This is a genomic window from Pseudomonas sp. NBRC 111143 (genome assembly GCF_001320965.1).
Taxonomy (GTDB): Bacteria; Pseudomonadota; Gammaproteobacteria; order Pseudomonadales; family Pseudomonadaceae; genus Aquipseudomonas; species Aquipseudomonas machongensis.
The window spans coordinates 1-56148 of sequence record NZ_BCBT01000003.1 but is presented as its reverse complement, the minus strand read 5'-3'; the positions used below and the strand labels follow the sequence as shown (position 1 = coordinate 56148).

Genomic DNA, 56148 nt, shown 5'->3' with positions numbered 1-56148 from the left:
TCATTGCCAACTGCGACAGCGCGTTATTCCATTAGCGACTATCTAAATTACCTTTAGATATAAATTCGTTTCTTTTCAGACTGTTAGCATTTCCGTTCGCAATCGCTCACAGAGGCGATCCCTATTTTTGCTTCACGGAGCTTCAATGAACCTGCCGCTTTCCCTCAACCTGCTGGCATTCCTGGCCCTGCTGCTGGGCCTGGCGCAAACTCGCCGTACCGACTGGAGCCTGGCGAAAAAAGTGCTGCTTGGCCTGGTACTGGGCGTCCTGTTCGGGCTGGTGCTGCACAGCCTGTACGGCGCTGGCCATCCGGTGCTCAAGGCAACCATCGCCTGGCTCGACCTGGTCGGCAACGGCTATGTCGGCTTGCTGCAGATGATCGTCATGCCGCTGATCTTCGCCTCGATCCTCAGCGCTGTGGCACGCCTGCACAATGCCTCGGCCCTTGGCCGGATCAGCGTGCTGAGCATCGGTACCCTGCTGCTGACCACAGCCATCGCCGCACTGATCGGCATCGCCCTGACCAACCTGTTCGGCCTCAGTGCCGAGGGCCTGGTCGCCGGCGTCCAGGAAACAGCTCGCCTGCAAGCCATCAACAGCGACTACGCAGGCAAGGTCGCCGACCTCAACATCCCGCAACTGCTGCTGTCGTTCATTCCCAGCAACCCGGTGGGCGACTTGGCCCGGGCCAAGCCGACCTCGATCATCAGCGTGGTGATATTCGCCGTGTTTCTGGGCCTTGCCGCTCTGCAACTGATCAAGGACGACAAGGACAAGGGCGAGCGCGCCCTGTCGGCCATCGACGTGCTGCAGGCCTGGGTCATGCGCCTGGTGCGCCTGGTGATGAAGCTCACGCCTTATGGCGTCCTGGCGCTGATGACCAAGGTGGTGGCCAGCTCGAACCTCGATGACATCCTCAAGCTGGGCAGCTTCGTCGTGGTGTCGTACATCGGCCTGGGGCTGATGTTCGTGGTACACGGGGTGATCCTGGCGATCACTGGCGTCAGCCCGCTGCGCTTCTTCCGCAAGGTCTGGCCGGTGCTGACCTTTGCCTTCACCAGCCGCTCCAGCGCCGCCAGTATCCCGCTGAACATCGAGGCGCAGACTCGCCGCCTGGGCGTACCGCAGTCGATCGCCAGCTTCAGCGCATCGTTCGGCGCAACCATCGGCCAGAACGGCTGCGCCGGCCTGTATCCGGCAATGCTGGCGGTCATGGTGGCGCCGGCCGTGGGCATCGACACCTTCGATCCGCTGTGGATCGCTACCCTGGTGGCCATCGTCACCCTGAGCTCGGCGGGGGTTGCCGGGGTCGGTGGCGGCGCGACCTTCGCCGCGCTGATCGTGCTGCCGGCCATGGGCCTGCCGGTCGAGCTGGTGGCGCTGCTGATCTCGGTCGAGCCGCTGATCGACATGGGCCGTACTGCATTGAACGTGAACGGCTCGATGACTGCCGGCGTGGTGACCAGCCAACTGCTCAAGCAGACCGACCAGCAAGTGCTGGCCGGAGACGAGCATGCCGAGCTGAGTCACTCCTGAGCAACACTTGCCCTGTGGGAGCGGACGAACCCGCTTCCACAGAAAAAGCTCTAGGGTCTGTCTGAAATGTGTCTGCGCGAAGGCCAGACAAGGCGAAACGGGGCTCGGAAGCGCAGTGTACTGGAGTACATGAGCATTCCGAGCCTCGTTTCAACGCAGTATGGGCGAGTGCAGATACATTTCAGACAGAGCCTAACGCTTGTCCCACACCTCGAAGTGATAGACCGGCTTGCCTTCCTCGACCTGCCGCTCGGTCGATGCCAGCGTCCACTGCGCCGCGTCGAACGCCGGGAACCAGGCATCCCCTTCAGGCGCCAGCTCCACACGCGTCAGGTACATCCGGCTTACCAGCCCCTTCTCCAGCGCCTGCCCGTAGAGCTGCGCGCCGCCGATCAGCATCAGCTCACCAACCCCCTGCTCACGCGCCCACTGCTCGGCACGCACCACCGCTGCCTCCAGCGAGGCGAACACCTCGGCGCCCGCCAGCGTCAACCCAGGCTGGCGGCTGACGACGATGTTCAAGCGCCCCGGCAGTGGTCGCCCGAGCGAATCCCAGGTCTTGCGCCCCATGATGATCGGCTTGCCCAGGGTGGTGGCCTTGAAGTACTTGAAGTCCCCCGGCAGATGCCAGGGCATGGAGTTGTCGATGCCGATCACGCGGTTCTCGGCGAGTGCCGCGATCAGGCTGAGGGGAAGTGATGTGTTCATGACGGCGAGGATAGCACTCGGCACGTGGGTTATGCTTGGGCCTCGACCCGTGCAATGGAAGACCTTGTGACTGCACCGACCGAACTGGACAAACGCTGGCTCACCGAAGCGGTGCGCCTGCGTGAAGAACACGCCGGCCCCCTGGAAGACCAGGAAGCCAACCGTCGCGCGCGCCAGCAGGGCGGCGACCTGGCGGCACGTATCGAGCACCGCGCCCTGTGGCTGGCCGAGCGCGACGGCATGACCCAGGCCCTGCGCCATTGGAAGCAGGGTGCACGCCTGGCCCTGCTGGCCCTGATGATCGTCGCCATGCTCAGCGGCGCCGGCCTCGGCCTTGCGGCGCTGGGTGACGGCCAACGCCCGGTGAATGTGTTCTGGGCGCTGGGCAGCCTGCTGGGCCTGAACCTGGTGTTGCTGGTCGGCTGGGCCCTGGGCTTCTTCTTCGCAGGTGAGCAGGGCGCAACCCTGGGCCGGCTCTGGCTGTGGCTCAGCGAACGCTTCGCCCGTGATGCCAAGGCCGTGCACCTGGCCCCCGCCCTGCTGGTGCTGCTGCAGCGCAAGCGCCTCAATCGCTGGCTGCTCGGCCTGCTGGTACATGGCCTGTGGCTGCTGGCGATGAGCGCGGCGCTGGGCATGCTGCTGGCGCTGCTGGCGACCCGGCGCTACGGCTTCGTCTGGGAGACCACCCTGCTCGCAGCCGAACCCTTCATCGCCCTGACCAACGCCCTCGGCGCCCTGCCCTCGCTGCTGGGCTTCAGCATTCCCGACGAGAGCATGATCCGCGCCAGCGGCGCGACCCTGCCGAGCCTGGACATCGCCCGCCAGGCCTGGGCCAGTTGGCTGCTCGGCGTGGTGCTGGTATACGGCCTGCTGCCCCGCCTGCTGCTGGCGACCCTGTGCCTGTGGCGCTGGCGCCAGGGCCGCAGGCAACTGGCCCTGGATCTCAGCCTGCCAGGCCATGCACAACTGCGTGACGCGCTGATGCCGCGCAGCGAACGCATCGGTGTACAGGACGCCGCCCCCGAGCACCTGCCGCAGTTCGAGGCGGGCCAACTGGAAACTGGCAGCAGCGGCGCTCTGCTGGTGGGCCTGGAGCTGGATGACCAGCGCGCCTGGCCGCCCACGCTGCCAAGCACGGTGACCAACGCAGGCGTGCTCGACAGCCGCGAATCACGCAACAAACTGCTCGAACAACTCAGCCGCTTCCCACCGGCGCGCCTGGCCATCGCCTGCGACCCGCGCCGCTCGCCTGACCGTGGCAGCCTGGCGTTGCTCGCCGAGCTCGCGCGCAACGCAGGCGCCACGCGCATCTGGTTGCTCCAGGCCCTGCCCGGCCAGGCACTGGACGCCGCTCGCCTGGGCGACTGGCACGAAGCCCTCGACCGCCTTGGCCTGCACCACGCCGACACCTCGCCCCTGACCTGGCTGGAGCATGGCCATGACTGATCCGCTCAAGCTGGCCGTGGTCGGCCACACCAACGTCGGCAAGACCTCGTTGCTGCGCACCCTCACCCGCGATGTCGGCTTTGGTGAGGTCTCCCATCGCCCCAGCACCACCCGCCATGTCGAAGGCGCGCGGCTGTCGGTGGACGGCGAGCCCTTGCTCGAGCTCTACGACACCCCCGGCCTGGTAGACGCCATTGCCCTGCTCGACTATCTGGAGCGCCTGGAACGCCCCGGTGAACGCCTTGACGGCCCGGCCCGCCTGGAGCGCTTTCTCCAGGGTAGCGAGGCGCGCCAGCGCTTCGAACAGGAAGCCAAGGTGCTGCGTCAGTTACAGGCGAGCAATGCCGGCCTCTATGTGATCGATGCACGCGAGCCGGTACTGGCCAAGTACCGCGACGAGCTGGAAGTACTCGCCGGCTGCGGCAAGCCGCTGCTGCCCGTGCTCAACTTCGTCGCCAGCAGCCAGCACCGCGAGCCAGAATGGCGCGAAGCCCTGGCCCGCCTGGGGCTGCACGCGCTGGTGCGGTTCGACAGCGTGGCCCCGCCCGAGGACGGCGAGCGACGCCTCTACGAGAGCCTCGCCCTGCTGCTGGAGACATCGCGCCCCGCCTTGCAGCGCTTGATCGACGACCAGCAGGCCCAGCGCCTGGCCCGCCAGCACAGCGGCAAGCGCCTGATCGCTGAGCTCCTGCTCGACTGCGCCGCCTGTCGGCGCAGCGTCGAGGCGGAGCCTGCCGCTGAAGCCAAGGCCATCGAGGCGCTGCGTCAGGATGTTCGCCAACGTGAGCAGCGCTGTGTCGAGGCGTTGCTCAAGCTCTATGCCTTCCGTCGTGAAGACGCCAATGCCGGCGACCTGCCGTTGCTGGACGGTCGCTGGGGCGATGACCTGTTCAACCCCGAGACCCTGAAGCTGCTGGGCGTACGCCTGGGCAGCGGTGTCGCCGCCGGAGCCGCGGCCGGTGCGGGTGTCGATCTGCTGGTCGGTGGTCTGACCCTCGGCGCTGCCGCGCTGGCGGGCGCCATTGCCGGAGGCGCACTGCAAACCGCGCGTAATTATGGATCGCGGTTGCTGGGCAAGCTCAGGGGCCAGCGTGAACTGACCGTGGATGACAGCGTGCTGCGGCTGCTGGCGCTGCGCCAACAGCAACTGATGCTGGCGTTGGACAGCCGTGGCCATGCTGCACAGGACAGGGTGCGGCTGGGCGAGCTGGATGAAAAGGCCTGGCGCGAGGGCAAATTGCCGGAGGCGTTGACCAAGGCGCGGGCGCATCCACAATGGTCGACGCTCAATCCGGGCGCACGGGTGAACCAGGCCGAGCGCCAGGAACAGCTTGAGGCATTGGTGTCACAGATCTGAAGCGCTCCCCTGTAAGAGCAACTGTCTTGCTCAAAAATCTGAGGCCTGCCCAATCCCGGTGGGAGAGACGGTTCGCCGCTGCGACTTGTCCCGCGATCACCGGCGTAGCCGGTGCCATGCATCGCGGTGTTCCTTTCGCGGGACAAGTCGCAGCGGCGAACCGCCTCTCCCACAGGGATTGGGCTGGTCTTTAGATTTTGAGCAAGACAGGTGCTCCTACGCGCTAACGAGTGCACCCAATCTCAGATCAAGGCCAACGCCTTCTCTTTCAACACCGTCATGTCCAGCACAGGCACCCCGACTTCCTTGGCCATCTCATCCCACTCACGCATGCGCAGGCTCACCGCAAACAGCGGAACACGCTCGAAGGCATCGGCCTCGGCATCGCTCATCACGCCCCCCTGGTAACCCAAGGTGCGCCGACTCGCCTCGCTCAGCCGTTCGCAGTATCCCGGCTTGCGCAAGGTCAGGTAGCGCTTGGCCTCGACGTGGAACTCCACCAATCGCGCCATGCGTTCGCCGAAGCCGCAACGGCGCAGGTACTCGGCGCCGATACGCTCATGGCTGACCACACCATAACCGCCCATGCTGGCGTCGCCACCGCACAGGTGGCCGATATCGTGGAAGAACGCAGCGAGCACCACCTCGTCGTCGAAGCCCTCCGCCATGGCCAGTTGCGCAGCCTGGGACATGTGCTCGATCTGGGTGATGGCCTCGCCGATGTAGTCGTCGGCGCCGTGGCGCTCATACAAGGCGAAGGTGTTGTCGATGATCTGGGCTGGAGTCGGCATGGCGGTAGGGTCCTGGCGTGGTGAGGATAGAACTGCTGAATGTCGTTCGACTTACTGCGCCGCCTTCTCCGACTTGCCGTCGTAGCGCTTGCGCCACTCGGCCAGGATCTGGTCGCGATGCTTCGACGCCCACGCAAAGTCGTTCTTGATCAGGCGTTGCTCGTAGTCGGCAGGCAGCTCCGTCTGCGGCTTGGCAATCCCAGGTGCGGCGAGTACGGCGAAGTTCTCCTTGTACAGCTCCATGGCCGCAGGGCTCGCCGAGAAATCGGCCAGGCGTCGCGCGGCATCGGCCTTAGGCGTGCCCTTGATCACCGCGGTGGCCTCGATTTCCCAGCCGAGCCCTTCCTTGGGCAGCACGATGTCCAGCGGCGCGCCCTGGCGCTTGAGCTGTACGGCCGGGTACTCGAACGAGATGCCGATCGGGAACTCGCCCGCCGCCGCCAACTTGCAGGGCTTGGAGCCGGAATGAACGTACTGGCCGATGTTCTGGTGCAGGGCATCCATGTAGGCCCAGCCCTGCGGTTCGCCGAAAGTCTGCAGCCAGGCGCTGACATCGAGGAAGCCGGTGCCGGAGGAGGCCGGGTTGGGCATGACGATCTTGCCCTTGTACTCAGGCTTGATCAGGTCCTGCCAACTCACGGGCTTGCTCAGGCCCTGCTTCTCGGCCTCGATGGTGTTGAAGCAGATCGTCGCGGCCCACACGTCCATCCCCACCCAGGCTGGCGGGTTGGCCGCGTCGCGGTAATTGGGTGCGATCTTGCCCAGGTCTTTCGGCGCGTAGGCATCAAGCATGCCGTTCTGATCGAGAATGGCCAGGCTCGAAGCCGCCAGGCCCCACACCGCGTCAGCCTGCGGGCGATCCTTCTCGGCCAGCAGCTTGGCGGTGATGATGCCGGTGGAGTCACGCACCCATTTGATCTCGATATCCGGGTTGGCCTTCTCGAAGGCCTGCTTGTAGCTCTTGAGCTGCTCGGCTTCCAGGGCGGTGTAGACGGTCAGCTGGGTGTCGGCCGCCGAGACCTGCAGGCTGAACACGGCAGATACGGCAGCAACAAGGGCAAGTGGCTTGAACATGAAGCAGCTCCTTTAGGTGGACAGTCGAATCAGGGTTTGGGCGCGCGCTGGCGCCAGGCCTGGGAGCGGCGCAACAGGCCGCGTGAAGCCCCCGCCAGCAGCAGCGAGGCCGTGGCACTGGTGAGCAGTATCAGCGTGGACATCGCCGCCGCACCGCCAACGTTGCCGGCATCGTCCATGTTCAGCACGGCGACGGCGGCCAGGATCGTGTCGGGGCTGTAGAGGAAGATCGCCGCCGACACCGTGGTCATCCCGGAAACGAACAGGTAGCGCACGATATCCAGCAGTGCAGGCAGGCAGATCGGTACGGTGACGCGCAGGTAATGCCGGTACAGCGGCGCCTTGAGCGACAGCGCAGCCGCCTCGAACTCACCATCGAGCTGGCGCAGCGCAGTGCTTGCGGTCATCTGGGCGGTGGTCAGGTAGTGGGCGATGGTGCAGACCACCAGCAGCGCCATGCTGCCGTAGAAGACATGCAGCGGGTTACCGGCGAGGTTGAAGAAGAACACGTAGCCCAGGCCCAGGACGAGTCCTGGCACCGCCATCGGTACGAAGCTGAGCAGGCGCAAGGCTTGGTTGAGCAGGCGCTGGCCTTGGGTTTTCTCCATCAGGTAGGTGCCGGTGAAGATCACCACGCTGCCGATCACGGCGCAGCACAGGGCCATGGTCACGCTGTTGCGGTAGGCCAGCCAGCCGCCACCGGCGGTCTCGTCGAACAGGTAGTGCTTGAACGAAAGCGTCAGGTTATAGGGCCAGAAGGTCACCAGCGACGAATACACCGCCATGCCGATCACACCCAGCAGCGCTGCGCAGACCAGCACCACGATGGTCAGGAAGCAGGCATCGCGACGACGCGAAGGCTGGGGCTCGAATACCTGCGCGCGCCCGCTCATCGCCTCGCCTTGGCGGCGGCGCAGCCAGGCATCGACGCTGAAGCTGAGCAGCGCCGGCACCAGCAGGACCATGCCGATCAGGGCGCCACGGCCGAACTGCTGCTGGCCGACTACCGCCTTGTAGGCCTCCAGCGCCAGTACCTGATAGTCGCCACCGACCACCACCGGCACACCAAAGTCAGTAATGGTCAAGGTGAACACCAGGCAGAACGCGGCGAACACCGCCTGGCGCGTGGCCGGCCAGGTGATGCTGCGAAACGCCCGCCATGGTCCGGCGCCCATGCTCGAGGCTGCGTCGAACAGCCGTGCATCGGCCAGCGACAGCGCTGACAACAGGATCATCAAGGCATGCGGGAAGGTGTAGATCGCTTCGCCAACCACGATCCCCCAGAACCCGTAGATGTTGTCGCTCAACAGCCCGCGCAGCAGGCCCTGGTTACCGAACAGGTAGACCAGCGCAATGGCCGGCAGCATCGACGGCGCCAGTAGCGGCAGCAGTGAAATCCCGCGCCATAGGCCCTTGGCCGGAATCAGCGTGCGTTGCAGGGCATAGGCGAACAAGTAGGCCAGTGGCACGACGATCAGCGCTACGCTGAAGGCCACCGCCAGGCTGTTGCCGAGCAGCCAGCGAAAGTTGTCGCTGGCAAACAGCTCGGCGGCCGCCTGCAGGCCACCGCCCTGGCCAGCCTCGCCGCTGAAACCACGCCAGAAGATGGCCAGCAGCGGCATCAGCACGGCCAGCAACAGCAGGAGCAACAGCAGGCTCTTGCCGCCGACGACGAACAATCGATCACCCAGGGCGACGCCACTGCGTGGTACGGCCTTGGCGGCGCTCACCGATACGCTCATGGACGCGGCCATCTCAAGCGAACACCTGCAGGCTCTGCGGTGGCAGGGCCACCCAGATATCCTGCGAGCCCAGGCGCGGCATGGCTTCGGGCGCCAGCTCCGCGAGCAACGCGTGCCCCGGCAAGGCCTTGAGTTCGAAGCTCATGCGGCAGCGATTGCCGAGAAAAGTGAGTTCACGCACCTTGGCCGGGAACAGGTTCTCCTCGTGCACCAGCGGGTTGACCGTGATCGCCTCCGGACGGCAGAACAGCCGGCCACTGCGCGCACTCACCGCCCCCGGCGCCAGGCGCATGCTCATGCTGCCCACCTGGGCGTGGCTGTCGTCATGGCGCTGGAACGGCAGCCAGTTGCCCTGGCCAACGAACTCGGCAACGAACGGTGTGGCAGGCCGGTCGTAGATATCCTGCGGGGAGGCGTACTGCTCGACCTGCCCGTTGTTCATCACCGCGATGCGGTCGGCCATCAGCATGGCCTCGTCCTGGTTGTGGGTAACCATCAAGGTGGTGATGCCCAGCTTGCGCTGCAGTTGGCGCAGCTCGGTGCACAGGTGCTCGCGCACCCGCGCATCCAGCGCCGACATCGGCTCATCGAGCAACAGCACCGATGGCGATGGCGCCAAGGCACGAGCCAGGGCCACACGCTGTTGCTGGCCACCGGAGAGCTGGCTGGGGTATTTCTTTTCGCTGCCGGCCAGGCCAACCAACTCGAGCATTTCGGCGACCCGCTGACGCGAATGCTCGCGGCTGCCGCCCGTCAGGCCATAGGCGATATTGGCCTCGACGGTGAGGTTGGGGAACAGCGCATAGGACTGGAACAGGATGCCGTAATCACGGGCCTGGGGCGGCAGCTCGGAGATATCCCGCTCACCGATGTACAGCGAGCCCCGGTCCTGGCGTTCGAGGCCGGCGATACAGCGCAGCAGGGTGGTCTTGCCGCAGCCGGAGGGGCCGAGCAGGCAGACCAGCTCGCCGGCGGCGATGTCCAGGGACACGTCGTTCAGCGCGGTGAACGCGCCAAAACGCTTGTGGATACCGCGCACGTTCATGTGTGCGCCCGGGGTTGCGTGGTTCATGGCTGGGCCTCATCGAAGAGATGAGGGCCATGCTAGGAAGGCTGTGCGAAGGTTCTGTGGCGATCAGGGCAAAGTGGGTGATAGTGGCATTGGCGGATTTTGGTTGAGCGCCTGCAAACACGGGCTTGCCCGCGAAGAAGCCACAGGAAATCTAGAACCGAGCCCCCGCCACTTCCTGCGCCACCCCGAGAAACGCCGCCGGCAAGCGCGCCTGGCGCCGCTCCTTCAGGCAATACAGGTACTCGTGCATCAGCGGCGCACCCTCCAGCGCCAGCACCCGCAGCTCCGGGGTCAGCGGCACTTCATGGCGGGCAATGACACTGATGCCGATATTGCGCAGCACCGCTTCGCGGATCGACTCGCGGCTGCCGATTTCCAGCAGCGCACCAGCCTTCACCCCGGCCTCCTGCATCATCTGCTCGGTCAGCTTGCGCGTGGTCGAACCCGGCTCGCGCATCAACAGGCAATGCCCGCAGAGGGCTTCGATGCCCACCGCCTGGCGCTGCGCCAGGGGATGGCTACGGTGCACGGCCACGACCAGCGGATCGCTGCCCAGCACCCGGCGCACAAGGCGCGCATCCTCGACCAACTGCGACGAGCCGGCGATATCCACCCGGTACTCCTCGAGCATCTCCAGCACCTGTTGCGAGTTGCCGATCTCCACCGCCACCTCGACCTGAGGCAGGCGTTCACGGAACACCTTCACCAGGTCGAGAATGTAATACGGCGCGGTAGCGGCGACACGCAGGCTGCCCTGGGCCTGGCCACTGTTGCGCAGTTCGAACTCGATGTCCGCTTCCTGCTGCAACAAGGCCTTGACCCGCGGCAGGAGCCTGGCGCCCTCCTCGCTCAGCACCAGGCGGCGGCCGCCCCGATAGAACAGCTCGACCGCGTACTGGCTCTCCAGGTTGCGGATCTGCGTGGTCACCGTGGGCTGGCTGAGCCCAAGCTTCTTCGCCGCCAGCGTGATGCTGCCCAGGCGGGCCACCATGTAGAAGGCTTTGAGCTCCGAACCGAGCATGGCACCTCGTTATTTGCGCAACAGGCGCAAGCCGTTGAACACCACCAGCAGGCTCACGCCCATGTCGGCGAACACCGCCATCCACAGGGTGGCCATGCCGGCAAAGGTGATGGCCAGGAATATCGCCTTGACCCCCAGTGCCAGGACAATGTTCTGGATGAGAATCGCAGCGCTCTGGCGCGACAGCCTGACGAACGCCGGGATTTTGCGCAAGTCGTCGTCCATCAGCGCCACATCGGCAGTTTCGATGGCAGTATCGGTGCCGGCCGCCGCCATCGCGAAGCCAATCTCGGCGCGGGCCAGGGCCGGCGCGTCGTTGATGCCGTCACCGACCATGCCCACGCGGTGGCCTTGAGCGTAAAGATCTTCGATGGTCTTGAGCTTGTCGGCAGGCAGCAGGTTGCCCTCGGCGCGATCGATACCCACCTGAGCGGCGATGGCCTGGGCGGTGTGCGGGTTGTCGCCGGTCAGCATGACCGTCTTGATCCCCAACTCATGCAGCTCGGCGATGGCCTGGCGACTGCTGTCCTTCACGGTATCGGCCACGGCGAACAGCGCCAGCGGGCCGGAGCGATCGAGCAGCAACACCACGGTCTTGCCCTGGCGCTCAAGCACATCGAGCTCGACCTCGAGTTCCGGCGAGCACAGGCCCAGCTCCTCGACCAGACGATGGTTGCCCAGATGATAGGCCTGGCCGTCGATCTCGCCGCGCACCCCGCGCCCGGCCAGTGCTGCAAACTCCGCTACCTCTGCGAGGGCAACGCCCTGCTCCCGGGCATGTTGGGCGATTGCACGCGATACCGGGTGGTCGGAACGCTCGCCGAGGCTTGCAGCCAGCGCCTGGGCCCGACCTTCGAACAACGGCTCGAGCACCTTGAAGTCGGTCTGCACCGGCTTGCCGTGGGTGATGGTGCCGGTCTTGTCCAGGGCCAGGAAGTCCAGCTTGCGCCCGCCCTCGAGATAGACACCACCCTTGATCAGGATGCCCTTGCGCGCCGCGGCGGCCAGGCCGCTGACGATGGTCACCGGAGTCGAGATCACCAGCGCACATGGGCAGGCCACCACCAGCAGCACCAGGGCGCGGTAGACCCAGTCGAACCAGGCGCCGGCCATGAACAGCGGCGGGATGATCGCCACGGCCAGGGCCACGGCGAACACGGCGGGCGTGTAGATGCGCGAGAACTGGTCGACGAAGCGCTGGGTCGGCGCTCGTGCACCTTGCGCTTCTTCCACTGCCTTGATGATGCGCGCCAGGGTCGATTGCCCGGCAGCGGCGGTAACGCGGTATTCAAGCGCACCGGCCTGGTTGATGGTGCCTGCGAAGAGCTTGTCGCCCAGCGCCTTCTCGACAGGCAGGCTTTCGCCGGTGATCGGTGCCTGATCGACGCTGGATTGCCCACTGACGACCTCGCCATCCAGGCCGATACGCTCGCCCGGACGCACCCGCACCCGCGCTCCGATGGCCACCTCGCGCACCTCGACCTCGCGCCACTGGCCATCCGCCTGCTGCACGGTGGCCATGTCTGGCGTCAGCTGCATCAGGCCGCTGATGGCGTTGCGCGCCCGATCCAGCGAACGCGCCTCGATCAGTTCGGCGATGGTGAACAGCACCATGACCATAGCCGCTTCCGGCCACTGGCCGATCAGCACGGCACCGGTCACGGCGATGCTCATCAGTGCGTTGATGTTGAGGTTACGGTTCTTGAGCGCAATCCAGCCCTTCTTGTAGGTACCCAGACCGCAGCCGAGGATGGCGGCCAGTGCCAGCAGGGCCACCATCCACTCCGGCGCCAGCGCGGAGAAGTGCACGATTTCGGCGCCAATCGCCGCAAGACCCGACAACGCCAAGGGCCACCACCGGGTCTTGTGGGCGGCAGGGGCATTGGTACTGCCATCATCGTCTGCAGCCAGCGGCTCGGCCTTCATGCCAAGGCTGTCGATGGCGCGCTCGATCTGCGCGGTGCCGTCGAGGGTGTGGCGCACGCCGAGGATGCGGTTGATCAGGTTGAATTCCAGCTGCTCGATGCCAGCAAGCTTGCCCAGCTTGTCCTGGATCAGGGTCTGCTCGGTCGGGCAGTCCATCGCTTCGATGCGAAAACGGCTGAGACGCGCCTGGTCACTGGCCTTTTCGGTCAGTTGCACGAAGGCCGGCGCCGCTTTGCTGGCACAGCAGCTATGGGCCTGAGTGTCGTGGCAGGAAGACTTGGCGCCATGATCATGGCCGTGATCGTGGCCATGATCATGATCGTGCTTGTGGTCGTGACTGACAGGCTGGTTCATAGGTTCGCCCTGATAGAGAGTGCCCACTGACGGGGGGTTGTTGCCAAGTGAACACCCTGTAGCCACTATAGGGTCAAGCGATCCCAGGAGATTTCGTCATGAAGATCGGAGAACTGGCCAAGGCCACCGACTGCGCCGTGGAAACCATCCGCTACTACGAGCGCGAGCAATTGCTGCCCGAACCCGCCCGCACCGACGGCAACTACCGCCTGTACACCCAGGCCCATGTGGAGCGTCTGACCTTCATCCGCAACTGCCGAACCCTGGACATGACACTCGACGAAATCCGCAGCCTGCTGCGTCTGCGCGATACCCCCGAAGGTGCGTGCGGCAGCGTCAATGCGCTGATCGACGAGCATATCGAGCATGTACAGGCGAGGATCGACGGCTTGATGGCGCTGCAGACGCAGCTGGTGGAGTTACGCAGGCAGTGCAATGCACAGGGGGATGAGTGCGCGATTTTGCAGCAGTTGGAGGTCAACGGCGCGGTGTCGGTGCCGGAGACCGAGCATTCGCATGTGGGGCGTAGCCACGGGCATTGAGGCCGGTAAAGAGCTTCGCGGGCAAGTCGGAGCGCCGGTTCGGCGCTCCAATTTGCCCGCGAAAAGAACGACGCGGTTCTGAGTCAGACCGCCATCGGCGCCGTCATCGGCGCATGATGCTCATACCCTTCCAGCCAGAAATCACTCGGCTCGATCTTTTCCAGCCACTCAGGCTCATACACACCGGTCTCGGCAAACGCCGGCACACGGTCGCTGATCACCAGCTTCGGCGCCTCCAGCGGCTCGCGCTTGAGCTGCTCGTTGAGCATGTCCAGGTGGTTCTCGTACACATGGGCATCGCCGATGAAGTAGGTGAACCAGCGCGGGGTGTAGCCGGTCAGGCGCCCGAACAGCGACAGCAGCGCCGCACCTTCGGTGAGGTTGAACGGCGTGCCCAGGCCCAGGTCGTTGGAGCGAATGTAGAGCGTGAGGGAGATTTCCTTCGTCTCGACATTGGGGTGGAACTGGTACAGCAGGTGGCAGGGCGGCAGTGCCATCTCGTCGAGCTGGGCGCAATTCCAGCCGTGGAACAGGATGCGTCGGCTGCCCGGGTCGTTGGCGATGGTGTCCAGGCACTGGCGCACCTGGTCGATAGCCTTGTAGAGGATGACGAATGCCTGGCCGTCTTCTTCGTCCTTGGCGATCTGGCGGAAACCGGCTTTTTCCGCCATTTCAATGGCGGCCGGGTTGCTCAGCGGGATGCGCTTGTAGCCTGGCCACTGGCGCCATTGCACACCGTAGATCTCGCCGAGGTCGTCATGGCCCTGGCGGAAGGGGTTGGCCAGCCATTGGGCGTTCTCGTTGGCGTTCTGGTCCCAGACCTTGCAGCCAAGGTCGCGAAACTCGCCAGCATTCTTCACGCTGCGCAAGAAACCGACCATCTCGCCGATCGCCGACTTGAACGCCAGCTTGCGCGTGGTGATGGCCGGAAAACCCTTCTGCAGGTCGAAGCGCAACATGGCGCCCGGCAGGCTGATGGTGCGGATACCGGTGCGGTTGCCCTGCAGCGTGCCGTTCTCGATGACGTCGCGAACCAGGTCTAGATACTGTTTCATGGCCTACCTGTGGCAAGCACGGCAGGGGGATCGCCCCTGCCGTGGAATTATCAGTGGGCGGGTGTCGCCGTGGGTTTGCGATTATAAGCCCACCAGATCAAGGCGAGGCCAGCGACGATCATCGGTATGCAGAGAATCTGACCCATGGTCAGCCAGCCCCACGCCAGGTAACCCAACTGCGCGTCCGGCACGCGGACGAACTCGACGATGAAGCGGAAGATCCCGTAGAACAGCGCGAACATGCCGGAAACCGCCATGGTCGGGCGTGGTTTGCGCGAGAACAGCCAGAGGATCAGGAACAGCGCCACGCCCTCCAGTGCGAACTGGTACAGCTGCGATGGGTGACGGGGCAACTGCGCCGGATCGCTGAACGGCGGGAAGATCATCGCCCATGGCACGTCGGTCGGCTTGCCCCACAGCTCGGCATTGATGAAGTTGCCGATACGTCCGGCACCCAGGCCGATCGGCACCAGCGGTGCGACGAAGTCCATCAGCTCGAAGAACGACTTGTTGTTGCGCTTGCCGAACCACAGTGCCGCCAGCATCACGCCGATGAAACCGCCGTGGAACGACATGCCGCCTTTCCACACTTCGAAGATCAGCGTCGGGTTGGCCAGGTACTGGTGCAGGTCGTAGAACAGCACGTAACCCAAGCGCCCGCCGACGATCACGCCCATCGACAGCCAGAACACCAGGTCGGAGAGCTTCTCGCGGTTCCAGGTCGGGTCGAAGCGGTTCAACCGGCGCGAGGCGAGCAGCCAGGCACCGCCGATGCCGATCAGGTACATCAAGCCGTACCAGTGGATTTTCAGCGGCCCGAGGGCCACGGCCACGGGGTCGATCTGCGGGTAAGGCAGCATGGTGGTTCCTCTAGATCAAAAAGCTGAGGCCGACGCAGAACAGCAGCGCGGCAAACAGGCGCTTGAGCAGGCGCGGCGACAGCGTGTGCGCCAGACGCGCGCCGAAGCGGGCGAAAAACATGCTGGTGACGGCAATGCCGACCAGCGCGGGGAGATAGACATAGCCCAGACTGTGCGCGGGCAGGTGAGTTTCGTTCCAGCCCAGGATCATGAAACTCAGGGCACTGGCCAGGGCGATAGGCAAGCCGCAGGCCGACGAGGTGGCCACGGCCTTCTGCATGGGCAGGCTGCGCCAGGTGAGAAAAGGTACCGTGAGCGAGCCACCGCCGATACCGAAGATCGCCGAGGCCCAGCCGATCACCCCACCGGCAGCGATCAACCCAGGCTTGCCGGGGATGCCACGGCTGGCCTTGGGCCTGAGGTCAAGGGCCATCTGCAGCGATACCAGCAGGGCGAACACGCCGATGATCTTCTGCAGCATCGGCCCCTGGATCAACGAAGCGGTCTTGGCGCCAATACCCGCGCCGATGAGGATGCCAACGGTCATCCACAGGAACACCGGCCACTGTACGGCCCCCTTGCGGTGGTGTTCCAGCACGGCGTTGATCGAGGTGAAGACGATGGTCGCCAGCGAAGTCCCGACCGCCAGGTGCGTGAGGATCGAGGCATCGAAGCCCTGCAGGGTGAAGCTGAACACCAGCACCGGCACGATGATGATGCCGCCGCCCACGCCAAAGAGCCCGGCCAGTACGCCGGCGCAGGCGCCCAACAGCAGATAGAGCACGAATTCCATTCGCAGACCCTGTGAATACGATCCGGCATGGTAACGGAAGCCGGGGCTGCGCCTCTAGTGAACTCTGTGTCAGGTGATGGCAGTGCAGGCAGGCTGTGGGTAGAGTGGCACAAAACACCGAGGCCAACCCATGTGCCTGATCGTATTCGCCTGGCGGCCGGGGCACGCCCTGCCGCTGATCGTCGCGGCCAACCGCGACGAGTTCTACGCCCGCCCCACCCAGGCGCTGGCCACCTGGGAGGATGCCCCGGGCGTACATGCCGGGCGCGACCTCGAAGCCGGTGGCAGCTGGCTGGGCATAGGCCCCGGCGGGCGCTTCGCGGCGCTGACCAATATCCGCGACCCTCGCCAGCCGCTCGGGCCGCGTTCGCGCGGGGAACTGGTGGCCGCATTCCTGCAGGGCGAACTGGGCGTGGAAGCGTATCTGGACCAGGTCGCCAGCCGCAGCGCGCAGTACTCGGGGTTCAACCTGCTGGTGGGCGATGGCGAGCGGCTGGGCTACCTGCACGCCCGAGACCCGGCGCCACGGCTGCTGTCATCCGGCGTATACGGGCTGTCCAACGCCGGGCTGGATACGCCATGGCCGAAACTGGTGAAGGCGCGCTCTGCGCTGGGCGAGGTGCTCGAATCGGCAGACCCGCAGCAGCTACTGGCACTGCTGGCCGATGCTGCGCCAGCACAGGACGCTGAGTTGCCGGAGACCGGCGTAGGGTTGGCGACCGAGCGGTTGCTGTCGAGTGTGTTCATTGCCAGCCAGAATTACGGAACGCGGGCAAGTACCGTGCTGATCGTGGATGATCAGGGCAGAAGGCGGATGATCGAGCGCAGTTTCGGACCCTTTGGTGGGCATCTGGGGGAAGTGGAACTGAACCTCGTATGACTTTTCAGGCCTCTTCGCGAGCAAGTCCGCGAAGAGGCCTGTGAACGATCAAAGGCTCTTGTTCGGCCCGATCATCCGCGCCAGCCCAAGGTTCTTCAGCGCCAGTTGCAGCGAGCTGTGGATAACCTGCGGGTTGTCATGGGTCATGGCTTCGGTCAGCAGCTCACGGGCCTTGCTCATGTTGATCTGACGCAGCATCCACTTCACCTTCGGCAGGTTGGTGGCGTTCATCGACAGGCTGTCGAAGCCCATGGCCATGAGCAGGATCGCCGCTGCCGGGTCACCGGCCATCTCGCCGCAGATACTCACCGGCTTGCCTTCGGCGTGGGCGTCGCGCACCACGGTCTGCAAGGCTTGGAGCACCGCCGGATGGAGGTAGTCGTAAAGATCGGCGACCCGCGGGTTGTTGCGATCGACCGCCAGCAGGTACTGCGTGAGGTCGTTGGAGCCGACCGAGAGGAAGTCGACCTGACGCGCCAGTTCCTTGGTCTGGTAAACGGCCGCCGGAATCTCCACCATCACGCCAACCGGGGGCATCGGCACGTCGGTGCCTTCGTCACGCACTTCGCCCCAGGCGCGGTGGATCAGGTGCAACGCCTCTTCCAGTTCGTGGATGCCGGAGATCATCGGCAGCAGGATACGCAGGTTGTTCAGGCCCTCGCTGGCCTTGAGCATGGCGCGGGTCTGCACCAGGAAGATTTCCGGGTGGTCGAGGGTGACGCGAATGCCGCGCCAGCCGAGGAAGGGGTTTTCTTCCTTGATCGGAAAGTAGGACAGCGCCTTGTCGCCGCCGATGTCCAGCGTGCGCATGGTCACCGGCAGCGGATGGAAGGCCGCCAACTGCTCACGATAGATCGCCAACTGTTCCTTTTCGCTGGGGAAGCGCTGGTTGATCATGAACGGCACTTCGGTGCGGTACAGGCCCACGCCCTCGGCGCCACGCTGCTGGGCGCGGGCAACGTCGGCCAGCAGGCCGGTGTTGACCCACAGCGGCATGCGGTGGCCATCGGGAGTGACGCACGGCAGCTCGCGCAGGGCATCGAGCCCCTGGGCCAGCTGGCGCTCTTCCTCGACCACGTCGCTGTACTGCTTGCGCAGCACATCGCTGGGGTTGGTGTAGGCCTCGCCCTTGTAGCCGTCGAGAATCATCTCGATGCCATCGACCTTCGAATACGGCAGGTCGACCAGGCCCATCACCGTCGGGATACCCATGGCCCGCGCCAGGATCGCCACGTGGGAGTTGCCCGAACCCAATACCGACACCAGGCCGACCAGCTTGCCTTCCGGCACTTCGCCGAGCATCGCCGGGGTCAGCTCCTCGCTGACCAGAATGGTGTTGTCGGGGTAGACCAGCGTCTGCGAGCGGGCCTCCTGCAGGTAGGCCAGCAGGCGGCGGCCGAGGTCCTTGACGTCCGAGGCGCGCTCGCGCAGGTAATCGTCATCCATCAGCTCGAAGCGGCTGACGTGCTCGCCGACCACCTGGCGCAGCGCGCCCTGGGCCCACTGGCCGGTCTTGATGACCTCGGCCACTTCGCCACCAAGGGCGGCATCCTCGAGCATCATCAGGTACACATCGAACAGCGCACGCTCTTCGGGGCGCAGCTGGGTCGCAAGCTTCGCCGACAGCTTGCGCATGTCGGCGCGCACCCCTTCGAGGGCGTTGTTGAAGAGCTTGAGTTCGCCGTCGATGTCTTCGACGGTCTTGTCCGGAACCACTTCGAGGTCAGCGGGGGGCAGCATGACCACCGCGCGGCCGACGGCAGCGCCTGGCGAGCCCGGCACGCCAACGAAGCGTGCTTCCTGGATACCCTTGCCCTGGCGGCCCAGGCCGCGTATCGAGCCGGTAGCCTCGGCGTGGGCGATAACCCCGGCGAGCTGGGCGCTCATGGTCACGAGGAAGGCTTCTTCGCCTTCATCGAACTGGCGCCGCTCCTTCTGCTGGATGACCAGTACCCCGACCACGCGACGGTGGTGGATGATGGGGGCACCAAGGAAGGAGGCGAAGCGTTCCTCGCCGGTTTCGGCGAAGTAGCGATAGCGCGGGTGATCCGCAGCGTTCTCGAGGTTCAGCGGCTCTTCACGGGTGCCGACCAGGCCGACCAGGCCTTCGTTCGGGGCCATGCTGACCTTGCCGATCGAGCGCTTGTTCAGGCCTTCGGTGGCCATCAGCACGAAACGGTTGGTTTCCGGGTCGAGCAGGTAGACCGAGCATACCTGGCTGCCCATGGCCTCCTTGACGCGCAAGACAATGATACCCAACGCCGTCTTGAGATCTTTGGCGGAGTTCACTTCCTGGACGATCTTGCGCAGCGTATTGAGCATGGCTCGGGGTCGGACTCCGTCGTCAGTCGCGCGTCAACAGGCGCGGGGCTAGCTCTTTCAGGGCGCGGCGATACACCTCGCGCTTGAATGTCACCACCTGACCCAGCGGATACCAGTAGCTGACCCAGCGCCAGCCATCGAATTCCGGTTTTCCGGTCAGGTCCATCCGCACCCGCTGTTCGTTGCTCACCAGCCGCAGCAGGAACCACTTCTGCTTCTGGCCGATGCACAGCGGCTGGCTGTGCGTGCGGACCAGGCGCTGGGGTAAACGATAACGCAACCAGCCTCGAGTGCAGGCAAGAATTTCCACATCCTCGCGTTCCAGGCCAACTTCTTCGTTCAGCTCGCGGTACAGGGCATCCTCTGGGGTTTCGTCAGGGTTGATACCACCCTGTGGAAACTGCCAGGCATCCTGGTTGATCCGCCGAGCCCATAGCACCTGCCCGGCATCATTCGTGAGAATGATCCCGACATTGGGGCGAAAACCATCCGGGTCGATCACGGCAGCAACCTCGAAAACGCATGTCACCGCATTGTTCCACAAAGCTTGCGAGCGCAGCAACGCACCCGCCATAGCTTATGTGCAGCGAGGTGAAAACTCCGTATTCTGCGGGACTTCTTCCCGGAGGCTTCTGCGAGAAAACCCATGCGCCTGGCTTTATTCGACCTGGACAATACCCTCCTCGGCGGCGACAGCGATCACGCCTGGGGTGACTACCTGTGTGAACGGGGCATCCTCGACCCCATCGCCTACAAGCAACGCAACGACGCCTTCTATCAGGATTACCTCAATGGCACCCTGGACCTGCAGGCCTACCTGGCGTTCTCGATGGAGATCTTCGCCGCCACCGAACCTGCCCAGCTCGACCAATGGCACCGCGAATTCATGCGCGACTGCATCGAGCCGATCATCCTGCCCAAGGCACTCGCCCTGCTGCAGCAGCACCGCGAGGCTGGCGACAAGCTGGTGATCATCACCGCCACCAACCGCTTCGTCACTGCGCCCATCGCCCGCCGCCTGGGCGTGCGCACCCTGCTGGCCACCGAATGCGAGCGTGATGGCGAGCGCTATACCGGGCGTAGCACCGATATACCGTGTTTCCGTGAAGGCAAGGTGACGCGCCTGAAGCGCTGGATGCTGGAGAACGGCTACGATCTGCAAGACAGCTACTTCTACAGCGATTCGCTGAATGATCTGCCGTTGCTGGAGCAGGTGACGCACCCGGTGGCGGTGGACCCGGATCCGAAACTGCGTGAAGAGGCCGAGCGGCGAGGTTGGCCGGTGATTTCGTTACGCGATTGAGATCGCGGGGCTCTCTTCGTGGGTTTACCCGTGAAAAAGGCCCCGCAGACGCATCAGACCGGCTTGGCCCCCATCAATCCTGCAATCGACAGGAAGCACACCCCGCTGAACACCGCCAGCGCCAGGGTCAGGCGCAGCCCGGCAGGCTCGGCCTTGCGCAGGCGGTTCAGCCGCACCAGCAGCCACCACACGGCGAAAGCGCCCAGGGTATAGAGGATGCTGGAGGCCAGCACCCAGGTCTGGCCCAACGGCCAGCCGACCAGGTGCACCAGCCACCAGCCGGTGAACGGCATGCTCAGCAGGCACAGCCCCATCACCAGCCAGACGAACACCAGCGGCCGACGCAGCAGTTTGGCGTAGGCCTCGGCATCACCCTGCCGGCGGGCACGCAAGGTCCAGATCGCCAGACCCAGCGCACCGAGGATCAACAGTACGGTGGCGAGGATGTGCAGGGTCTTGAGGGTGGTCAGGTGTTCCATCGCGTGCGGGTCCTCGAAAGACTTTTTTCGGCCTCACCGCGGGACAAGCCCGCTTCTGCAAGTTCGGTGTTGCCATTCATGCCAAGCGTAGCCGCTCAACCCAGGAACAGCTTGTACGCCGGGTTGTCGGTTTCATCCCAGTATGGATAACCGATCTTGGCCAGCGCCTCGGGCACCAGGTGACGCTCGTCTTCCGGCACCTGCAACCCGGCCACCACACGACCATCGGCGGCACCGTGGTTGCGGTAGTGGAACATCGAGATGTTCCAGCGCCCGCCCAGCTTGTTGAGGAAGTTGAACAGCGCCCCCGGACGCTCAGGGAACTCGAAACGCAGCACCAGCTCATCGCTGGCCGCCGCCGAGTGGCCGCCGACCATGTGACGGATATGCAGCTTGGCCAGTTCGTTGTCGGTCAGGTCGGTTACCGGGAAGCCCTGTTCGGTCAGGTGCTGAACCAGGGCGGCGCGCGGGTCGGTCTCTGGATGGGTCTGCACGCCGACGAAGATGTGCGCCTCTTTGTCGGCGTGGTACCGGTAGTTGAACTCAGTGATCTGACGCTTGCCGATAGCCTCGCAGAACGCCTTGAAGCTGCCCGGCCGCTCCGGGATGGTCACGGCGATGATCGCCTCGCGCTTCTCGCCCAGTTCGGCGCGCTCGGCAACGTGACGCAGACGATCGAAATTGACGTTGGCTCCGGAGTCGATGGCCACCAGCGTTTGCCCCGAGACGCCAGTCAACTCGACGTACTTCTTGATGCCCGCCACGCCAAGGGCGCCGGCAGGTTCGGTGATCGAGCGGGTATCGTCGTAGATATCCTTGATCGCCGCGCAGATCTCATCGGTACTGACGGTAATCACCTCATCGACATGATCCTTGCAGATATCGAAGGTGTGCTGACCGATCTGCGCCACCGCGACACCGTCGGCGAACAGTCCTACCTGCGGCAGCACCACACGCTCGCCCGCAGCCATGGCCGCCTGCAGGCAATTGGAATCGTCAGGCTCGACGCCGATCACCTTGATCTCGGGGCGCAGGTACTTCACATAGGCCGCAATGCCGGCAATCAGCCCGCCGCCGCCGACCGGCACGAAGATCGCGTCCAGACGGCCCGGGTGCTGGCGCAGGATCTCCATCGCCACGGTGCCCTGCCCGGCGATGGTATGGGGATCGTCGTAGGGGTGGATGTAGACGAAGCCCTTCTCTTCGACCAGCTTCAACGAATAGGCCAGCGCCTCGGGGAAGGAGTCGCCGTGCAGCACCACCTTGCCGCCACGCGAGCGCACCCCCTCGACCTTGATCTCCGGCGTGGTCTTGGGCATCACGATGGTGGCCTTGATGCCCAGCTCCCGCGCAGCCAGGGCCACGCCCTGGGCGTGGTTGCCGGCAGAGGCGGTGACCACGCCGCGCGCCAGCTCTTCGGCGCTCAGTTGCGCCAGCTTGTTGTACGCCCCGCGGATCTTGAAGGAGAACACCGGCTGCAGGTCCTCGCGCTTGAGCAGGACCTGGTTGCCCAGGCGCTTGCTCAGTTGGCCGGCGTTGTGCAGCGGGGTTTCGACGGCGACGTCGTAGACGCGCGAGGTGAGGATCTTCTTGACGTACTGTTCGAGCATCTTGGAAACATCACTGGGCCGCGGGACAAGGGCTGGAAGTCTACCCCAGCGCCCTGTCGGGCGACCACAGCAAAGCCGCCGGACTCGTTATACTAGGCGACTTCAGAAAACCTCCCGCCCCTCTCGGAGCCCGCATGACCCAGGACCAACTCAAACAGGCCGTCGCCCAGGCCGCTGTCGACTTCATTCTGCCCAAGCTGGATGAAAAGAGCGTCGTCGGCGTCGGCACCGGTTCGACCGCCAACTTCTTCATCGACGCCCTGGCCCAGCACAAGACCGCCTTCGACGGCGCCGTCGCCAGCTCCGAGGCCACCGCGCAGCGTCTGAAGGGTCATGGCATCCCGGTCTATGAGCTGAACAGCGTCAGCGAGCTGGAGTTCTACGTCGACGGTGCCGACGAGAGCGACGCGCACTTGAACCTGATCAAGGGCGGCGGTGCGGCCCTGACCCGCGAAAAGATCGTCGCGGCAGTGGCCAAGACCTTCATCTGCATCGCCGACGCCAGCAAGCTGGTGCCGGTGCTCGGCGCCTTCCCGCTGCCGGTCGAGGTGATCCCGATGGCCCGCAGCCACGTGGCGCGCCAGCTGGTCAAGCTGGGTGGCGATCCGGTGTACCGCGAAGGCGTGGTGACCGACAACGGTAACGTCATCCTCGACGTGTACAACCTGCAGATCACCAACCCGGTGGAGCTGGAAAGCCAGATCAATGCGATCGTTGGCGTGGTCACCAACGGCCTGTTCGCGGCGCGTCCGGCAGACTTGCTGCTGCTGGGGACTTCCGAAGGCGTGAAGAGCCTGAAGGCTGAATAAGCAAGCCCACTCCTACAAGTACCCCGCTGTTCTGAAGGACACCGGGAAACCTGTAGGAGCGGGTTTACCCGCGAATAGGCCAGCACTGACACAACAAAGACCACTGCCCACAGAGCCCTGAACTACATCTACTCAGCCGGCTGCCTGAACACATAGAACAGGTTCGGCTCACTCACCAGGTAGATGGTCCCGGCATCGTCCATGGCGATCCCTTCAGCCTGCGGCACCGTCTTCTTCAGGCCCTGATACCCCTTGCGCAACGACAGGGTGCTCAGCGGCCGCCCCTTCACATCCAGCTCCAGCACCAGCCGTGATTCGTCCGACAGCGCCAGCAGATGCCCGCTGCGCTCATCGAACTGCAGGCTCGACAGGTCGCGCACGAACAACCGTGAATCACGCTTGCGGTCCTGCACCACATGCACTGCATAGGGCTGCTCCGGATTGGCATGGGGGAAACCGTGCACCTCGTAGATCAGCATCGGGTCACGCTCCTTGGCGACGAACAGGCGCTTGCCAGCCGAATCGTAAGCCAGCCCTTCGAAGCCCTTGTTGCCGTTCAGGCCGATGCCCAGGGTGAGCTGCTCGGCGTCGTTGGCGTCGAGAAACGGCGTGTCGTCGTCCAATCGCACGCGAATCAGCCGCTGCTGGCGCTCGTCGGTGATGACGTAGCTGTTCGGCCCGACATACTCCACCGCCTCGGGATCGCCGAAGCCGGTCAGCGGCACGCGGCGCAGGATGCGCCCATCCAGCGAAAGCTCGATGAGCTCTGAGCGGGCGTTGGTGACGGTAAACAGGGTCTTGCGATCGGGGTCGTAGGTAAGCGCCGAAACATCGTCGTCCAGGCCCTCGATGGGCTGCGCCTCGATCACCACCTGGTAGCGATCCAGGCCGATGCCTTGCTCGGTCGGCTGCCACCAGCTCTTGAGGTTGAACCAGCCGCGCTCGAACAGACGGAACTCGTGCCCCGCCACGCCAAGCACCGCCAGCACGGAGAAAGCCAGAAGAAAGAGAAACGAACGAAGATGACGGCGCATGAAGAGGACTCGACGGAGGATGCCGAATCTAATCATTCATAGCTGAAATAAAGCTTAAGGCCATCATCAGAAAATTCCGATAACCCTGTCAGTGCTTCTTGAAGCGATAGAACAGCGCGGGCTCGCTGACCATGTACAGGTTGCCCTGATCGTCCATGGTCACACCTTCGGCCCGAGGCACACGGCTACCCAGACCGTTGAACGCCCCAAGCAAGGTCATGAAGCTGACCTGCTCACCCTTCTCGTCCAGTTCCAGCAGCATGTTCGAGTCAGCCGACAGCACCAGCAGGTGGCCCGTACGTGGATCAACCGCCAGCGCCGACAGGTTGCGCAGGTCGAGCTCGTCACTGGGCAGTAGCTGCTTGTCGCCCTTGAGCGGCCCGCGACCATCGGTGCTCCAGGTAAACAGACGCGGCGGACGCTCTTCGCCGATGATCAGGCGCTGGCGCATCGGGTCCCAGGCGATGGCCTCGAAACCCTTGTTGCTCTTGACTGACTTGCCCAGGTCATAGCTGGGGAAGTCATCGTGATTAAGCGTCGAGGTACTCGCGTCCACCTTTACCAGCGTCAGGTCATGGTTGCGCTCATCAACGATCGCGATCAGCCCGTTTTCCAGCACGGCAAGGCCTTCAGGATTTTCCCAACCCACCAGCGGAATCTTGCGCAACACGTCGCCATCGAGCGTGAGTTCGACCAGGAAAGGGTTCTTGCCCATCACCGCGAACAGCGTGCGGGTCTGCGGATTGAACGACAGGTCCGAGGCTTCGTCGTCGTCCATGCCCGGCAACGGCTTGGCGTCGATGTCTACCAGGTAGTCCGGCAGCCAGACGCTTTCAATTCGCTCGGCACTGCTCTCGAAACGCTCCTTGACCCACAGCAGGCCACGGTCGTCCCAGTGCATGGCGATGGCCACCCCATAGCCGATCACCGCTGCCACAGCCAGGGCGAACGGCCAGCGCAGGTAGAAACGACGCTTGGTGGAAGCTGGGGCGCTGGAAGGTGCTGGCATGCAGGGGGTCCTGGGTAAATGGGCGAAGATTCGCGCATTATCCAGATGGGGTGTGAAAAAAACGGTAAATCGCTCGCGGGTAAAACCGCTCTCACAAGGCTGTGCAAATCCCTGTAGGAGCGGGTTTACCCGCGAAAAGGCGACGCGTAGTCAGATCAAAGCACGCGGCTCTCGAAGCGGCTGACACCCGGCAGCTCAAGCACCAGCTCATCACCGACATTGAACGGCCCGACACCGGCCGGGGTGCCGGTGAGGATCACATCGCCCGCCTGCAGAGAGAAGTGCGCGGCGATGTGCTGGATGATCGGCACGATGGGGTTGAGCATCATTGCGCTGCTGCCATCCTGGCGCACTTCGCCGTTGATGGTCAGGCGTACCGGAATGTCGGTCACGTCCTCGAAACTGGATGCGGCGACGAACGGCGGCAATACACAGGCGCCGTCGAAGCTCTTGGCCAGCTCCCACGGCAGGCCCTTCTCCTTGAGCTTGGCCTGTACGTCGCGCAGGGTCAGGTCCAGGGCCGGGGCGTAGCCGGAGATGGCATCCAGCACTTCTTCGACTGTCGGCTTGGTCGACAGCGGCTTGCCCAGCAGCACGGCGATCTCGGCTTCGTAGTGCACCGAGCCACGGTCGGTCGGGATCTTGAAGCCGCCTTCCAGTGGCACCACGCAGCTGCCAGGCTTGATGAACAGCAGTGGCTCGCTGGGGATGGGGTTGTCCAGTTCCTTGGCATGCTCGGCGTAGTTACGGCCGATGCACACCACCTTGCCCAGCGGGAAGTGGATGCGCGTGCCGTCTACGTACTGGTGCTGGTAACTCATGGGGCCGACTCCTCTGGATACTGCTTTCTTATTCAGGTGCGAAGATCTTACCCGGATTCATGATGCCGTTCGGGTCGAACACCGCCTTTATCGCCTTCATGCAGGCAATTTCATCTGCCGAGCGGCTGTAGCCCAGGTAGTCCCGCTTGGTCATGCCCACGCCGTGTTCGGCAGAGATCGAACCGTTGTAGCGCTCGACGATCTCGAACACCCACTTGTTGACCTTGGTGCACGAGGCGAAGAAATCATCCTTGCTCATGTGGTCGGGCTTGAGGATGTTCAGGTGCAGGTTGCCGTCGCCGATATGCCCGTACCAGACGACTTCGTAGTCGGGGTAGTGTTCGCCGACCACTGCATCGATATCGCGCAGGAACGCCGGCACCTTGGAGACGGTGACGGAAATATCGTTCTTGTAGGGCGTCCAGTGGGAGATGGTCTCGGACAGGTACTCGCGCAGCTTCCACAGGTTCTTCAGCTGCGTCTCGCTCTGGCTCATCACCCCATCGAGCACCCAACCCTGCTCGACGCAGTGCTCGAAGGTGGCCAGGGCTTCGTTGGCCACCTCCTCGGTGCTGGCCTCGAACTCCAGCAGCGCATAGAAAGGGCATTGCGTGTCGAACGGCGCCGGCACGTCGCCGCGCCCCATGATCTTGGCCAGGCCCTTGTCGGAGAAGAACTCGAAGGCGGTCAGGTCGAGCTTGCCCTGAAAGGCGTGCAGCACCGGCATGATCGAGTCGAAGTCCGGCGTGCCGAGCACCATCGCCGTAAGGTTGCGCGGCGCACGGTCCAGGCGCATGGTCGCTTCGACCACGAAGCCCAGGGTGCCCTCGGCACCGATGAACAACTGGCGCAGGTCGTAACCGGTGGCGTTCTTGATCAGGTCGCGATTGAGCTCCAGCAGTTCGCCCTTGCCGGTGACAACCTTCAGCCCTGCCACCCAGTTGCGGGTCATGCCGTAGCGAATGACCTTGATTCCGCCGGCATTGGTGCCGATATTGCCGCCAATCTGGCTGGATCCGCTCGAGGCGAAATCTACCGGATAGTACAACCCCTGGTCTTCGGCGAACTGCTGCAACTGGCGGGTGATCACGCCCGGCTGGCAGACCACGGTGCGGTCGAACGCGTTGAAGTCGAGAATCTGGTTCATCTGGTCGAAGGCCACCACGACTTCGCCATTGGCAGCGACTGCGGCGCCCGACAGGCCGGTGCGTCCGCCGGACGGCACCAGCGCGACCTTGTAGCGGTTGGCCCAGGCGACGATGGCCTGGACCTGCTCGATGGTTTTGGGCAGCACGACGGCCGAAGGAGCCGGTGGATAGTGCTTGGTCCAGTCCTTGCCATACGCCTCAAGCGAGGCGGGGTCGACAAGGACCTTGCCAGGGTCGACCAGGGTCTTCAGCTCATCAATTACCGCAACGTCGATCATCGGCAGAACTCTCGAATGATTCATGGTCACCCTGAGCACTCTTCACCTGTCGGGATAAGCTCAGACGGTGTCGCGTATGCTAGCATAGCCCTCCCGTCGATCGTGCTAAGGCCCGTCGCCGCGCCGCTTTGCCCCCCTCGCCATTTTTTCTCCGGGATACAGGTTTACGCAGATGAGCAAGACTTCTCTCGACAAGAGCAAGATCAGGTTCCTTCTTCTCGAAGGCGTCCACCAGAATGCTGTGGACACCCTCAAGGCTGCCGGGTACACCAACATCGAGTACCTCACCGGCTCACTGCCGGATGCGCAACTGAAGGAAAAGATCGCGGACGCCCACTTCATCGGCATCCGCTCGCGCACTCAACTGACTGAAGAAGTCTTTGATTGTGCGAAGAAACTGGTCGCAGTCGGCTGCTTCTGCATCGGCACCAACCAGGTTGACCTGAACGCGGCCCGCGAGCGCGGCATCGCGGTGTTCAACGCGCCGTACTCCAACACCCGTTCGGTTGCCGAACTGGTGCTGGCCGAAGCCATCCTGCTGCTGCGCGGCATCCCCGAGAAAAACGCCTCCTGCCACCGCGGTGGCTGGATCAAGAGCGCGGCCAACTCCTTCGAGATCCGCGGCAAGAAGCTCGGCATCGTCGGCTACGGCTCGATCGGCACGCAGCTGTCGGTACTGGCCGAAAGCGTCGGCATGCAGGTCTACTTCTTCGACCCGCTGACCAAGCTGCCACTGGGCAACGCCACCCAGGTCACCAGCCTCAACGAACTGCTGGGCCTGGCCGACATCGTCTCGCTGCACGTGCCTGAGCTGCCATCCACCCAGTGGATGATCGGCGAGAAGGAAATCCGTGCGATGAAGAAGGGTTCGATCCTGATCAACGCCGCACGCGGCACCGTGGTCGAGCTGGATCACCTGGCTGCCGCGATCAAGGACAAGCACCTGATCGGCGCCGCCATCGACGTGTTCCCGGTCGAGCCGCGCTCGAACGACGAAGAGTTCGAAAGCCCGCTGCGTGGCCTGGACAACGTGATCCTGACCCCGCACATCGGCGGTTCGACCGCCGAAGCCCAGGCCAACATCGGTCTGGAAGTGGCCGAGAAGCTGGTCAAGTACAGCGACAACGGTACCTCCGTGTCGTCGGTCAACTTCCCTGAAGTAGCCCTGCCGGCACACCCAGGCAAACACCGCCTGCTGCACATCCACGAAAACATCCCGGGCGTACTCAGCGAGATCAACAAGGTCTTCGCCGAGAACGGCATCAACATCTCCGGTCAGTTCCTGCAGACCGACGAGAAAGTGGGCTACGTGGTCATCGACGTCGACGCCGAGTACTCGGACCTGGCGCAAGAGAAGCTGCAGCACGTCAAGGGCACCATCCGCTCGCGCGTACTGTTCTGAGCCTGATGGCTGCATGAAGAAGGGAGGCCCTGGTGGCCTCCCTTTTTTTGCCTGCCCGATCCGTGCCTTCGGCTTCGCGGGCGGGTCGGGGCGCCGTGAAGCATTCCCCGCGTTACTTCACATTGACGGTGATCTTCTTCGACTCGACGCTTGGCTTGAACGGCACGTGGTACTGGTCGCCCAGCACCAGTTGCAGGGTGTGCTTGCCCGGGGTCAGGGTGATGGTCGCCTCGGTCTGCGCCTTGCCGAAATGCAGCACCTGCGGCCCGGCTGGCAGGGGTTGGTTGCCCTCAGGCATCAGGCTGGTCGGCAATGGCTGGTCAGCCACAGGCGCTTTGTCGACATCCACCAGCAGGTGATGGTGCCCGGAATGCGGAGTCTGGTCGCCGGCCGGCTTGAGCGCCATCCCTTCAATGCCGAACTTGACGGTGAAGGTCTTGTCGACCGTAGCGCCATCGGCAGGGGAAACGATGAAGACCTTCGCATCTTTCGGCGGCTCCTGGCTTTTCAGGGCATCCGCAGCCGTGGCAAGCAAAGAGGCTCCCATCAGCAAACCGGCGAGGGCAGCACGCGAAACTGGGCTTTTCATTCACATCTCCTGTCATTCACTTCAATTGACCGCTATCACTTAAAAGAAGCGAGGCGGTACTTCACCATAGTCCACCTGCCGCGCCGCAGGTTCAAAAATGCCGGCATGAAAATTTCAATGCCGGCTCAAACATACGCGCGATGTAGGGGTCATAGGCTGCGTTCGATCGCGGCAAACACAGAAAGCCACGGCGAATGACATTCATCTGCCGAGAAATAAAAGGGATATTCATGCGTTTGACCATTGGCCTACTGCTGGCAGTACTCATCAGCCCCCTGGCCCAGGCAGAGCTGATCGACGAAATCAACGACCGGGGTGAACTGCGCATAGCCGTCCAAGCCGACAATGCACCCTACGCCTTCAAGGAAAACGAGCACCTGACCGGGTTCGACATCGAGTTCGGCCAGGACCTGGCCCGGGAGATGGACCTGCGCGCCGAATTCATCGAAGCGCCTGCCGACGAAGTGTTACCGGGCGTGGAGAGCGGCAAGTACGACATCGCATTGACACCCGCGAGCGAACAGCCTGCGACCGAAAGCGTGCTGGATGCCAGCCAGCCGTTTGGCGAGAAGAAGCTGGTGATTCCGTTCCAGAAAGATAACCCGGCATTCGAAAGCACGCTGAACAATGCCCTGCAGCGGCTCAAGGACAGTGGGCGGATGGCGGAGCTCGAGCAGAAGTGGTTCGAGAAGACTGCGGTGCAGCAGTGATATCGCGTCGTCCTCTTCGCGGGCAAGCCCGCTCCCACAGGGTTGGACTCACCACAGGCCTTGTGGGGGCGGCGGTTCGGCGCTCCGACTTGCCCGCGAAAAGAACGACACCGAACTACCCGAGTGCCCGTTGCGCCTCATCCAGCTCCAGCTCGCTGAACACCCGCACCCCTGCCCGACGCAACAGCGCAGCAACGACGCCCTCCCCCGGCACTTTCACCCCGCTGAAACTGCCATCGTAGGTCAGTCGGTTACCGCACGACGGGCTACCTGACTTGAGCACCGCAACCCGAATCCCATGTCGGCGCACCAGCGCCAAGGCCTGCCGAGCGCCGCTCAAAAATGCCGCGCTGACATCCTCGCCAGCCACGGTCAGGACCTGAACCTGCCCATCGAGCACCTGGCCACCCTGCCCGCCCTGGATCTCCGCGGCCGGTCGCGGCGTCGGCAAGCCACCCGCCACCTCCGGGCACAAGGGCACTACACGGCCCTCGGCCTGCCATTGCTTGAGCAGATCGGGGTGGCCACTGTCGCGCCCGTCATAGCGCACCGGTTGCCCCAGCAGGCAGGCGCTGACCAGGACCTTGGACGACTCAGAAGGGATCATTGCCACGGCGCCGGAACCAGCCCGTCAGCGACAGGCGTTCGCGATTGGCCGGCAGGACTTCATGCGGGACTTCACCCGAAAGGAACACCACCAGGCTGCCAGCCTCGGGCTGGACGTCATGCTCGACATCGTCGGCGAGAAACATCCGCAGTTGCCCGCCGTCTTCGGGTTGCCAGCGCTCATTGAGATAGAGCACCACCGACACCATGCGCCGGTCGTCGTCGCGGAAACGGTCAAGATGCCTGCGGTAGAAGGCGCCTGGCGCATACAGGGCGAAATGACACTCGAAGTCTTCCAGCCCCAGGAACAGCCCTTGGTTGATCGCCTGGCGCAGGTTGCCCATGAGCTCCAGGTAACGGTCGCAGGCCTCGGCCTGGCCGGGGTCGATCCACTGGATCTGGTCGCCACGGATCGCCTCGCGTACCTCCTGGGCCGCACCCCTGCCGACACCTGCAGGGTTCAGTTCGCCCTCGGCATGGCGCCTGCGACACTCGGCAGCCAATGCGTCGGCCAGCTCAAGCGGCAGGAAAAGTGCCTGCTGCGACCAGCCACGGGTGGCCAGGTCATCGACGATGGTCGACAGCAGCGGATGTTCAGGAGAGGTATGCATGGCGCGCATCATATCCATTAGCCATGTACACGGACAGCGCCACTTGGCCGAGAAGCGCGCTGATATCTCGACAAAGGCGTACCACCCCACGGACAATAGCGGCCTGCCGACAGGAGTCCTGAATGCGCCGTTTGTTTTCCCTGCTTGTGCTGATGATCTGCACCATGCCTGTCTGGGCAGACAGCCTCGACCAGCTGTACAAGGCCGCCGGCTGGCCCGACCAGCGCGCCCACTTCAATGACGCCATCGGTGCCGCCCAGCAGCGCTACCGCAACAGCCTGCCGCCCGCGGTTTACCAGGCGCTCGTCAACAACAGCAACCAACGCTTCCAGGCCCAGGCGATGGATCAGCGTGCCCAGGCCCAACTGCGCGCCAACCTGAAGAACCCGGCGCCGGCGCTGGCGTTCTTCCAATCGCCGCTGGGACGCAAGGTGGTTGCCGCCGAACTGCTGGCCACGCGAAAGGACCAATTGGCCAAGAACGCCAAGGGCCTGCCAAGGATCCAGGCCAGCGACAACCGCCTGCTGGCCATCGGTCACCTGGCCCAGGCCCTGCCGGCCCGCGAAGCTGGGGCCGAGGTCAGCCTGGCGATCGCCGGGGTTGCCGCCGACAGCCTCAGCTCGATGATTCCCGGCCTGTTCGGCAGCGGCCAGGCCCAGGGCTTGCTCGATGGCCAGCGCCAACGTTTGATGAACGAGATTGGCGAAGACCTGAACAACACGTTGTTGTACGTCTACCGCGAGCTGTCCGACGACGAACTGGAAGCGTTCGCCACTTTCGCCGAATCCGCAGAGGGCAAGGCCTACTACAATGCCGCGCTGGCCGCGGTGCGTGCGGGGCTGGCCGTCGGCCAGAGCAGCGCCAACCTCAAGTAAGCAGGCGCTGGTCGAGAAAGGTGAAGTAGCGCCGGCGGATATCCGGCAGCTCGTTGGCCAGGTGATGCCGTGCCTCGGGCAGCAGGAGAATCTGCGGCTCGGCGAACTTCTCCTTCAGCACCCTGAGGTTGTAAGGCCAGTCCACCGTGCCGTCTGCCTCGCCCTGAACGATCAGCGGCTGACGCCGACTGTGCGGCGCCGCCTCGATGCGCTTGATCCAGGCCATCAGCGCCCCCACCCATGCCGTCGGCAGGCGCCGCGGCTGCAACGGATCGGCCTCGAGAAACGCAAGAAATGCCGGGTCGTTGGTATTGGCACTGAAGCGTCGCTCGATACCATCGACGAAATGGCGCAGCACCCGATAACTCAGCTTCGACCAGTGCCAGGCCCGCGGTCGCACCAACGGCGCCAGCAGGATTACCTGGCCGTCCGCCGGGCTCTGCTCGCCGCAGTGCAGCAGATGATCGACAACGATGGCGCCAACCGTGTTCTGCCCACACAGATGCCAAGGCCGTGGCAAGTCGAGCCTGCGCGCCTGTTCGAAGAGGGCATCGAGCACCTGCTGGTAGATCGCGAAGTCGGCGATGCTGGCCCGCTCGCCACTGGACAGCCCGTGACCGGGCAGATCGCAGCCAATCACCGCGAAGCCCTGCTGCAAGGCCCAGGCGATCACATGGCGGTACAGGCCCATGTGGTCGTAGTAGCCATGCAGCAGGAACAGCGTTGCCACCGGTTCTTGCGGCAGCCACACCTGCCCGACCAGGTCGAAACCTGCAACGCTGAAGCCACCCAACCAGCTGTGTGCAGGCAGGTCGAGACCGTAGAAGCGCTGGTAATCGAGGGCCTGGGCCGACAGTGGCTGGCGCGCCGCAAGAGCGTCAAGGCTGGTGCGCAGCAGGTCAGGGTGGAAGGGTGAAGGCATCGGTACATCCAGAGTGGCGCGAGTATTGATCTGCGATATTCAGCTCTGTGCCCGGCCATGGCAAGCTGGCGTCTTCTTGTCTTTGTCATGCACCGAGACGCTCTTGGCGGGCAAGCCCGCGAAAAAGCCCGGTGCAACGTTGCGGAATACCGATGAAAACCCTCACCATGCTGCTCGCCACCCTGCTCTGCGCCGCCTTGCTGTGGTGGGCCTACGACAGCTTCCAGTCGCGCTACCTGCGCCAGTTCGACGACCAGGCCACGCTGTTCGACGGCAGCCAGTTGCAACTGCCCGCCGAACTCGCAGGCCCTGGCCCGATCCGCATCGTGCACTTCTGGGACCCCACCTGCCCTTGCAATGTCGGCAACCAGCAACACCTGGCCGAGCTCATCGAGCAGTTCGCCGCGCAGGGTGTAACCTTCCACGTGTTGCAAAAGCCCGGCAGCCACGGCCAGCTTCCCGCCAACCTTGGCGCCCTGCAGCCGATCCGCGAGCTGCCGGGCAGCGAACACCTGCCCGCCTCTCCGGCAGTGGCGATCTGGGATCGACAGGGGCAGCTCGCCTACTTCGGCCCCTATAGCGAAGGCGCGGTGTGCAACTCGAGCAACAGCTTCATCGAACCCGTCATCCGGGCGCTGCTGCAAGGGCGCCGGGTACAGGCCTCCAATGCCCTGGCCAGCGGGTGCTATTGCCCATGGCAGAAAGATACGCAGTGAACGGCAGACCTGCCGCTTCGGGAAAGCTATTCTCAACGCGGTTCGCATCCCTCGGTAGCCACGGCCTCTCTGCCAACGTACAAGGAATTCTATGAAGCGCAGCCTGACTCTGCTTGCCGTCGTCGTGGCCATGGCCGCCGCCGGCGCGTACTGGTACGTGCACGGCAAACTGCCGCAGCGCGAAGGCGAAGTGGCTATCACCGGCTTGAGCGCACCGGTCAGCGTGCGCTATGACGAACGCGGAGTGCCGCATCTGCAGGCGCAGAACGAGCCCGACCTGTACCGTGCCCTGGGATACGTGCACGCCCAGGACCGGCTGTTCCAGATGGAACTGGTGCGCCGCCTGGCACGGGGTGAGCTGGCCGAAGTGCTGGGCAGCAAGCTGGTGCCCACCGACACCCTGTTTCGCAGCCTGCGCATCCGCGAGCAGGCGGCGCGGATGGTCGAACGCCTGGATCACCAGTCACCGTCATGGATTGCATTGCAAGCCTACCTGGACGGCGTGAACAGCTGGCAGGCCAGCCATCCCAAGCCGGTGGAGTTCGACGTCCTCGGCATCCCTGAACGGCCCTTCACTGCCGAAGACACCCTGAGCATCGCCGGCTACCTGGCCTACAGCTTTGCCGCAGCCTTCCGTACCGAACCTGCGCTGACCTACATTCGTGACCAGCTCGGCCCCGAGTATCTGAAGATCTTCGACCTCGACTGGCAGCCTGATGGCGCTCTGCGCCCGGCCCTTGCCGCCAGTGACTGGCGCACCCTCGAAGGCCTGGCCCAGCTCAGCCACCAGGCGCTCGGCGACGCCGGCATCCCGCAGTTCGAAGGCAGCAACGCCTGGGCCGTCGCGGGCAGCCATACCCGCAGTGGTAGCCCCCTGCTGGCGGGCGACCCGCATATCGGCTTCGCAGTACCGGCGGTGTGGTACGAGGCCGAGCTATCGGCCCCGGGCTTCAACCTCTACGGCTATTTCCAGTCGCTGAACCCCTTCGCCCTGCTCGGTCACAATCGTGATTTCGGCTGGAGCCTGACCATGTTCCAGAACGACGACGTCGACCTGATCGCCGAGAAGACCAATCCCGCCGACGCCAACCAGGTCATGGTCGATGGCCAGTGGCGTGCGCTGGAGACGACCGAGCAACAGATCGCGGTCAAGGGCGAAGCGCCGGTGACCATCAACCTGCGCCGTTCGCCCCATGGGCCGATCGTCAACGATGTGCTCGGCGAAACCGCAGGGCAAACCCCCATCGCCATGTGGTGGGCGTTCCTGGAAACCGAAAACCCTATTCTCGACGCCTTCTACCAGGTCAACCGCGCCGACACCCTGGGCAAGATGCGCGAGGCCGCGGCGAAGATCCAGGCACCGGGGCTGAACCTGGTCTGGGCCAACGCTCGCGGTGACATCGGCTGGTGGGCCTCGGCGCAGTTACCCATTCGTCCAGACGGGGTCAACCCGGCGTTCATTCTCGACGGCAGTACCCACCAGGCCGACAAGCTCGGCTTCTACCCCTTCAGCGCCAATCCCCAGCAGGAGAACCCGCCCAGCGGCTACATTGTCTCGGCCAACTACCAGCCCCCGGCCGCCATCCCGATTCCCGGCTATTACAACCTGCCCGACCGTGGCCGCCAGCTGGATCGTCGACTGGCCGACCCGCAGGTCAAATGGGATGTGCAGAACAGCCAGGCGCTGCAGTTGGACACCAGCACCGACTACGGCCCTCGTACCTTGGCGCCGCTGCTGAATACCCTGCGTGCGATCGCCGAGGGTGACGAGCAGAAGGAGCTGGTCGAACAGCTGGCCGCATGGCGGGGCGACTACCCGCTGGATTCGACCAGCGCCACGCTGTTCAACCAGTTCCTCTACGAACTGGCGTTCGCCGCCCTGCATGACGAGCTGGGCGACACCTGGTTCCAGGTACTGATCAGCACCCGCGCCATCGACGCCGCGCTACCGCGCCTGGCGGCCGACGCCGACTCACCCTGGTGGAACCTGCGCGGCGGCCACGACCGCACCGACCGCACCGCCATCGTCCGTCAGGCCTGGCAACGCAGCCTGGCGCATCTGCGCGAGCTATACGGCAACGACCCGGCGGACTGGCAATGGGGCAAAGCCCACACCCTCACCCACAACCACCCGCTGGGCCAGCAGAAACCGTTGAACCTGCTGTTCAATGTCGGCCCCTTCGCCGCACCGGGCACCCACGAGGTGCCGAACAACCTGTCGGCGAAGATCGGCACAGCGCCCTGGCCGGTGAACTACGGGCCTTCGGCCCGACGCCTGATCGACTTCGCCGATGCCGGGCAAGCGCTGACCATCAACCCTGTAGGCCAGAGTGGCGTACCGTTCGACCGGCACTATTCGGACCAGGCCGAGGATTATGTGCAGGGGCGGTATCACAAGGCGCAGATGGGGGTGATTCCGGCGCGCAGCACCTTGCGCTTGGTGCCGCCGGGACAGTGAGCCGTGGACATCGGCGGTGCACGTCTGCGCGAGCGGCGATTCGTCGCGCCGACGTGCCCGCGAAAAGATCACCACAGGCGCAGCCCGAACATGACCGGTTTCACAACCCTTCACACTGCGAACAGGTAACCTGAGCGCCCCTTTCTTCCAAGAGCCTTCCTCATGCAAAAGCACTTCATCGAAATCGACGGCGCCCGCATGAGCTACGTCGACCAGGGCCAGGGCTTCCCGGTGCTGCTGGGCCATAGCTATCTGTGGTCTGCCGCGATGTGGCAACCGCAGATCGATGCGCTGTCGAAACACTTCCGCGTGCTGGTGCCCGAGCTCTGGGGCCATGGCGACTCCGAGGCACCACCAGCCACCACCATCGACATGAGCGCGCTGGCACGCCAGCACCTGGCGTTTCTCGACGCACTGGGCATCGACAAATGCCATCTGGTCGGCCTGTCGGTCGGCGGCATGTGGGGTGCTGAGCTGGCGATCGAGCACCCGGAACGGGTTGACCGCATCGTGCTGATGGATACCTACCTCGGCGCCGAACCTGAAGCAACGCGCCTGAAGTACTTCGGCCTGCTGGATGCCGCCAGCGGCGCAGGGTTCTTCCCTGACCCACTGCTCGACATCGTGGTGCCGATCTTCTTCCATGCCGGCGGCCAGACGGTCCCGGAAGTTCGCGAGCAGTTCCGCGCCGACCTCAAGGCCAGCAGCGCCGAGGCCATTCGCCAGAGCCTCGACCCGATGGGGCGGGTGATTTTCGGCCGCCCTGACCTGCTGGGCCGCCTGGGCGAGTTGCCGGCAGAGCGGACCATCGTGGTCTGCGGCGACCAGGACATCCCGCGTCCGCCTGCCGAAAGCAACGAAATGGCACGGATCATCGGCTGCCTGGCAGCGCAGATTCCATTCGCAGGGCATATCTCCAGCCTGGAGAACCCGAAGGTGGTGAATGAGTTCCTGTTGAACTGGTTGCCGCGTAACCGCTGATATCGCCGGGGCTGCAGTGCAGCCCCGCGATTGGACCCTGACTCACCCCTGCCACTTGCCGCCTTCGACGATCACGCTCTCAGGCTTGGTGTCATCGCTCAGCTCCTTGCGCACGTACTGGTCATACAGCTTGAGCAGGAATTTCTCCTCACCCAGTTTGGCCAGCTCGGCATTGACCCAGTCACGCAGCTCGGTGTTGCCCTTCTTCACCGCCGGGGCGATCGGAGCCTCGTCGCCCAGCAATTCTGGCAACACGCGGTAGCCCGGGTTCTGCTTGGCCCAGCTGAACAGGATCAGGTTGTCCTGGGCATAGGCATCGCCACGACCATTGGCCAGGGCCTGCAGCGATTCGCTGTTCTTCTCGAACTTGAGCAGCTTCCAATCCGGGTGGTTCTTGGTCAGCCAGATATCGGCGGTGGTGCCGGTGGTGACGATGATGGTCTTGTCGGCCAGGTCATCGAGGGCTTTCACCGGGCTGCCATCGGCCACGATGGCCTGCACCGCCACACGCAGGTTGGGGTTGGTGAAATCGACCGCCTCCTTGCGCTCCGGGGTGACGGTCATGTTGGCGAGGATCAGGTCGACCTTGTCGCTCTGCAGAAATGGAATGCGGCTGGCCGGTTCCACAGCCACGAACTCGACCTTGTTCTCGTCGCCGAGCAGGTCCTTGGCGAAGCGACGACCGATATCGGTGTCGAAGCCCACGTAGCGACCGCTCTCGTCGACGAAGCCGAACGGCGGCTTGTCGGTGAAGACGCCGACGATCAGCTTATCGCGGGCCTTGATGGTTTCCAGGTAGCTGGTGGACGGTGCAGACGTCGCCGCAGCCGACTTGCCCGGCTCCGCGGGTTTGTCGCAACCGGCCAGCAAGGCCAGGCCGAACAGCGGCGCCAGCAGTTTGGTGAAGTGGGCAGTTTTCATGACAGTTCCTTGTGTAGTGTCTTCGGCAGGCTTTCGACGAAGGAGAATTTGTCCAGGAACTGCTGCGCGCGTGCGGTCCGCGGTTGGCTGAAGAAGCTCTCGGGGTCGCTCTGTTCAAGGATCCTGCCGGCCTCCATGAACACGATACGGTCGGCCACCGCACGGGCGAAGGCCATTTCGTGGGTGACGATGAGCAGGGTCATGCCGTCCCGGGCCAGGCCCTGGATCACCTGCAGCACCTCCTTGACCATCTCTGGGTCCAGGGCTGCGGTGACCTCGTCGAACAGCATCACCTGCGGGTTCATGCACAGCGAACGAACGATGGCGATGCGTTGCTGCTGGCCACCCGACAACTGCCGGGGGAAGGCGTCCCGCTTGTCCAGCAACCCCACCCGCGCCAGCAACGCCTCGGCCTGCGCCTGGGCTTCGGTGCGCTCGCGCTTCTGCACCTTGAGCGGGCCGAGCAGCAGGTTGTCGATCACGCTCATGTGGCCGAACAGGTGATAGCTCTGGAACACCATGCCCACCCGTTGGCGGACCTGGCGCCAGTCGGTGCCGGGGCCAAGCAGCTCCTGGCCATCGAGGCGCAGGCTACCGCCATGGGCGTCCTCCAGGCCGTTCAGGCAACGCAGCAAGGTGCTCTTGCCGCAGCCACTGGGGCCGAGAATCACCACCACTTCACCGGCCTGAACCTGCAGGTCGACATTCTTGAGCACCTGGTGCTCGCCGAAGAACTTGTTGAAACCCTGGAATTCGATCAATGCGCTCATGAGTGGGCCCAGCGGCGTTCCAGCGCGCGCGAGGCGGCGGAAAGCGGGTAGCAGATGAAAAAGAAGAACAGGAACAGCACGCCGTAGATCAGCACCGACTCGTAGGTGCGCTCGATGATCTGCTGGCCGGCCTTGATGACGTCGACGACACCGATCAGCACGGCAAGCGAGCTGGTCTTGACGATCCGTGTGTAGATATTGATGGTGGGTGGCGTCATGCGCTTGAGCGCCTGCGGCAACAGCACGTGCCCATACAACTGCAGGCCCGAAAGGCCGATCGACAGCCCCGCCTCGCGCTGGCCGCGCGGCAGCGAAGCCAGCGCCCCGCGTACCACCTCGCCAACCTCGCTGGCGCCCCACAGCCCCAGCACCAGCACCGCGCACCAGAAGCTGGGGATGCTCAGCGAAAAGAAGATCGGCAACCCGAAGAACACCAGGTACAACCAGACCAGCACCGGTATTGCACGAAACAGCTCCAGGTAGACCTGCAAGACGATGTTCACCGCACGCTTACCCAACGTGGCCAGCACGCCATAGAGCACACCGCCCAGGGTGGCGAAGACGATGCCCAAGGCCGAGATCGCCAGGGTCTGTCCGGCGCCCTTGGCCAGTTGCGGCAAGGACACCAGCAGCAGCTCAATTGCCGAACTGGCCATGTTGCAGCCTCCTTTCCAAGTGGCGCAGCAGCAACGACAACGGCAGGAACAGCAGCACGCAGAGCAACGTCAGCACCGCGAGCATCTCGTAGGTCTTGTAGTACAGGGCGATGTAGTTCTTGGTGGTGTAGAGGATTTCCGGCACCGCCACCGCCGAGACCACGGTGGTTTCCTTGAGCAGGAAGATGAAGTTGGCGAACAGCGCCGGCAAGCTGAGGATGCCGGCCTGGGGCAGGATCACGTGGCGCAGCAGCTGGCCCTCGGACAAGCCGATGGAGCGCCCGGACTCCAGCTGCGCCCGTGGCACCGCTTCGACACCCGCCCGCAGCACCTCGGTGAGGTAGGCGCCGCCCATGAAGGTCATGGTGATGATCGCCGCAGCGAAGCCGGATACTTTCAAACCCAGTGTCGGCAGTGCGAAATAGACGAAGAACAACTGGATCAGCAGCGGCGTGTTGCGCGCCAGCTCCACATAGCCTTTGACCAGCCGCCACAGGTAGGGGGTGCGAAACACCAGGACGGTGGCATTGAACACGGCGACCAGCAGCGAGGTGGCGATGGCGATCAGCCCGACCTGCAGGGTGACGCCAACGGCCTTGAGGAATGCGGGGAGTGTGCTAAGCATGAAGGCAGTGTCGAAGGTCATGGATAACGCCTCGACACAGGGTCACGGAGGTACGACATGGGCAAGGTTCCGGGCTCGACGCGAGGTTGGCTCAGCGTCGTGGACGATGAAAAGGTGTGTGCGGGTAAGCACGATGGGTAGACTCTAAAGGCATAAAAATCTTTCTCTAAATACCTTTATTGCATATTGATATCACCCGACGGGCTAACCGGAAATTTCATACATCTGCCACGGATCTTTCCTTCGAAATACATCTCAAAAGGACTTCAGACTGATCGGCAACCAGGCCCACAGGGACGACAACAATGAACAGCCCAAGCACGCCCGTTTCGAATGAACAACTTCAGTGGTTGCTGGCCCTGCGCAAGGCACTGGCCGGGCAGCGTTGAAGGTTTCGGTTTTCCAAATAAAAACGCCGACACAGCAGTGTCGGCGTTTTTATGTGAAGCGCTGACCGGGCAAATCAGAACGCCGGCAGCACCGCGCCTTGGTACTTCTTCTCGATGAAGGCTTTCACTTCAGGGCTGGTCAGGGCCTTGGCCAGCTTCTGGATGGCGTCGCTGTTCTTGTTGTCAGGACGCGCGACCAGGAAGTTCACGTAAGGCGAGTCGCTGCCCTCGATCACCAGCGCATCCTTGGCCGGGTTCAGGCCCGCCTCCAGCGCATAGTTGGTGTTGATCAGGTCCAGGTCGACCTGGTCCAGCACGCGCGGCAGCATGGCCGACTCGAGCTCGCGGAACTTCAGTTTCTTCGGGTTCTCGGCGATGTCTTTCGGCGTCGCCAGGGCGTTCTTCGGATCCTTCAGGGTGATCAGACCGGCCTTCTGCAGCAGCAGCAGGGCGCGACCACTGTTGCTGCCCTCGTTCGGGATAGCCACGGTGGCGCCTTCCTTGAGCTCCGACAGGCTCTTGACCTTCTTCGAGTAGCCACCGAACGGCTCGACGTGAACGCCGATCACGGTTTCCAGGTGGGTGCCCTTGCCTTCGTTGAAGTTCTTCAGGTACGGCAGGGTCTGGAAGTAGTTGGCGTCCAGGCGCTTCTGGTCGACCTGCACGTTCGGCTGCACGTAGTCGGTGAAGACCTTGATCTGCAGGTCCACACCTTCCTTGGCCAGGGTCGGCTTGATCAGCTCGAGGATTTCGGCGTGTGGCACCGGCGTGGCGGCTACCACCAGTTTTTCGGCGGCGTGAGCCAGGCCGGACAGCGACAGGGCAGCGGCGAGGGCAGTCGTCAGCAGGGTCTTTTTCATGGTGATCCTTGTTATCAAGCTGGGGCCATCGACGATGGCGAAGTCAGGTGCCACACCGTCTCGACAGTGGGCGTGAAGCGGACGATACCGGGATTTTTTATGCCCTAACAATATCTTTTGATTCGCTGCTTATTCCAAAAACAAAAAGCCATCATCCGTTTTGCTTATGAGCTACCGACAACCGCTCTAGCTCGCGGATGCGTTGAGTTCGGCCAGACTCCGCTCCAGCAGCTCGCGCAAGGCCACAAGCGTACCTGGCTCACGGCTGCGCCCCAGTTGCGCAAGCTGATTGGCCAGATAAGTCAGGGGCGCACGCTCGGGCAGGTCCAGATGCTGCGGCAGAATTTCATCGCCGTCGGCCACCAGCAGGGCAAAGTGGATGACGTTCTCCAGCTCGCGGGTGTTGCCGGGCCAGGCATGGGCTTCCAGCGCTTGCTGCGCCGCTTCGCTGATCAGCGGCACGCTGCGTTCCAGGCGCACGCTGTAGATGCCGACGAAGTATTCGGCCAGCGGCAGGATGTCCCCGACCCTCTGGCGCAGCGCTGGCAGCTCCAGTTCGCCTTCGCGCAGATAGAGGTACAGCCGCTCGTTGAAGCGTCCGGCACGCACTGCCTGGGCCAGGTCGATGCTGGAGGCGGCCACCAGGCGCACATCCACGGCCTGTGGCTGCTGGGCGCCGACCCGGGTGACCTCGCGGTTCTCCAGTGCCGCCAGCAGCTTGCCCTGGATGGCCAACGGCAGGTCGGCGATCTCGTCCAGGTACAAGGTGCCGCCATTGGCCGAACCGAACCAGCCTGCGCGACTGCTGGCCGTGCCACCATGGGTACCGGCGCTGTAGCCGAACAGCTCGGCATCGGCGTAGGTGTGGCTGATGCCCGCGCAGTTGACAGAGACGAACAGCCCCGCGCGATCGCTGGCGCGGTGGATCTGCCTGGCCAGCAGCTCCTTGCCGGTGCCGGTCTCACCACGGATCAGCACCGGCAGCGGTTGCGGCGCCAGGCGTTCGAGCGCTTCGCGCAGTTGCTGCGAACGCGCATCGACGAATACCAGCGCCTTGGCACGGATACTCAGCGGGCTCTTGTCCAGCTCGGGGAACGTCAGCAGCGGCTGGCCGAAGGGATTGTTGAAACTCATGGAAAACTCCCGCCCCGGCCGCAGGCGACCGGGGAGTCAGCGAAATCGGTTGAGACCAGGTCAGGCGCGGCGCAGGGAGCGCTGCTCGATCCGGCCTTGCAGGCGATACAGATAAGCGAAGCCCTGTTCCCAGCGCTCGTGACCGGATTTGACGTTGATGTGCCCGGCATTGCTCAACAGCCCCGCTTCCGCCCCCCAGGCCTTGGCCAGGTACAGTGCACGCGGCACGCTGACGGCCGGATCGTTGTCCGAGCTGACCACCTGGCTGGGGAACGGCAGCGCGTGCAGCGGGATGGGCGCAAAGTTGCGCAAGGCCGGCGCGCAGGTCGGCCGTTCGACGTCCGCTGGCGCCACCAGCAGCGCCCCTCGCACCCGGCGCAGCAGCGCAGGGCTGGCCTGCGCGGCCCAGTGGGCGACGGTGATGCAGCCCAGGCTGTGGGCGATGAGGATCACCGGCGAGCGTTCGGCGGCAATCGCCTGCTCGAGCGCCTGCACCCAGTCGCGCCGCTGCGGGGTGAGCCAATCTTGCTGCTCGACCCGGGCGCTGTTGGGCAGGCTGCGCTGCCAGTGGCTTTGCCAATGATTGTCTGGCGATCCTTGCCAGCCCGGCACAATCAGGTAACGAATCGACTCATTGCGCATGGGGACGCCTCCTTGGAAGTTTGCGTGCTTGGGAACCAAGTATAGGGAGGCAGTTATATTCGTAAAGGAATAAGAAGCTATTTATTAATAACCATAATCAAGTTAATTGCACGCCCCTTTGCAGGAGCGGGCTTGCCCCGCGATGACGTCCGCCTGGGCAACATCGTCGCCTGCTCGGACGCCATCGCGGGGCAAGCCCGCTCCTACAGGGAGGTGCATAAAAAAAAGGGCCATCCCCTGCCAAGAGAAATGGCCCTGAAGCACTTGCCTGAAGAGGGTATTGCCGATCAACGCGCGGTGATCACCGCCAGCTTGCTGATCCCGGCACGTTCGATGGCCGCCATCGCCCGCGCCACTTCGCCGTAGTTGACACCGTCGTCAGCCTGCAGCTGTACACGCACATCCGCGTCCTTTTCCCTGGCCGCCTTGAGGTTGGTTTCCAGCAGGTCCGGCTGGATCTCATCCTTGTTGATGAACAGCTTGCCGCCGCCATCGATGCTCACCACCAGCGGGTCTTTCTGCTCCACCGGCGCGACGGCCTCGGTCTTGGGCAAGTTGATCGGGATGGCGTTGGTCAGCAGCGGCGCGGTGACGATGAACACCACCAGCAGCACCAGCATGACGTCCACCAGCGGCGTGACGTTGATTTCACTGAGGACTTCGTCGCTGTCCTGGGTCGAGAACGCCATGTCAGGAAGCCTCCTTCACCGGCTGGCCGAAACCGGCCTGGGCTTTTTGCAGGGTCGGGTGAACCAGGACGCGGAAGGCACTCTTCTGCGCCAGGCTGTAGAAGTCGTGGGCGAAGTCGTCGAGGTCGGCAGCGGTCAGCTTGAGGCGACGCAGGAAGTAGTTGTAGACCAGCACCGCCGGCACCGCGACGGCGATACCCACGCCCGTAGCGACCAGCGCCGCGCCGATCGGGCCGGCCACGGTTTCCAGGCTGGCGGAGCCGGCAGCGCTGATGCCCTTGAGCGCTTCCATGATGCCCCACACGGTGCCGAACAGACCGATGAACGGCGAGGTGCTGCCAATACTGGCGACCACGGCCAGGCCGGTTTCCAGCGAACGACGCTCACGCACGATCTGCTGGCGCAGCGCGCGCTCGAGGCGGTCCTGATGATTGATCGCATGGCTCAGGTCGGCCGCCTGGCCCGGCTCACCCACGGCGATGGCGGCATAACCGGCCTGGGCGACGCGGGCCGCAGGGCCTGGCTGCTCGTGGCTGATCTCGGCCGCCGAGTCGAGGCTTGAAGCGGCCCAGAACTGGGCATGGAAGCGCTTGTCCTGGTTCTTCAGCCGCACGAACTGCACGACCTTGACCAGGGCCAACGCCCAGGTGACCACGGAAAAACCAACCAGCAGCCAGATGACGGCGCTTTCAACGGATTCGAGAGGGGATGCCAACAGGCTCATGATGAAGTCTTCCTATGTTCGGTTCGATGGCGCGAGTTAACGAAGCTTGAAATCGATCGGGACGCTGACCCAGCCCACCTGGGCCACGTCACCCTGCTTGGCCGGCACGAAGCTCCAGCGCTTCACCGCAGCCAGCGCGGCAGCGTCCAGGGCATCGCGGCCGCTGGTCTTCTGGATCTGGATCTGCCCCGGCTTGCCGCTAGGCAGTACCTCGACCCGCAACAACACGGTGCCTTCCCATCCACGGCGCTGGGCCAGTTGCGGGTATTCCGGCGCCGGGTTCTTCAGGTATGCGGCGTTGGCTGAAGCGGGCGTGACCGGTGCCGGTGCTGGTGGTGCAGGTGCCGGAGCAGGCGGTGCAGGCGCTGGGGTCGGTGCCGGTGGCGGCGCCTCGACCGGCTTGGGCTGCGGCTTGGGTATGGGCTTTGGCACCGGTTTTGGTTTAGGTACCGGCTTCGGTGCAGGCTTGGCGGCCAGCTCATCGACCACCGGCGGTGGTGGCGGTGGCGGCTCGACCACAGGCACAGGCGGTGGCGGCTCGACGACCGGCGGCGCCGGGGCGGCGAACTCGATGGTCATCGGCGGAATCTCTGGCGGAATCACCGGCAGCTCGGGGGTTGGTCGCTGACTGACCCAGTAGGCCGCAGCGCCATGCAGGACCAGCACCAGCAACCCCAGCGCCAGCTTGTCGCGACGCTTGAGACCACTGACCGGCGTGCGCTGCAGGCGCAGCTGCGCCAGCGGCAGGCGAAGCGTGCGTCCAAGCTCGACCAGGTCGCCCGGGGCCGGGCGCCATGGCTGGTCGTAGGCCCTCGCGGCCGTCTGGACATTACCCATTGAATCGACTCCTGGAAACGTGATGCAGGTCTTCGGACCTTGGCCGGTCCTCGTGGCTGAATCATCCATTCCAGAGGCTTATCTCTGAAAGTAATGTTTAAAATTAAAGCTATGCCTTTATCGAATATAGGATTTTAGGGGTTCCCGCAAAGCCGCGTGGCACAAGGGCTGTAACGATGAGCGGGGAAAATCATGCACGTGCGGCATGCAAAATATTCGTGGAAGGTATCGAAATCCGGCGAGGGCTGCGCCCTCGATCGCGGGGCAAGCCCGCGCCTACAGGCACAGCGCTGTCCTTGAATCCGAGGGGAGCCTGTGGAGCGGGTTTATCCGCGAAGGGCCGCGCAGCAGCCCCGACCTTCGCCCAGGCAATAAAAAACCCGGGCTGCAAACCCGGGTTTTTCATACACACGGCAGCTTAGATATCCGCCACCTTCTGCCAGACCTTCGGCCGGAAGAACAGGGTCTCGCCGCGCGCAAGCCCGGTCAGGCTGTCGTGGTCCTTGACCACTTCAGCCTCGATCAGCTCGCTCTGCCCCTCGACCTTCAGCGTCACTCGGGTGGTCGCGCCCAGCGGGCGAATGTCGCGGACTTCGGCAGCGTGGTGGCCCTCGGTCTCATGGCGCGACAGCGACACCTCGTGAGGACGGAACAGCACATGGTTGCCCTCGCTCAAGGCCAGGCGGTTGGAATCGCCGAGGAAGTGGTAGACGAAGTCGTTGGCCGGTTTCTCGTACACCTCGCCCGGCGAGCCGATCTGTTCGATTACGCCCTTGTTCATCACCACGATTCGGTCGGCCACTTCCATGGCCTCTTCCTGATCGTGGGTGACGAACACCGAGGTCAGGTTGATATCCTCGTGCAACCGCGCCAGCCAGCGGCGCAGCTCCTTGCGCACCTTGGCATCGAGGGCGCCGAACGGCTCGTCGAGCAGCAGCACCTTCGGCTCCACCGCCAGGGCACGGGCCAGGGCGATACGCTGGCGCTGGCCCCCCGACAACTGCTCGGGATAGCGGTCGGCGAGCCAGTCGAGCTGGACCATGTTCAGCAACTCATGGACCTTCTCGGCGATCTTGCTCTCGCTCGGACGTTCGCCCTTGGGTTTCATGCGCAAGCCGAAGGCGACGTTGTCGAACACGCTCATGTGGCGGAACAGCGCATAGTGCTGGAACACGAACCCGACGTTGCGATCGCGCACATCGTGGCCCGAGACGTCCTCGCCGTGGAACACGATGCTGCCGTCATCCGGCGTCTCCAGGCCGGCGATGATGCGCAGCAGGGTGGTCTTGCCGCAGCCGGAGGGGCCGAGCAGCGCGACCAGCTCACCGCTGTGAATATCCAGGTTGATGTTGTTCAGGGCCTGGAAACTGTTGAAGCGCTTGCTGACGTTACGAACTTCGATCGACATGACTTATTCCTCCGCTGCGCTGTGGCGCAGGCGGTTAATACGGTTCTCGCTCCACTGCTTGAGCAGCAGGATGAAGAGCGCCAGGATCAGCAACAGGCTGGCCACACTGAAGGCCGCGACATGGTTGTACTCGTTGTAGAGGATCTCCACATGCAGCGGCAAGGTGTTGGTGACGCCGCGGATATGGCCGGAGACCACCGACACCGCACCGAACTCGCCCATGGCCCGCGCGGTACACAGCACCACGCCGTAGATCAGGCCCCATTTGATGTTCGGCAGAGTGACATGCCAGAACATCTGCCAGCCGTTGGCGCCCAGCAGGCGCGCGGCCTCTTCCTCTTGCGTGCCCTGCTCCTGCATCAGCGGGATCAGCTCACGGGCGACGAAGGGCACGGTGACGAAAATGGTCGCCAGCACGATGCCCGGCAGGGCGAAGACGATCTGGATATCGTGGTCCTGCAGCCAGGGGCCGAGCAGGCCCTGGGCGCCGAACATCAGCACGTAGACCAGGCCAGCGATCACCGGCGAGACCGAGAACGGCAGGTCGATCAGGGTGACCAGCACGCTCTTGCCGCGGAAGCTGTACTTGCTCACGCACCAGGCGGCGCTGACCCCGAACACCAGGTTCAGCGGCACCGAGATGCCCACCGCGAGCAGCGTCAACTTGAGCGCCGAAAGCGCGTCAGGCTCGAAGATCGCCTCGAAGAAGGTGCCGAAGCCATTCTTCAGCGCCTGGGACACCACGATCACCAGCGGCAGCAGCAGGAACAGTGCGAACACCAGCCAGCCAAGGCCGATCAGTACACGGCGCGAGGTGGCGCTGCCACGGCGGGCAGCATTGGCGGCGGAGCTTGCAGTTATGGATGACGAAGACATGACCGGGCCTCCTTCAAGGGGTTTCGATGCGCCGCTGAAGCAAGTTGATCAGCAGCAGCAGGATGAAGGAAACCACCAGCATCAGCACGCCGATGGCCGTGGCGCCGGTGTAGTCGTACTGGTCGAGCTTGACCATGATCAGCAGCGGCAGGATCTCGGTCTTCATCGGCATGTTGCCGGCGATGAAGATCACCGAACCGTACTCGCCCACGCCACGGGCGAATGCCAGGGCGAAGCCGGTCAGCCAGGCCGGCAGCAGTGCCGGCGCCAGCACATGGCGGAACACCTGCAACGGCTTGGCGCCCAGGCAGGCGGCGGCCTCCTCGACCTCACGCGGGATGTCCGCCAGCACCGGCTGCACCGTACGCACCACGAACGGCAGCGTGACGAAGGTCAGGGCCAGGGTGATGCCCAGCGGGGTGTAGGCGATCTTGAAGCCCAGGTCGGTGGCGAACTGGCCGACCCAGCCCGCAGGTGCGTACAGGGCAGTCAGGGCGATACCGGCGACGGCGGTGGGCAGGGCGAACGGCAGGTCGATCATCGCTTCGATGATCTTGCGCCCGGGGAAGGTGTAGCGCACCAGCACCCAGGCCAGCAGGGTGCCGATCACGCCATTGATGATGGCGGCGAACAGGGCGGTACCGAAACTCAGCTTGAGCGCCGCGATGACCCGCGGTGCACTGATGATGTTCCAGAACTGCTCCCAGGTAAGCTGCGAGGCATGAATGAACATGGCCGCCAGCGGTATCAGCACGATCAGGCTGAGGTACACCAAGGTGTAGCCCAGCGTCAGCCCGAAGCCGGGTATGACGGGGGAGATGCGACGTGACATAAATATCCCTGGTTGAACGCACTTGGCCCGGAAGAATCCCGGGCCGGTGCAAACTTTTGAATCCTGGGGCTGCTGCGCAGCCCATTCGCGGCACAAGGCCGCTCCTGCAGGGATCGCGTTCCCCTGCAGGAGCGGCCCCGCTGTCCTCGGGCCTTACTGCGCCTGGTAGATCTGGTCGAACACACCGCCGTCGTTGAAGAACTTCGGCTGAGCAGTTTTCCAGCCACCGAAGTCCTTGTCGATAGTCACCAGGTCAAGTTTCGGGAACTGCTTGGCGAATTCGGCGGCGACTTTCTCGTCACGCGGACGGTAGAAGTTTTCCGCAGCGATCTTCTGCCCAGCAGGGCTGTACAGGTGTTTCAGGTATTCGGTGGCGATCTCGGTGTTACCCTTCTTCTCGGCGTTCTTGTCGACCACCGCCACTGGCGGCTCGGCGAGGATCGACAACGACGGCACGACGATCTCGAACTTGTCGCTGCCACCGTCTTCCTTCAGTGCCAGGAAGGCTTCGTTTTCCCAGGCCAGCAGGACATCGCCCTGGCCGTTGTTGACGAAGGTGATGGTCGAGCCGCGTGCACCGGTATCCAGCACCGGTACGTGCTTGAACAGCTCCTGCACGTACTCTTTGGCCTTGGCTTCGCTACCACCGGACTTCAGGCCATAGGCCCAGGCGGCCAGGAAGTTCCAGCGCGCGCCGCCGGAGGTTTTCGGGTTCGGAGTGATGACCGAGACGTCTTTCTTGACCAGGTCACCCCAGTCCTTGATGCCTTTCGGGTTGCCCTTGCGCACCAGGAACACGATGGTCGAGGTGTAGGGGGTGCTGGCATCCGGCAGACGGGTCTGCCAGTTGTCCGGCAGGGTCTTGCCGAGCTTGGCGACTTCGTCGATATCGCCAGCCAGGGCCAGGGTCACCACGTCGGCGCGCAGGCCGTCGATTACCGCGCGGGCCTGCTTGCCCGAACCGCCGTGCGATTGCTGGATCTTCACCTTGTCGTCCGGATGCGTCTGCTGCCAGTGCTTGATGAATTCGGCGTTGTACTGCTGGTACAGCTCACGGGTCGGGTCATAGGACACATTGAGCAGTTCGTAATCCTTGGCGATGGCGGAACCGGCAAAAACGGCACTGGCCAGAGCGGCGAGCGCATAACGGCGGATGGACATGGTGAAGCTCCCGATTGGCATTTTTTCTAGTTGGATGTGTCGGAGTCAGCCGGACTTGTTGCCGGGCTGCTGCAGGCGGAATTTCTCCTTGCGCTCGATCTGCACGACCTGAGCGTTGTGCACGGTGATCTCCACTGCACCGAAGCGCAGGTCGCGCAGCGCGCTCTGGATTTCACGCAGAATGGTGGCTTCGTCCTGACCGTCGATGCTACGCAGAGATGCACTCATGCTCGTTCTCCATTGAGTAAGGGTGCCGGGCAGAGGAAGGGGATTGCGCCTGGCTTGAGGGCAATCTTAGTGATGGCGGGATATTCTTAAAAATACTGTTTAAGAATGTTTATATAACTGAATTACTGAACAGCCCAGTAGGTGGCTGTGGGAGCGGGCTTGCCCGCGAATGCCGTAGTGCAGCCACTGTTGCATTCGCGGGCAAGCCCGCCCCTACAGGGGGGGCGGGCTTCAGTTCTGCGCCTGCGGCTCACGGATCTTGTACCAGGCCACGTACAGCGCCGGCAGGAACAGCAAGGTCAGCAGCGTTGCGCTGATGATCCCGCCAATCATGGCGTAGGCCATCGGGCCCCAGAACACCTCGCGAGCAATGGGGATCATCCCCAGGCTGGCCGCCGCGGCCGTGAGCAGGATCGGCCGGCGCCGATGGTTGGTCGCCTCGACCACCGCGTCCCAAGGTGAGTAGCCCTGGGCCTCGAATTCGTCGATCTGGGTCACCAGGATCACCGAGTTGCGGATGATGATGCCGATCAGCGCAAGAATCCCGAGGATCGCAACGAAGCCCATCGGCGTTCCCGTCGGCACCAGCGCCAGCACCACGCCGATCAGCCCCAGCGGCGCGACGCTGACCACCAGGAACAGCTTCTGCACGCTGTGCAACTGGATCATGAGGAAGGTCGCCATCAGGAACAGCATCAGCGGCACCACCTGACGGATCGGGCCCTGGGCCTTGGCGCTCTCCTCCACCGTGCCGCCCGTGGCCACCTCGTAGCCCACTGGAAGCTTGCTGGCGAACTCGTCGATCTTCGGCTTGAGCTGCGCCACCAGATCGGTGGGCTGGATCTCGCCGGCCACCGAGGCCTTGATGGTGATGGTCGGTTTGCGGTCGCGGCGCCACACCAGCGGCTGCTCCAGCTCGTAGCGCACGGTGGCGAAGGCCAGCAGCGGAATCGACGTGCCGTTGGGGGTGAGGATCTGCAGGTTCTGCAGGGTATCCGGCGAGCCACGCTCGCTGTCCTCGGCACGGGCGACGACATCGATCAGGTAGATGTCGTCGTTGACCTGGGTGATCGGCACACCACTGACGATGCTGTTCATCACATTGGCCACGTCTTCGGACGACAGCCCCAACTGGCGGGCCTTGTCCTGGGCGATCTCGACCCGCAGCACCTTTCCGGGCTCGTTCCAGTCGTAGATCATCTCGCCGATGTGCTCGTTGCTGTCGAGCAGGGTGGCCAGCTCGATGGCATGGCGGCGCACCTGGTCGATATCCTTGCCGCTGACCCGATACTGGATCGGCCGCCCCACCGGCGGGCCCATTTCCAGCGACTGGACGTTGGTGCCGATGCCGACGAAGTCCTTGTGCAGGCGCTCCTGCAGGCGCGCCATCAGCCCGCCGCGCTCCTCCAGGCCTTTGCTGACGATCACGAACTGCGCGTAGTAGGGGTTCTGCAGTTGCTGGTCGAGAGGCAGGTAGAAACGAATCGCGCCCTGGCCGATGTAGGTGCTCCAGCTGACGATGTCCGGATCGTCCTTGAAGGTCGCCTCCAGGCGATCCACCGCCTTGCGGGTTTCTTCGATCGAGGCGTTCTGCGGCAGGTTGAGATCGACCAGGATTTCCGGGCGGTCCGAAGATGGGAAGAATTGGTTCTGCACGAAACGCATACCCACCACCGACAGGATGAACAGCACGATGGTGCCGATCACCGTGATCCAGCGATGGCGCATGCACCACAGCAGGCCATGCTCGAAGGCGCGCCCTACCCTGCCCGGCTCGGTCTCGTGGGCCTTGACCTTCTGGCTGTTGAGAATGTGCACGCCCAGCACCGGGGCGAAGAACACGGCGACGATCCATGACACCAGCAGCGCCACGGCGATCACCGCGAACAGGGTGAAGGTGTACTCGCCGGCAGAGCTGGCGTTCAACCCGATCGGCACGAAGCCGGCCACGGTCACCAGGGTGCCGGTAAGCATGGGAAACGCGGTCGAGGTGTAGGCGAAGGTCGCGGCCTGCTCCTTGGTTTCACCCATTTCCAGGCGCGTGACCATCACCTCCACGGTGATCATTGCATCGTCCACCAACAGCCCCAGGGCGATGATCAACGCCCCAAGGGAAATCCGCTGCATGGTGATGCCGCTGTACTCCATGAACACGAAGACCATCGCCAGCACCAGCGGAATCGAACAGGCCACCACCAGCCCTGCGCGGATACCCAGGCTGATGAAGCTCACCACCAGCACGATGACCACCGCTTCGAACAGGGCACTGGTGAAGCCGCCCACAGCCTTCTTCACCACCACAGCCTGGTCGGAAACCGTATGCACACCCACGCCCACCGGCAAATCGGCGGTGATGCTGGTCATCTTCTCCTTGAGCAACTGGCCGAACACCTCGATGTTGCCGCCGGCCTTCATGCCGATCGCAAGGCCGATCGCCGTCTCGCCGTTGTAGCGGAACATGGGTGCTGGCGGGTCGACGTAGCCGCGCTCGATATTGGCGATGTCGGCCAGGCGGAAGAAACGGTCATTGATGCGCAGGTTGACGTTCTGCAGATCCTTCTCGGAGGCGAACTGTCCGCTCGTGCGCACCGAGATGCGCTCGGGGCCGGCCTCTATGACCCCGGCGGGCGTGACGGCGTTCTGCGACTGCAGCGCCTGCATCACCTGGCGCTGGTCGATACCCAGGGCTGCCAGCTTGCGGGTGGAGAAGTTCAGATAGAGCACTTCGTCCTGGGTGCCGATCAGCTCGATCTTGCCGATATTGGGTACCTCGCGCACCTCGGCGCGCACCTGCTCGACGTAGTCGCGCAACTGACGCAGGGTCAGGCCGTCGGCAGTGAAGGCATAGATAGAGCCGAACACATCGCCGAATTCGTCGTTGAACCCCGGCCCCTGGATGCCCTCGGGGAATTCGCCGCGGATGTCCTGGATCTTCTTGCGCACCTGGTACCAGATGTCGGGGATGTCCTTGGCCTTGGTGGTGTCGCGCAGGTACACGTAGACGGTGGACTCACCGGGGCGGGTATAGCTTTTCACGTAGTCGAGCGAGTCCAGTTCCTCGAGCTTTTTCTCGATACGGTCGGTGACTTGCAGCAGGGTCTCGTCCTGGGTCGCGCCGGGCCAGCGGGTCTGGATCACCATGGTCTTGATGGTGAAGGAAGGGTCTTCCTCGCGGCCCAGGTTGAGGTAGGAAAACACGCCCATCAGCAGGCTGACGAACATCAGGTACCAGACGAAGGACTGGTGCCTGAGGGCCCATTCGGAGAGGTTGAAGCTTCCTTTCATCGTGCGTCCTCGTCGAAGGTGACCTTCTGGCCAGGCTTGAGGCTGTTGACACCGGCGGTCACTACCCGCTCGCCGGGCTGCACACCGCCTGCCAGGACGATGCTGTCATCGGTGCGCTCGAGCAGGGTGATGTCGCGGGTAGCCACGGTCTTCTGCTGCGGATCGACCACCCACACCTGGGTCTTGCCGTCACGCTCGAGCAGCGCGGTGGCCGGCAGCTGGCTGCGCGGGGTCACCGCCGAGCTCAGGGTGACGCTGATCGCGGTACCGAGGTGGAAGCCGTTGGGCGTGCTCGCCAGGCTCAACCGTGCACGCCGGGTGCGGGTGGTGGCGTCGGCCTGGGGCTCGAGCTCGCGCAGGGTCGCGGTGGTATTGAGGCTCGGGTCCAGTTGCGAGGCGACCGTGAAGGTCAGCGCCGGGGTCAGTTGTTCGGCCAGGTGGATCGGCAGGTCGATGACCGCCTCCTTCACATCCGGGCGCGCCAGGGTGACGACCTCCTGCCCGGCGCTGACCGTCTGCCCGGCTTCAGCGCGCCAGGCGGTGACTACTGCTGCGTGGTCGCTGCGCAGGGTGCTGTAGTCGAGCTGGTCGCGGGCCTGGCTGAGCGCAGAGCGCGCCTGTTCGAGCGAGGCGCCGGTGGTCTTCAGGTCGGTCTGGGCGATGTCCAGCTGGGCCTGGGCGCCGACGCCGCGGTCATACAGCTGCTGCTGGCGGCGGGCATTGGCCTGGGCGTTGATCCATTGCGCCTGGACGCGCGCCAGGTCGCCTTCGGCGGCGCGCAGCTGGTTCTGCTGGTCGGTGGGATCGAGGGTGGCCAGGGTGTCGCCCGGTTTTACCTGCGCGCCCACGTCCACCCAGCGCCGCGCAATGCGCCCGGACACTCGGAAGCCCAGAGTGCTTTCGAAGCGTGCCTGGATGGTGCCCGCAAAGCGACCGAGCTGCGACTGCATCTGTGGCTCGACCAGAGTCGAGAGCACCGGCCGTACGGGCTCGGGCGCCGGCTCATCGCCCTTGCAACCGGGCAGCAGGGTGGCTGCGGCAAGTAACACCAGCAAGGGTTTCATGGCTCACCTCCGGGGCTCTTGGCGTCGACTTTCTGCACCTGCATACCCGGATGCAGCAACTGGCCACCACTGACCACCACGGTTTCGCCGCTTTTCACGCCGTCGCTGATCACGATGCGCCCGGTGAGATAACGCGCCACCTGGACCTTGCGCAGTTCGACCTTGTCGCCCTCGCCCACCACCCACACCGCCGGCTCATGCAGCGCCTTGGTCAGCGCCGACCAGGGCAATTCGATGCTTGGGCGCCCTTGGGCGTGAGCCGTGGCGGTTACCGGCGAGCCCAACTGCATGGCAGCCGGCACGTTACGCAGCGCCACCTTGACCTGCACCGTACCGCTCTCGGCAGACACCGTCGGGGTGATCTCGCGCACCCGTCCTTCGGCCTGTACCTTGGGGTTATCCACAAGCCGGACGATCACGCCTTCGTCGCTGGGTGGCGACACCAGCAGCGACTCATAGACGTTGAAGACGGCATCACGATCGCCGTCGGTGGCCAGGCTGAAGATCGGCATGGTCGCCTGCACTACCTGGCCAACCTCGGCCTGGCGCGCGGTGATCACCCCATCCGCCTCGGACACCAGGTCGGTGTAGCTCAATTGCTCGCGGGCATTGGCCAGTTGTGCCTGGGCCGCCTTGAGCGCGCTCTGGCTGCTGCGCAGGGCAGCTTCAGCCGAGTCGTATTCACTCTGGCTGGTGTAGCCCTTGGGCAACAGTTTCTGCTGACGCACGAAGGCGGCGCGGGTCTGGGTGACCCTCGCCTGCTCGGCGAATACCTCGGCCTTGGCTGAGTCGACATTGTTCTGCAGGTCTTTCGGGTCCAGGCGCGCCAGCACCTGGTTAGCCTTGACGTGGTCGCCCACGTCGACGCTACGGGCGATGATCTTGCCGCCCACGCGAAACGAAAGGTCGGTCTGAACGCGCGCCTGCACATCACCGGTGAGGGTGACGTTGGCGGCGAAATCGGTAGGTTCGACCCGTGCCACGCCGACGCGTGGCAGTTCAGGGCTAGACGCCTGTTCCTTGCAGCCTGACAGCACTGACAACAACCCCAGGCAAACGACCAACAGCGCACGCGTAAACGTCATGCAGGCTCCTTGCTTGCGCGCAAATGATTCGTGGGATGCGACTGTCAGCGTAGTCCAGGGTTCAATAAACGGCACTGGTGGGGTTCGGCTTTGGATCGGCGGGGAAGCCTTCGCGGGTAAA

53 protein-coding genes are annotated in these 56148 nt (G+C 64.0%); 13 read left to right on the top strand and 40 right to left on the bottom strand.

All coding sequences use genetic code 11. From position 1 onward, the window contains the following. The first annotated feature begins 145 nt into the window (after window positions 1-145). Window positions 146-1537 carry an L-cystine transporter gene (locus tag APH44_RS02645; RefSeq protein WP_054891144.1) on the top strand — a complete coding sequence of 464 codons (1392 nt, stop codon included), beginning with the start codon at window positions 146-148 and terminating at the stop codon, window positions 1535-1537. Between the two features lie 192 nt (window positions 1538-1729). On the opposite strand, the gene APH44_RS02640 is transcribed toward APH44_RS02645, so the two are convergent. Next, window positions 1730-2245: a dihydrofolate reductase gene (locus tag APH44_RS02640; protein WP_054891143.1), complete on the bottom strand. Its 516-nt coding sequence runs from the start codon at window positions 2243-2245 to the stop codon at window positions 1730-1732. 54 nt (window positions 2246-2299) lie between these two features. Between APH44_RS02640 and APH44_RS02635 the strand changes: the two genes are divergently transcribed. Both APH44_RS02635 and APH44_RS02630 read left to right on the top strand, forming a co-directional pair. Further along, on the top strand, window positions 2300-3691 hold the full coding sequence (locus APH44_RS02635) for a DUF2868 domain-containing protein (protein WP_054891142.1): 1392 nt from the start codon (window positions 2300-2302) through the stop codon (window positions 3689-3691). Then, window positions 3684-5048, top strand: a complete 1365-nt coding sequence (locus tag APH44_RS02630; protein WP_054891141.1) for a GTPase/DUF3482 domain-containing protein — start codon at window positions 3684-3686, stop codon at window positions 5046-5048. The genes APH44_RS02635 and APH44_RS02630 overlap by 8 nt, the downstream gene beginning before the upstream one ends. 242 nt (window positions 5049-5290) lie before the next feature. Here APH44_RS02630 and APH44_RS02625 read toward each other — a convergent pair whose 3' ends face one another. The 6 genes from APH44_RS02625 to APH44_RS02600 form a co-directional block, all read right to left on the bottom strand. After that, window positions 5291-5839 carry a phosphonate degradation HD-domain oxygenase gene (locus APH44_RS02625; RefSeq protein ID WP_054891140.1) on the bottom strand — a complete coding sequence of 183 codons (549 nt, stop codon included), beginning with the start codon at window positions 5837-5839 and terminating at the stop codon, window positions 5291-5293. A gap of 51 nt (window positions 5840-5890) precedes the next feature. Further along, window positions 5891-6913 (bottom strand): putative 2-aminoethylphosphonate ABC transporter substrate-binding protein, encoded by a 1023-nt coding sequence (locus APH44_RS02620; protein ID WP_054891139.1) that lies wholly within the window; start codon window positions 6911-6913, stop codon window positions 5891-5893. 29 nt (window positions 6914-6942) lie between these two features. Continuing rightward, window positions 6943-8667, bottom strand: a complete 1725-nt coding sequence (locus APH44_RS02615) for a putative 2-aminoethylphosphonate ABC transporter permease subunit (protein WP_054891138.1) — start codon at window positions 8665-8667, stop codon at window positions 6943-6945. Window position 8668: 1 nt separating this feature from the next. Next, window positions 8669-9727 (bottom strand): putative 2-aminoethylphosphonate ABC transporter ATP-binding protein, encoded by a 1059-nt coding sequence (locus tag APH44_RS02610; RefSeq protein WP_054891137.1) that lies wholly within the window; start codon window positions 9725-9727, stop codon window positions 8669-8671. Window positions 9728-9878: 151 nt separating this feature from the next. Beyond that, the gene (locus APH44_RS02605) at window positions 9879-10748 is read right to left on the bottom strand and encodes a LysR family transcriptional regulator (RefSeq protein ID WP_054891136.1); all 870 of its coding nucleotides are present in this window, start codon (window positions 10746-10748) and stop codon (window positions 9879-9881) included. A gap of 9 nt (window positions 10749-10757) precedes the next feature. Then, window positions 10758-13028, bottom strand: a complete 2271-nt coding sequence (locus tag APH44_RS02600; RefSeq protein ID WP_054891135.1) for a heavy metal translocating P-type ATPase — start codon at window positions 13026-13028, stop codon at window positions 10758-10760. Window positions 13029-13126: 98 nt separating this feature from the next. On the opposite strand from APH44_RS02600, the gene cadR reads away from it, so the two are divergent. Next, a complete protein-coding gene (cadR, locus tag APH44_RS02595; protein ID WP_054891134.1) occupies window positions 13127-13570 on the top strand; it encodes a cadmium resistance transcriptional regulator CadR in 444 nt (147 codons plus the stop codon). Between the two features lie 83 nt (window positions 13571-13653). Here cadR and APH44_RS02590 read toward each other — a convergent pair whose 3' ends face one another. From APH44_RS02590 to APH44_RS02580, 3 genes are read right to left on the bottom strand one after another with little or no spacing between them, the layout of a single operon-like run. After that, window positions 13654-14625 (bottom strand): thymidylate synthase, encoded by a 972-nt coding sequence (locus tag APH44_RS02590; protein WP_054891133.1) that lies wholly within the window; start codon window positions 14623-14625, stop codon window positions 13654-13656. 50 nt (window positions 14626-14675) lie between these two features. Then, entirely contained in the window at window positions 14676-15485 is an 810-nt protein-coding gene (gene lgt, locus APH44_RS02585) for a prolipoprotein diacylglyceryl transferase (RefSeq protein ID WP_054891132.1), read from the bottom strand. A gap of 10 nt (window positions 15486-15495) precedes the next feature. Beyond that, window positions 15496-16278, bottom strand: a complete 783-nt coding sequence (locus APH44_RS02580) for a sulfite exporter TauE/SafE family protein (RefSeq protein ID WP_054891131.1) — start codon at window positions 16276-16278, stop codon at window positions 15496-15498. Window positions 16279-16408: 130 nt separating this feature from the next. On the opposite strand from APH44_RS02580, the gene APH44_RS02575 reads away from it, so the two are divergent. Beyond that, the gene (locus tag APH44_RS02575) at window positions 16409-17158 is read left to right on the top strand and encodes an NRDE family protein (RefSeq protein ID WP_054891130.1); all 750 of its coding nucleotides are present in this window, start codon (window positions 16409-16411) and stop codon (window positions 17156-17158) included. Window positions 17159-17206: 48 nt separating this feature from the next. On the opposite strand, the gene ptsP is transcribed toward APH44_RS02575, so the two are convergent. Next, window positions 17207-19480, bottom strand: a complete 2274-nt coding sequence (gene ptsP, locus APH44_RS02570; protein WP_054891129.1) for a phosphoenolpyruvate--protein phosphotransferase — start codon at window positions 19478-19480, stop codon at window positions 17207-17209. A 22-nt stretch (window positions 19481-19502) separates the two neighbouring features. Further along, window positions 19503-19982 (bottom strand): RNA pyrophosphohydrolase, encoded by a 480-nt coding sequence (locus APH44_RS02565; RefSeq protein ID WP_029614755.1) that lies wholly within the window; start codon window positions 19980-19982, stop codon window positions 19503-19505. 144 nt (window positions 19983-20126) lie between these two features. On the opposite strand from APH44_RS02565, the gene APH44_RS02560 reads away from it, so the two are divergent. Further along, window positions 20127-20783, top strand: a complete 657-nt coding sequence (locus APH44_RS02560) for an HAD family phosphatase (RefSeq protein ID WP_054891128.1) — start codon at window positions 20127-20129, stop codon at window positions 20781-20783. 53 nt (window positions 20784-20836) lie between these two features. Here the strand turns inward: APH44_RS02560 and APH44_RS02555 are convergent, their stop codons facing one another. Then, complete coding sequence (locus APH44_RS02555; RefSeq protein ID WP_054891127.1) at window positions 20837-21262, bottom strand: DUF2269 domain-containing protein; 426 nt, start codon at window positions 21260-21262, stop codon at window positions 20837-20839. A gap of 95 nt (window positions 21263-21357) precedes the next feature. Then, window positions 21358-22872 carry a threonine ammonia-lyase, biosynthetic gene (ilvA, locus tag APH44_RS02550; RefSeq protein ID WP_054891126.1) on the bottom strand — a complete coding sequence of 505 codons (1515 nt, stop codon included), beginning with the start codon at window positions 22870-22872 and terminating at the stop codon, window positions 21358-21360. Window positions 22873-23006: 134 nt separating this feature from the next. Here ilvA and rpiA point away from each other — a divergent pair, with 134 nt between their 5' ends. After that, window positions 23007-23681, top strand: a complete 675-nt coding sequence (gene rpiA / locus APH44_RS02545) for a ribose-5-phosphate isomerase RpiA (protein WP_054891125.1) — start codon at window positions 23007-23009, stop codon at window positions 23679-23681. Between the two features lie 128 nt (window positions 23682-23809). Here rpiA and APH44_RS02540 read toward each other — a convergent pair whose 3' ends face one another. The 4 genes from APH44_RS02540 to APH44_RS30215 all read right to left on the bottom strand — a co-directional run bounded on the left by APH44_RS02540 (window position 23810) and on the right by APH44_RS30215 (window position 27971). Then, on the bottom strand, window positions 23810-24715 hold the full coding sequence (locus APH44_RS02540; protein ID WP_054891124.1) for an SdiA-regulated domain-containing protein: 906 nt from the start codon (window positions 24713-24715) through the stop codon (window positions 23810-23812). Window positions 24716-24803: 88 nt separating this feature from the next. Further along, a complete protein-coding gene (locus APH44_RS02535) occupies window positions 24804-25724 on the bottom strand; it encodes an SdiA-regulated domain-containing protein (protein WP_054891123.1) in 921 nt (306 codons plus the stop codon). 155 nt (window positions 25725-25879) lie between these two features. After that, window positions 25880-26545, bottom strand: coding sequence for a fumarylacetoacetate hydrolase family protein (locus APH44_RS02530; protein WP_054891122.1), 666 nt, complete (start codon window positions 26543-26545; stop codon window positions 25880-25882). A gap of 28 nt (window positions 26546-26573) precedes the next feature. Beyond that, window positions 26574-27971: an FAD-binding oxidoreductase gene (locus APH44_RS30215; protein WP_054891121.1), complete on the bottom strand. Its 1398-nt coding sequence runs from the start codon at window positions 27969-27971 to the stop codon at window positions 26574-26576. A gap of 172 nt (window positions 27972-28143) precedes the next feature. Here APH44_RS30215 and serA point away from each other — a divergent pair, with 172 nt between their 5' ends. Continuing rightward, a complete protein-coding gene (gene serA, locus APH44_RS02520) occupies window positions 28144-29373 on the top strand; it encodes a phosphoglycerate dehydrogenase (protein ID WP_054891120.1) in 1230 nt (409 codons plus the stop codon). 112 nt (window positions 29374-29485) lie between these two features. Here the strand turns inward: serA and APH44_RS02515 are convergent, their stop codons facing one another. Next, the gene (locus APH44_RS02515) at window positions 29486-29962 is read right to left on the bottom strand and encodes a DUF4399 domain-containing protein (RefSeq protein ID WP_054891119.1); all 477 of its coding nucleotides are present in this window, start codon (window positions 29960-29962) and stop codon (window positions 29486-29488) included. Window positions 29963-30192: 230 nt separating this feature from the next. Here APH44_RS02515 and APH44_RS02510 point away from each other — a divergent pair, with 230 nt between their 5' ends. After that, window positions 30193-30672, top strand: a complete 480-nt coding sequence (locus APH44_RS02510) for an ABC transporter substrate-binding protein (RefSeq protein WP_054891118.1) — start codon at window positions 30193-30195, stop codon at window positions 30670-30672. Window positions 30673-30787: 115 nt separating this feature from the next. On the opposite strand, the gene APH44_RS02505 is transcribed toward APH44_RS02510, so the two are convergent. After that, window positions 30788-31279 (bottom strand): DUF523 domain-containing protein, encoded by a 492-nt coding sequence (locus APH44_RS02505; protein WP_054891117.1) that lies wholly within the window; start codon window positions 31277-31279, stop codon window positions 30788-30790. Then, window positions 31266-31898: a 2OG-Fe(II) oxygenase gene (locus tag APH44_RS02500; protein ID WP_054891257.1), complete on the bottom strand. Its 633-nt coding sequence runs from the start codon at window positions 31896-31898 to the stop codon at window positions 31266-31268. The genes APH44_RS02505 and APH44_RS02500 overlap by 14 nt, the downstream gene beginning before the upstream one ends. Before the next feature lie 113 nt (window positions 31899-32011). Here APH44_RS02500 and APH44_RS02495 point away from each other — a divergent pair, with 113 nt between their 5' ends. Continuing rightward, window positions 32012-32764 carry a DUF2059 domain-containing protein gene (locus APH44_RS02495; protein WP_054891116.1) on the top strand — a complete coding sequence of 251 codons (753 nt, stop codon included), beginning with the start codon at window positions 32012-32014 and terminating at the stop codon, window positions 32762-32764. Here APH44_RS02495 and APH44_RS02490 read toward each other — a convergent pair. Further along, window positions 32757-33686 (bottom strand): alpha/beta fold hydrolase, encoded by a 930-nt coding sequence (locus tag APH44_RS02490; protein ID WP_054891115.1) that lies wholly within the window; start codon window positions 33684-33686, stop codon window positions 32757-32759. The genes APH44_RS02495 and APH44_RS02490 overlap by 8 nt on opposite strands. Before the next feature lie 152 nt (window positions 33687-33838). Here APH44_RS02490 and APH44_RS02485 point away from each other — a divergent pair, with 152 nt between their 5' ends. The 3 genes from APH44_RS02485 to APH44_RS02475 all read left to right on the top strand — a co-directional run bounded on the left by APH44_RS02485 (window position 33839) and on the right by APH44_RS02475 (window position 37841). Continuing rightward, window positions 33839-34402 (top strand): DUF6436 domain-containing protein, encoded by a 564-nt coding sequence (locus APH44_RS02485; protein WP_054891114.1) that lies wholly within the window; start codon window positions 33839-33841, stop codon window positions 34400-34402. Window positions 34403-34493: 91 nt separating this feature from the next. Continuing rightward, a complete protein-coding gene (locus APH44_RS02480; protein ID WP_054891113.1) occupies window positions 34494-36860 on the top strand; it encodes a penicillin acylase family protein in 2367 nt (788 codons plus the stop codon). Between the two features lie 162 nt (window positions 36861-37022). Further along, window positions 37023-37841, top strand: coding sequence for an alpha/beta fold hydrolase (locus APH44_RS02475; RefSeq protein ID WP_054891112.1), 819 nt, complete (start codon window positions 37023-37025; stop codon window positions 37839-37841). Window positions 37842-37883: 42 nt separating this feature from the next. Here APH44_RS02475 and APH44_RS02470 read toward each other — a convergent pair whose 3' ends face one another. The 18 genes from APH44_RS02470 to APH44_RS02385 form a co-directional block, all read right to left on the bottom strand. Next, window positions 37884-38762 (bottom strand): transporter substrate-binding domain-containing protein, encoded by an 879-nt coding sequence (locus APH44_RS02470; protein WP_054891111.1) that lies wholly within the window; start codon window positions 38760-38762, stop codon window positions 37884-37886. Then, entirely contained in the window at window positions 38759-39532 is a 774-nt protein-coding gene (locus APH44_RS02465) for an amino acid ABC transporter ATP-binding protein (protein ID WP_054891110.1), read from the bottom strand. The genes APH44_RS02470 and APH44_RS02465 overlap by 4 nt, the downstream gene beginning before the upstream one ends. After that, a complete protein-coding gene (locus APH44_RS02460; protein ID WP_054891109.1) occupies window positions 39529-40188 on the bottom strand; it encodes an amino acid ABC transporter permease in 660 nt (219 codons plus the stop codon). The genes APH44_RS02465 and APH44_RS02460 overlap by 4 nt, the downstream gene beginning before the upstream one ends. Further along, window positions 40169-40834, bottom strand: coding sequence for an amino acid ABC transporter permease (locus APH44_RS02455; RefSeq protein ID WP_054891108.1), 666 nt, complete (start codon window positions 40832-40834; stop codon window positions 40169-40171). Before APH44_RS02455 ends, APH44_RS02460 begins: the two co-directional genes overlap by 20 nt. Before the next feature lie 442 nt (window positions 40835-41276). Further along, window positions 41277-42062, bottom strand: coding sequence for a MetQ/NlpA family ABC transporter substrate-binding protein (locus APH44_RS02450; RefSeq protein WP_054891107.1), 786 nt, complete (start codon window positions 42060-42062; stop codon window positions 41277-41279). Between the two features lie 186 nt (window positions 42063-42248). After that, the gene (locus APH44_RS02445) at window positions 42249-43196 is read right to left on the bottom strand and encodes a sigma 54-interacting transcriptional regulator (RefSeq protein WP_054891106.1); all 948 of its coding nucleotides are present in this window, start codon (window positions 43194-43196) and stop codon (window positions 42249-42251) included. 60 nt (window positions 43197-43256) lie between these two features. Beyond that, window positions 43257-43838, bottom strand: coding sequence for an alpha/beta hydrolase (locus APH44_RS02440; protein WP_054891105.1), 582 nt, complete (start codon window positions 43836-43838; stop codon window positions 43257-43259). A 287-nt stretch (window positions 43839-44125) separates the two neighbouring features. Next, on the bottom strand, window positions 44126-44527 hold the full coding sequence (locus tag APH44_RS02435; RefSeq protein ID WP_054891104.1) for a biopolymer transporter ExbD: 402 nt from the start codon (window positions 44525-44527) through the stop codon (window positions 44126-44128). A 1-nt stretch (window position 44528) separates the two neighbouring features. Beyond that, window positions 44529-45251 carry a MotA/TolQ/ExbB proton channel family protein gene (locus APH44_RS02430; RefSeq protein WP_054891103.1) on the bottom strand — a complete coding sequence of 241 codons (723 nt, stop codon included), beginning with the start codon at window positions 45249-45251 and terminating at the stop codon, window positions 44529-44531. Window positions 45252-45287: 36 nt separating this feature from the next. After that, a complete protein-coding gene (locus APH44_RS02425) occupies window positions 45288-46088 on the bottom strand; it encodes an energy transducer TonB (RefSeq protein WP_054891102.1) in 801 nt (266 codons plus the stop codon). A 418-nt stretch (window positions 46089-46506) separates the two neighbouring features. After that, window positions 46507-47496: a sulfate/molybdate ABC transporter ATP-binding protein gene (locus APH44_RS02420; protein ID WP_054891101.1), complete on the bottom strand. Its 990-nt coding sequence runs from the start codon at window positions 47494-47496 to the stop codon at window positions 46507-46509. Between the two features lie 3 nt (window positions 47497-47499). Then, the gene (gene cysW / locus APH44_RS02415; protein ID WP_054891100.1) at window positions 47500-48372 is read right to left on the bottom strand and encodes a sulfate ABC transporter permease subunit CysW; all 873 of its coding nucleotides are present in this window, start codon (window positions 48370-48372) and stop codon (window positions 47500-47502) included. A 13-nt stretch (window positions 48373-48385) separates the two neighbouring features. After that, entirely contained in the window at window positions 48386-49204 is an 819-nt protein-coding gene (gene cysT, locus APH44_RS02410; protein WP_054891099.1) for a sulfate ABC transporter permease subunit CysT, read from the bottom strand. Window positions 49205-49357: 153 nt separating this feature from the next. Beyond that, the gene (locus APH44_RS02405) at window positions 49358-50365 is read right to left on the bottom strand and encodes a sulfate ABC transporter substrate-binding protein (RefSeq protein WP_054891098.1); all 1008 of its coding nucleotides are present in this window, start codon (window positions 50363-50365) and stop codon (window positions 49358-49360) included. Window positions 50366-50410: 45 nt separating this feature from the next. Continuing rightward, a complete protein-coding gene (oscA, locus tag APH44_RS02400; protein WP_016489716.1) occupies window positions 50411-50593 on the bottom strand; it encodes a sulfur starvation response protein OscA in 183 nt (60 codons plus the stop codon). A 231-nt stretch (window positions 50594-50824) separates the two neighbouring features. Beyond that, entirely contained in the window at window positions 50825-53878 is a 3054-nt protein-coding gene (locus APH44_RS02395) for an efflux RND transporter permease subunit (RefSeq protein WP_054891097.1), read from the bottom strand. Beyond that, window positions 53875-54942 (bottom strand): efflux RND transporter periplasmic adaptor subunit, encoded by a 1068-nt coding sequence (locus tag APH44_RS02390; RefSeq protein WP_054891096.1) that lies wholly within the window; start codon window positions 54940-54942, stop codon window positions 53875-53877. Before APH44_RS02390 ends, APH44_RS02395 begins: the two co-directional genes overlap by 4 nt. After that, window positions 54939-56027 (bottom strand): efflux RND transporter periplasmic adaptor subunit, encoded by a 1089-nt coding sequence (locus APH44_RS02385; protein ID WP_054891095.1) that lies wholly within the window; start codon window positions 56025-56027, stop codon window positions 54939-54941. Before APH44_RS02385 ends, APH44_RS02390 begins: the two co-directional genes overlap by 4 nt. Between the last annotated feature and the right edge of the window lie 121 nt (window positions 56028-56148).

Coding starts and splice junctions, on each gene's coding strand:
- APH44_RS02645 (WP_054891144.1), top strand. CDS start 146: ATGAACCTGCCGCTTTCCCTCAACCTGCTGGCATTCCTGGCCCTGCTG.
- APH44_RS02640 (WP_054891143.1), bottom strand. CDS start 2,245: ATGAACACATCACTTCCCCTCAGCCTGATCGCGGCACTCGCCGAGAAC.
- APH44_RS02635 (WP_054891142.1), top strand. CDS start 2,300: ATGGAAGACCTTGTGACTGCACCGACCGAACTGGACAAACGCTGGCTC.
- APH44_RS02630 (WP_054891141.1), top strand. CDS start 3,684: ATGACTGATCCGCTCAAGCTGGCCGTGGTCGGCCACACCAACGTCGGC.
- APH44_RS02625 (WP_054891140.1), bottom strand. CDS start 5,839: ATGCCGACTCCAGCCCAGATCATCGACAACACCTTCGCCTTGTATGAG.
- APH44_RS02620 (WP_054891139.1), bottom strand. CDS start 6,913: ATGTTCAAGCCACTTGCCCTTGTTGCTGCCGTATCTGCCGTGTTCAGC.
- APH44_RS02615 (WP_054891138.1), bottom strand. CDS start 8,667: ATGGCCGCGTCCATGAGCGTATCGGTGAGCGCCGCCAAGGCCGTACCA.
- APH44_RS02610 (WP_054891137.1), bottom strand. CDS start 9,727: ATGAACCACGCAACCCCGGGCGCACACATGAACGTGCGCGGTATCCAC.
- APH44_RS02605 (WP_054891136.1), bottom strand. CDS start 10,748: ATGCTCGGTTCGGAGCTCAAAGCCTTCTACATGGTGGCCCGCCTGGGC.
- APH44_RS02600 (WP_054891135.1), bottom strand. CDS start 13,028: ATGAACCAGCCTGTCAGTCACGACCACAAGCACGATCATGATCATGGC.
- cadR (WP_054891134.1), top strand. CDS start 13,127: ATGAAGATCGGAGAACTGGCCAAGGCCACCGACTGCGCCGTGGAAACC.
- APH44_RS02590 (WP_054891133.1), bottom strand. CDS start 14,625: ATGAAACAGTATCTAGACCTGGTTCGCGACGTCATCGAGAACGGCACG.
- lgt (WP_054891132.1), bottom strand. CDS start 15,485: ATGCTGCCTTACCCGCAGATCGACCCCGTGGCCGTGGCCCTCGGGCCG.
- APH44_RS02580 (WP_054891131.1), bottom strand. CDS start 16,278: ATGGAATTCGTGCTCTATCTGCTGTTGGGCGCCTGCGCCGGCGTACTG.
- APH44_RS02575 (WP_054891130.1), top strand. CDS start 16,409: ATGTGCCTGATCGTATTCGCCTGGCGGCCGGGGCACGCCCTGCCGCTG.
- ptsP (WP_054891129.1), bottom strand. CDS start 19,480: ATGCTCAATACGCTGCGCAAGATCGTCCAGGAAGTGAACTCCGCCAAA.
- APH44_RS02560 (WP_054891128.1), top strand. CDS start 20,127: ATGCGCCTGGCTTTATTCGACCTGGACAATACCCTCCTCGGCGGCGAC.
- APH44_RS02555 (WP_054891127.1), bottom strand. CDS start 21,262: ATGGAACACCTGACCACCCTCAAGACCCTGCACATCCTCGCCACCGTA.
- ilvA (WP_054891126.1), bottom strand. CDS start 22,872: ATGCTCGAACAGTACGTCAAGAAGATCCTCACCTCGCGCGTCTACGAC.
- rpiA (WP_054891125.1), top strand. CDS start 23,007: ATGACCCAGGACCAACTCAAACAGGCCGTCGCCCAGGCCGCTGTCGAC.
- APH44_RS02540 (WP_054891124.1), bottom strand. CDS start 24,715: ATGCGCCGTCATCTTCGTTCGTTTCTCTTTCTTCTGGCTTTCTCCGTG.
- APH44_RS02535 (WP_054891123.1), bottom strand. CDS start 25,724: ATGCCAGCACCTTCCAGCGCCCCAGCTTCCACCAAGCGTCGTTTCTAC.
- APH44_RS02530 (WP_054891122.1), bottom strand. CDS start 26,545: ATGAGTTACCAGCACCAGTACGTAGACGGCACGCGCATCCACTTCCCG.
- APH44_RS30215 (WP_054891121.1), bottom strand. CDS start 27,971: ATGATCGACGTTGCGGTAATTGATGAGCTGAAGACCCTGGTCGACCCT.
- serA (WP_054891120.1), top strand. CDS start 28,144: ATGAGCAAGACTTCTCTCGACAAGAGCAAGATCAGGTTCCTTCTTCTC.
- APH44_RS02515 (WP_054891119.1), bottom strand. CDS start 29,962: ATGAAAAGCCCAGTTTCGCGTGCTGCCCTCGCCGGTTTGCTGATGGGA.
- APH44_RS02510 (WP_054891118.1), top strand. CDS start 30,193: ATGCGTTTGACCATTGGCCTACTGCTGGCAGTACTCATCAGCCCCCTG.
- APH44_RS02505 (WP_054891117.1), bottom strand. CDS start 31,279: ATGATCCCTTCTGAGTCGTCCAAGGTCCTGGTCAGCGCCTGCCTGCTG.
- APH44_RS02500 (WP_054891257.1), bottom strand. CDS start 31,898: ATGCGCGCCATGCATACCTCTCCTGAACATCCGCTGCTGTCGACCATC.
- APH44_RS02495 (WP_054891116.1), top strand. CDS start 32,012: ATGCGCCGTTTGTTTTCCCTGCTTGTGCTGATGATCTGCACCATGCCT.
- APH44_RS02490 (WP_054891115.1), bottom strand. CDS start 33,686: ATGCCTTCACCCTTCCACCCTGACCTGCTGCGCACCAGCCTTGACGCT.
- APH44_RS02485 (WP_054891114.1), top strand. CDS start 33,839: ATGAAAACCCTCACCATGCTGCTCGCCACCCTGCTCTGCGCCGCCTTG.
- APH44_RS02480 (WP_054891113.1), top strand. CDS start 34,494: ATGAAGCGCAGCCTGACTCTGCTTGCCGTCGTCGTGGCCATGGCCGCC.
- APH44_RS02475 (WP_054891112.1), top strand. CDS start 37,023: ATGCAAAAGCACTTCATCGAAATCGACGGCGCCCGCATGAGCTACGTC.
- APH44_RS02470 (WP_054891111.1), bottom strand. CDS start 38,762: ATGAAAACTGCCCACTTCACCAAACTGCTGGCGCCGCTGTTCGGCCTG.
- APH44_RS02465 (WP_054891110.1), bottom strand. CDS start 39,532: ATGAGCGCATTGATCGAATTCCAGGGTTTCAACAAGTTCTTCGGCGAG.
- APH44_RS02460 (WP_054891109.1), bottom strand. CDS start 40,188: ATGGCCAGTTCGGCAATTGAGCTGCTGCTGGTGTCCTTGCCGCAACTG.
- APH44_RS02455 (WP_054891108.1), bottom strand. CDS start 40,834: ATGACCTTCGACACTGCCTTCATGCTTAGCACACTCCCCGCATTCCTC.
- APH44_RS02450 (WP_054891107.1), bottom strand. CDS start 42,062: ATGAAAAAGACCCTGCTGACGACTGCCCTCGCCGCTGCCCTGTCGCTG.
- APH44_RS02445 (WP_054891106.1), bottom strand. CDS start 43,196: ATGAGTTTCAACAATCCCTTCGGCCAGCCGCTGCTGACGTTCCCCGAG.
- APH44_RS02440 (WP_054891105.1), bottom strand. CDS start 43,838: ATGCGCAATGAGTCGATTCGTTACCTGATTGTGCCGGGCTGGCAAGGA.
- APH44_RS02435 (WP_054891104.1), bottom strand. CDS start 44,527: ATGGCGTTCTCGACCCAGGACAGCGACGAAGTCCTCAGTGAAATCAAC.
- APH44_RS02430 (WP_054891103.1), bottom strand. CDS start 45,251: ATGAGCCTGTTGGCATCCCCTCTCGAATCCGTTGAAAGCGCCGTCATC.
- APH44_RS02425 (WP_054891102.1), bottom strand. CDS start 46,088: ATGGGTAATGTCCAGACGGCCGCGAGGGCCTACGACCAGCCATGGCGC.
- APH44_RS02420 (WP_054891101.1), bottom strand. CDS start 47,496: ATGTCGATCGAAGTTCGTAACGTCAGCAAGCGCTTCAACAGTTTCCAG.
- cysW (WP_054891100.1), bottom strand. CDS start 48,372: ATGTCTTCGTCATCCATAACTGCAAGCTCCGCCGCCAATGCTGCCCGC.
- cysT (WP_054891099.1), bottom strand. CDS start 49,204: ATGTCACGTCGCATCTCCCCCGTCATACCCGGCTTCGGGCTGACGCTG.
- APH44_RS02405 (WP_054891098.1), bottom strand. CDS start 50,365: ATGTCCATCCGCCGTTATGCGCTCGCCGCTCTGGCCAGTGCCGTTTTT.
- oscA (WP_016489716.1), bottom strand. CDS start 50,593: ATGAGTGCATCTCTGCGTAGCATCGACGGTCAGGACGAAGCCACCATT.
- APH44_RS02395 (WP_054891097.1), bottom strand. CDS start 53,878: ATGAAAGGAAGCTTCAACCTCTCCGAATGGGCCCTCAGGCACCAGTCC.
- APH44_RS02390 (WP_054891096.1), bottom strand. CDS start 54,942: ATGAAACCCTTGCTGGTGTTACTTGCCGCAGCCACCCTGCTGCCCGGT.
- APH44_RS02385 (WP_054891095.1), bottom strand. CDS start 56,027: ATGACGTTTACGCGTGCGCTGTTGGTCGTTTGCCTGGGGTTGTTGTCA.